The 55,115-nt window shown below is 64.8% G+C and carries 58 protein-coding genes and 5 pseudogenes (2 of these 63 cut by a window edge); 35 read left to right on the forward strand and 28 right to left on the reverse strand.

All coding sequences use genetic code 11. The annotated features are described in order from the left end of the window. Both QTI04_RS13015 and QTI04_RS13020 read right to left on the reverse strand, forming a co-directional pair. Positions 1–769, reverse strand: the 5' portion of a protein-coding gene (locus QTI04_RS13015; RefSeq protein ID WP_286616036.1) for an ABC transporter substrate-binding protein. It extends 227 nt beyond the left edge of the window; the window shows 769 of its 996 coding nt (coding positions 1–769); its start codon is at positions 767–769; its stop codon lies off the left edge, out of view. A gap of 677 nt (positions 770–1,446) precedes the next feature. After that, the gene (locus tag QTI04_RS13020; RefSeq protein ID WP_286616037.1) at positions 1,447–1,911 is read right to left on the reverse strand and encodes an isoprenylcysteine carboxylmethyltransferase family protein; all 465 of its coding nucleotides are present in this window, start codon (positions 1,909–1,911) and stop codon (positions 1,447–1,449) included. Positions 1,912–2,413: 502 nt separating this feature from the next. On the opposite strand from QTI04_RS13020, the gene QTI04_RS13025 reads away from it, so the two are divergent. After that, positions 2,414–3,265, forward strand: coding sequence for a hypothetical protein (locus QTI04_RS13025; protein ID WP_286616038.1), 852 nt, complete (start codon positions 2,414–2,416; stop codon positions 3,263–3,265). A 58-nt stretch (positions 3,266–3,323) separates the two neighbouring features. Then, a complete protein-coding gene (locus QTI04_RS13030; protein ID WP_286605295.1) occupies positions 3,324–3,629 on the forward strand; it encodes a hypothetical protein in 306 nt (101 codons plus the stop codon). A gap of 1,319 nt (positions 3,630–4,948) precedes the next feature. On the opposite strand, the gene QTI04_RS13035 is transcribed toward QTI04_RS13030, so the two are convergent. Continuing rightward, positions 4,949–5,320, reverse strand: a complete 372-nt coding sequence (locus QTI04_RS13035) for a response regulator (RefSeq protein ID WP_286616039.1) — start codon at positions 5,318–5,320, stop codon at positions 4,949–4,951. Between the two features lie 113 nt (positions 5,321–5,433). Here QTI04_RS13035 and QTI04_RS13040 point away from each other — a divergent pair, with 113 nt between their 5' ends. The 3 genes from QTI04_RS13040 to QTI04_RS13050 all read left to right on the forward strand — a co-directional run bounded on the left by QTI04_RS13040 (position 5,434) and on the right by QTI04_RS13050 (position 6,996). After that, the gene (locus QTI04_RS13040; RefSeq protein WP_286616040.1) at positions 5,434–5,628 is read left to right on the forward strand and encodes a hypothetical protein; all 195 of its coding nucleotides are present in this window, start codon (positions 5,434–5,436) and stop codon (positions 5,626–5,628) included. A 159-nt stretch (positions 5,629–5,787) separates the two neighbouring features. Next, the gene (locus QTI04_RS13045) at positions 5,788–6,306 is read left to right on the forward strand and encodes a glycine zipper domain-containing protein (RefSeq protein ID WP_286616041.1); all 519 of its coding nucleotides are present in this window, start codon (positions 5,788–5,790) and stop codon (positions 6,304–6,306) included. 444 nt (positions 6,307–6,750) lie between these two features. Then, entirely contained in the window at positions 6,751–6,996 is a 246-nt protein-coding gene (locus QTI04_RS13050; RefSeq protein WP_286616042.1) for a hypothetical protein, read from the forward strand. A gap of 58 nt (positions 6,997–7,054) precedes the next feature. Here QTI04_RS13050 and QTI04_RS13055 read toward each other — a convergent pair whose 3' ends face one another. Further along, the gene (locus QTI04_RS13055) at positions 7,055–7,240 is read right to left on the reverse strand and encodes a DUF3606 domain-containing protein (protein ID WP_286616043.1); all 186 of its coding nucleotides are present in this window, start codon (positions 7,238–7,240) and stop codon (positions 7,055–7,057) included. Between the two features lie 377 nt (positions 7,241–7,617). Here QTI04_RS13055 and QTI04_RS13060 point away from each other — a divergent pair, with 377 nt between their 5' ends. After that, on the forward strand, positions 7,618–8,589 hold the full coding sequence (locus tag QTI04_RS13060; protein ID WP_286616044.1) for a hypothetical protein: 972 nt from the start codon (positions 7,618–7,620) through the stop codon (positions 8,587–8,589). A gap of 405 nt (positions 8,590–8,994) precedes the next feature. Beyond that, positions 8,995–9,339, forward strand: a complete 345-nt coding sequence (locus QTI04_RS13065; protein ID WP_286616045.1) for a hypothetical protein — start codon at positions 8,995–8,997, stop codon at positions 9,337–9,339. A gap of 234 nt (positions 9,340–9,573) precedes the next feature. Here the strand turns inward: QTI04_RS13065 and QTI04_RS13070 are convergent, their stop codons facing one another. From QTI04_RS13070 to QTI04_RS13090, 5 genes are all read right to left on the reverse strand, one after another. Continuing rightward, positions 9,574–9,918, reverse strand: coding sequence for a DUF2934 domain-containing protein (locus tag QTI04_RS13070; protein ID WP_286616046.1), 345 nt, complete (start codon positions 9,916–9,918; stop codon positions 9,574–9,576). A gap of 308 nt (positions 9,919–10,226) precedes the next feature. After that, entirely contained in the window at positions 10,227–10,733 is a 507-nt protein-coding gene (locus QTI04_RS13075) for a hypothetical protein (RefSeq protein ID WP_286616047.1), read from the reverse strand. 16 nt (positions 10,734–10,749) lie between these two features. Further along, the gene (locus tag QTI04_RS13080) at positions 10,750–11,904 is read right to left on the reverse strand and encodes a zinc-dependent alcohol dehydrogenase (RefSeq protein WP_286616048.1); all 1,155 of its coding nucleotides are present in this window, start codon (positions 11,902–11,904) and stop codon (positions 10,750–10,752) included. 86 nt (positions 11,905–11,990) lie between these two features. After that, the gene (locus QTI04_RS13085; RefSeq protein ID WP_286616049.1) at positions 11,991–12,263 is read right to left on the reverse strand and encodes a hypothetical protein; all 273 of its coding nucleotides are present in this window, start codon (positions 12,261–12,263) and stop codon (positions 11,991–11,993) included. Positions 12,264–13,080: 817 nt separating this feature from the next. Next, complete coding sequence (locus QTI04_RS13090) at positions 13,081–13,317, reverse strand: hypothetical protein (RefSeq protein ID WP_286616050.1); 237 nt, start codon at positions 13,315–13,317, stop codon at positions 13,081–13,083. Between the two features lie 513 nt (positions 13,318–13,830). Between QTI04_RS13090 and QTI04_RS13095 the strand changes: the two genes are divergently transcribed. Both QTI04_RS13095 and QTI04_RS13100 read left to right on the forward strand, forming a co-directional pair. Next, positions 13,831–14,286 carry a substrate-binding domain-containing protein gene (locus QTI04_RS13095; protein WP_286616051.1) on the forward strand — a complete coding sequence of 152 codons (456 nt, stop codon included), beginning with the start codon at positions 13,831–13,833 and terminating at the stop codon, positions 14,284–14,286. Between the two features lie 36 nt (positions 14,287–14,322). Next, positions 14,323–14,487: a hypothetical protein gene (locus tag QTI04_RS13100; protein ID WP_286616052.1), complete on the forward strand. Its 165-nt coding sequence runs from the start codon at positions 14,323–14,325 to the stop codon at positions 14,485–14,487. Here QTI04_RS13100 and QTI04_RS13105 read toward each other — a convergent pair. The 5 genes from QTI04_RS13105 to QTI04_RS13125 all read right to left on the reverse strand — a co-directional run bounded on the left by QTI04_RS13105 (position 14,484) and on the right by QTI04_RS13125 (position 18,848). After that, positions 14,484–15,617, reverse strand: coding sequence for a thiolase family protein (locus tag QTI04_RS13105; protein ID WP_286616053.1), 1,134 nt, complete (start codon positions 15,615–15,617; stop codon positions 14,484–14,486). The genes QTI04_RS13100 and QTI04_RS13105 overlap by 4 nt on opposite strands. An 82-nt stretch (positions 15,618–15,699) precedes the next feature. Further along, positions 15,700–16,767, reverse strand: coding sequence for an alpha/beta fold hydrolase (locus tag QTI04_RS13110; protein ID WP_286616054.1), 1,068 nt, complete (start codon positions 16,765–16,767; stop codon positions 15,700–15,702). A gap of 92 nt (positions 16,768–16,859) precedes the next feature. Beyond that, a complete protein-coding gene (locus tag QTI04_RS13115) occupies positions 16,860–17,285 on the reverse strand; it encodes an Ohr family peroxiredoxin (protein WP_286616055.1) in 426 nt (141 codons plus the stop codon). A 151-nt stretch (positions 17,286–17,436) separates the two neighbouring features. Next, positions 17,437–18,108, reverse strand: coding sequence for a response regulator transcription factor (locus tag QTI04_RS13120; protein ID WP_286616056.1), 672 nt, complete (start codon positions 18,106–18,108; stop codon positions 17,437–17,439). A gap of 17 nt (positions 18,109–18,125) precedes the next feature. After that, entirely contained in the window at positions 18,126–18,848 is a 723-nt protein-coding gene (locus QTI04_RS13125) for a hypothetical protein (protein WP_286616057.1), read from the reverse strand. A 164-nt stretch (positions 18,849–19,012) separates the two neighbouring features. Between QTI04_RS13125 and QTI04_RS13130 the strand changes: the two genes are divergently transcribed. From QTI04_RS13130 to QTI04_RS13165, 8 genes are all read left to right on the forward strand, one after another. Beyond that, entirely contained in the window at positions 19,013–21,061 is a 2,049-nt protein-coding gene (locus tag QTI04_RS13130) for an FUSC family protein (protein ID WP_286616058.1), read from the forward strand. Continuing rightward, entirely contained in the window at positions 21,058–21,288 is a 231-nt protein-coding gene (locus QTI04_RS13135; RefSeq protein ID WP_286573299.1) for a DUF1656 domain-containing protein, read from the forward strand. The genes QTI04_RS13130 and QTI04_RS13135 overlap by 4 nt, the downstream gene beginning before the upstream one ends. Beyond that, entirely contained in the window at positions 21,183–22,199 is a 1,017-nt protein-coding gene (locus QTI04_RS13140) for an HlyD family secretion protein (RefSeq protein ID WP_336621887.1), read from the forward strand. The genes QTI04_RS13135 and QTI04_RS13140 overlap by 106 nt, the downstream gene beginning before the upstream one ends. After that, positions 22,196–23,632 carry an efflux transporter outer membrane subunit gene (locus tag QTI04_RS13145; protein WP_286616059.1) on the forward strand — a complete coding sequence of 479 codons (1,437 nt, stop codon included), beginning with the start codon at positions 22,196–22,198 and terminating at the stop codon, positions 23,630–23,632. The genes QTI04_RS13140 and QTI04_RS13145 overlap by 4 nt, the downstream gene beginning before the upstream one ends. 174 nt (positions 23,633–23,806) lie before the next feature. Continuing rightward, on the forward strand, positions 23,807–24,184 hold the full coding sequence (locus QTI04_RS13150) for a helicase SNF2 (protein ID WP_286573296.1): 378 nt from the start codon (positions 23,807–23,809) through the stop codon (positions 24,182–24,184). Between the two features lie 45 nt (positions 24,185–24,229). Next, positions 24,230–25,033 carry an SDR family oxidoreductase gene (locus QTI04_RS13155; protein ID WP_286616060.1) on the forward strand — a complete coding sequence of 268 codons (804 nt, stop codon included), beginning with the start codon at positions 24,230–24,232 and terminating at the stop codon, positions 25,031–25,033. A gap of 27 nt (positions 25,034–25,060) precedes the next feature. Then, on the forward strand, positions 25,061–25,831 hold the full coding sequence (locus QTI04_RS13160) for an alpha/beta fold hydrolase (protein ID WP_286616061.1): 771 nt from the start codon (positions 25,061–25,063) through the stop codon (positions 25,829–25,831). 17 nt (positions 25,832–25,848) lie between these two features. Then, positions 25,849–26,598, forward strand: coding sequence for a gamma-glutamylcyclotransferase (locus QTI04_RS13165; RefSeq protein WP_286573292.1), 750 nt, complete (start codon positions 25,849–25,851; stop codon positions 26,596–26,598). On the opposite strand, the gene QTI04_RS13170 is transcribed toward QTI04_RS13165, so the two are convergent. Both QTI04_RS13170 and QTI04_RS13175 read right to left on the reverse strand, forming a co-directional pair. Then, on the reverse strand, positions 26,543–27,457 hold the full coding sequence (locus QTI04_RS13170) for a LysR family transcriptional regulator (protein ID WP_286573290.1): 915 nt from the start codon (positions 27,455–27,457) through the stop codon (positions 26,543–26,545). The genes QTI04_RS13165 and QTI04_RS13170 overlap by 56 nt on opposite strands. Positions 27,458–27,511: 54 nt before the next feature. Beyond that, positions 27,512–27,973 (reverse strand): MaoC family dehydratase, encoded by a 462-nt coding sequence (locus tag QTI04_RS13175; RefSeq protein ID WP_286616062.1) that lies wholly within the window; start codon positions 27,971–27,973, stop codon positions 27,512–27,514. Between the two features lie 237 nt (positions 27,974–28,210). Here QTI04_RS13175 and QTI04_RS13180 point away from each other — a divergent pair, with 237 nt between their 5' ends. Further along, complete coding sequence (locus QTI04_RS13180; protein ID WP_286616063.1) at positions 28,211–28,420, forward strand: hypothetical protein; 210 nt, start codon at positions 28,211–28,213, stop codon at positions 28,418–28,420. Positions 28,421–28,471: 51 nt separating this feature from the next. Continuing rightward, positions 28,472–29,050, forward strand: a complete 579-nt coding sequence (locus QTI04_RS13185; RefSeq protein WP_286616064.1) for a GNAT family N-acetyltransferase — start codon at positions 28,472–28,474, stop codon at positions 29,048–29,050. 6 nt (positions 29,051–29,056) lie between these two features. Here QTI04_RS13185 and QTI04_RS13190 read toward each other — a convergent pair whose 3' ends face one another. Further along, complete coding sequence (locus tag QTI04_RS13190) at positions 29,057–29,680, reverse strand: DJ-1/PfpI family protein (RefSeq protein WP_286616065.1); 624 nt, start codon at positions 29,678–29,680, stop codon at positions 29,057–29,059. 89 nt (positions 29,681–29,769) lie between these two features. Here QTI04_RS13190 and QTI04_RS13195 point away from each other — a divergent pair, with 89 nt between their 5' ends. Continuing rightward, positions 29,770–31,101 carry a PLP-dependent aminotransferase family protein gene (locus QTI04_RS13195; protein WP_286616066.1) on the forward strand — a complete coding sequence of 444 codons (1,332 nt, stop codon included), beginning with the start codon at positions 29,770–29,772 and terminating at the stop codon, positions 31,099–31,101. A 37-nt stretch (positions 31,102–31,138) separates the two neighbouring features. Here the strand turns inward: QTI04_RS13195 and QTI04_RS13200 are convergent, their stop codons facing one another. Continuing rightward, positions 31,139–32,449 (reverse strand): epoxide hydrolase family protein, encoded by a 1,311-nt coding sequence (locus QTI04_RS13200; protein WP_286616067.1) that lies wholly within the window; start codon positions 32,447–32,449, stop codon positions 31,139–31,141. A 263-nt stretch (positions 32,450–32,712) separates the two neighbouring features. Here QTI04_RS13200 and QTI04_RS13205 point away from each other — a divergent pair, with 263 nt between their 5' ends. Both QTI04_RS13205 and QTI04_RS13210 read left to right on the forward strand, forming a co-directional pair. Continuing rightward, the gene (locus QTI04_RS13205; RefSeq protein ID WP_286616068.1) at positions 32,713–33,120 is read left to right on the forward strand and encodes a hypothetical protein; all 408 of its coding nucleotides are present in this window, start codon (positions 32,713–32,715) and stop codon (positions 33,118–33,120) included. Positions 33,121–33,152: 32 nt separating this feature from the next. Next, positions 33,153–33,422, forward strand: coding sequence for a hypothetical protein (locus QTI04_RS13210; protein ID WP_286616069.1), 270 nt, complete (start codon positions 33,153–33,155; stop codon positions 33,420–33,422). A gap of 30 nt (positions 33,423–33,452) precedes the next feature. Here the strand turns inward: QTI04_RS13210 and QTI04_RS13215 are convergent, their stop codons facing one another. From QTI04_RS13215 to QTI04_RS13235, 5 genes are all read right to left on the reverse strand, one after another. Then, entirely contained in the window at positions 33,453–34,724 is a 1,272-nt protein-coding gene (locus QTI04_RS13215; protein ID WP_286616070.1) for a serine hydrolase, read from the reverse strand. 2 nt (positions 34,725–34,726) lie between these two features. Beyond that, positions 34,727–35,515, reverse strand: a complete 789-nt coding sequence (locus tag QTI04_RS13220; RefSeq protein WP_286616071.1) for an enoyl-CoA hydratase-related protein — start codon at positions 35,513–35,515, stop codon at positions 34,727–34,729. 1,371 nt (positions 35,516–36,886) lie between these two features. Further along, positions 36,887–37,606 (reverse strand): Crp/Fnr family transcriptional regulator, encoded by a 720-nt coding sequence (locus tag QTI04_RS13225; protein WP_286616072.1) that lies wholly within the window; start codon positions 37,604–37,606, stop codon positions 36,887–36,889. Between the two features lie 333 nt (positions 37,607–37,939). Beyond that, complete coding sequence (locus QTI04_RS13230; protein WP_286616073.1) at positions 37,940–38,374, reverse strand: hypothetical protein; 435 nt, start codon at positions 38,372–38,374, stop codon at positions 37,940–37,942. A 262-nt stretch (positions 38,375–38,636) separates the two neighbouring features. Then, positions 38,637–38,915 carry a hypothetical protein gene (locus QTI04_RS13235; RefSeq protein WP_286616074.1) on the reverse strand — a complete coding sequence of 93 codons (279 nt, stop codon included), beginning with the start codon at positions 38,913–38,915 and terminating at the stop codon, positions 38,637–38,639. A gap of 495 nt (positions 38,916–39,410) precedes the next feature. On the opposite strand from QTI04_RS13235, the pseudogene QTI04_RS13240 reads away from it, so the two are divergent. Next, positions 39,411–39,566 (forward strand): annotated as a pseudogene (locus QTI04_RS13240) (hypothetical protein); the annotation flags it as partial. Between the two features lie 113 nt (positions 39,567–39,679). Here the strand turns inward: QTI04_RS13240 and QTI04_RS13245 are convergent. After that, positions 39,680–40,864 (reverse strand): acetyl-CoA C-acyltransferase family protein, encoded by a 1,185-nt coding sequence (locus QTI04_RS13245; RefSeq protein ID WP_286616075.1) that lies wholly within the window; start codon positions 40,862–40,864, stop codon positions 39,680–39,682. A 158-nt stretch (positions 40,865–41,022) separates the two neighbouring features. On the opposite strand from QTI04_RS13245, the gene QTI04_RS13250 reads away from it, so the two are divergent. The 9 genes and pseudogenes from QTI04_RS13250 (at position 41,023) to QTI04_RS13290 (ending at position 49,180) form a co-directional block, all read left to right on the forward strand. Beyond that, on the forward strand, positions 41,023–41,805 hold the full coding sequence (locus QTI04_RS13250) for a YoaK family protein (protein ID WP_286616076.1): 783 nt from the start codon (positions 41,023–41,025) through the stop codon (positions 41,803–41,805). Positions 41,806–41,968: 163 nt separating this feature from the next. After that, complete coding sequence (locus tag QTI04_RS13255; protein WP_286616077.1) at positions 41,969–42,577, forward strand: GNAT family N-acetyltransferase; 609 nt, start codon at positions 41,969–41,971, stop codon at positions 42,575–42,577. Between the two features lie 53 nt (positions 42,578–42,630). Further along, positions 42,631–42,807: a cation-translocating P-type ATPase C-terminal domain-containing protein gene (locus tag QTI04_RS13260; protein ID WP_286616078.1), complete on the forward strand. Its 177-nt coding sequence runs from the start codon at positions 42,631–42,633 to the stop codon at positions 42,805–42,807. A 73-nt stretch (positions 42,808–42,880) separates the two neighbouring features. After that, positions 42,881–43,171, forward strand: coding sequence for a cation-translocating P-type ATPase C-terminal domain-containing protein (locus tag QTI04_RS13265; protein ID WP_286616079.1), 291 nt, complete (start codon positions 42,881–42,883; stop codon positions 43,169–43,171). A gap of 111 nt (positions 43,172–43,282) precedes the next feature. Beyond that, on the forward strand, positions 43,283–44,923 hold the full coding sequence (locus QTI04_RS13270; protein WP_286616080.1) for an acyl-CoA synthetase: 1,641 nt from the start codon (positions 43,283–43,285) through the stop codon (positions 44,921–44,923). 8 nt (positions 44,924–44,931) lie between these two features. Then, positions 44,932–46,646: pseudogene (locus tag QTI04_RS13275) on the forward strand (acyl-CoA dehydrogenase). 14 nt (positions 46,647–46,660) lie between these two features. Beyond that, positions 46,661–47,149 carry a MaoC family dehydratase gene (locus QTI04_RS13280; protein WP_286616081.1) on the forward strand — a complete coding sequence of 163 codons (489 nt, stop codon included), beginning with the start codon at positions 46,661–46,663 and terminating at the stop codon, positions 47,147–47,149. 295 nt (positions 47,150–47,444) lie between these two features. Next, positions 47,445–47,774, forward strand: a complete 330-nt coding sequence (locus QTI04_RS13285) for a hypothetical protein (RefSeq protein WP_286616082.1) — start codon at positions 47,445–47,447, stop codon at positions 47,772–47,774. 41 nt (positions 47,775–47,815) lie between these two features. After that, the gene (locus tag QTI04_RS13290; protein ID WP_286616083.1) at positions 47,816–49,180 is read left to right on the forward strand and encodes an MFS transporter; all 1,365 of its coding nucleotides are present in this window, start codon (positions 47,816–47,818) and stop codon (positions 49,178–49,180) included. Between the two features lie 244 nt (positions 49,181–49,424). Here QTI04_RS13290 and QTI04_RS13295 read toward each other — a convergent pair. From QTI04_RS13295 to QTI04_RS13305, 3 genes and pseudogenes are all read right to left on the reverse strand, one after another. Beyond that, positions 49,425–49,566: pseudogene (locus tag QTI04_RS13295) on the reverse strand (transposase domain-containing protein); the annotation flags it as partial. A gap of 65 nt (positions 49,567–49,631) precedes the next feature. Continuing rightward, positions 49,632–50,510, reverse strand: a complete 879-nt coding sequence (locus tag QTI04_RS13300) for an alpha/beta fold hydrolase (protein ID WP_286616084.1) — start codon at positions 50,508–50,510, stop codon at positions 49,632–49,634. 95 nt (positions 50,511–50,605) lie between these two features. Continuing rightward, positions 50,606–51,223, reverse strand: a complete 618-nt coding sequence (locus QTI04_RS13305; RefSeq protein ID WP_336621888.1) for a DUF6544 family protein — start codon at positions 51,221–51,223, stop codon at positions 50,606–50,608. Between the two features lie 27 nt (positions 51,224–51,250). Here QTI04_RS13305 and QTI04_RS13310 point away from each other — a divergent pair. The 3 genes and pseudogenes from QTI04_RS13310 to QTI04_RS13320 all read left to right on the forward strand — a co-directional run. Continuing rightward, positions 51,251–51,907 (forward strand): annotated as a pseudogene (locus QTI04_RS13310) (zinc-binding dehydrogenase); the annotation flags it as partial. A 698-nt stretch (positions 51,908–52,605) separates the two neighbouring features. Further along, positions 52,606–53,228 (forward strand): annotated as a pseudogene (locus QTI04_RS13315) (tyrosine-type recombinase/integrase). A gap of 113 nt (positions 53,229–53,341) precedes the next feature. Next, positions 53,342–53,899, forward strand: a complete 558-nt coding sequence (locus tag QTI04_RS13320; protein WP_286616086.1) for a GNAT family N-acetyltransferase — start codon at positions 53,342–53,344, stop codon at positions 53,897–53,899. A 123-nt stretch (positions 53,900–54,022) separates the two neighbouring features. On the opposite strand, the gene QTI04_RS13325 is transcribed toward QTI04_RS13320, so the two are convergent. Then, positions 54,023–55,115: the 3' portion of an MFS transporter gene (locus QTI04_RS13325; RefSeq protein WP_286616087.1), read on the reverse strand. 467 nt of this gene lie beyond the right edge of the window; 1,093 of the gene's 1,560 nt are visible here — the last part of the coding sequence; the start codon falls outside the window, past its right edge; its stop codon occupies positions 54,023–54,025.

The following is a 55,115-nucleotide window of genomic DNA, read 5'->3' on the forward strand; positions in this document are numbered from 1 at the left end:
AGCGCTCCACGCCGATGGTCGGCAGGCGTGCCTGCGTCGCTGCGGTCACCAACTCGGCGCTCGAGTAGACATGCCAGGGCGCTGGGAGGATGAACAACGCGTCGGTGCGCGTGCGCCCTAGTGGCGGGATGACAGCCGCGATGTCCTCGACACGGTTCAGCTCGACCCGCCGGATGCGGATGCCGAGCCGAGGCGCCAGCGCCTCGATCTGCGTCAGCTCGTTGCGGTTGGCCACCCAGTCGGGCATCCACAGCACCGCGACCTCGCGGGCCTGCGGCAGCAACTCGCGCAGCAACTCGACCCGCTTGCCGTGCAACTGGTCATCGACGGCCGACATGCCGGTGAGGTTGCCCCCGGGGCGCGCCAACGACGGGACCAGGCCGCTCATGACCGGATCGCTCACCCCTGCGAACACGATCGGGATCGCGCTCGTCGCACGCTTCGCGGCCAACGCCGCGCCGGTGGTAAGACAGAAGAAGAGGTCGACGCCGTCCGCCACCAGTGCGGCGGCGTGCGCGTCGAGACCCTCCGGCTTGCCCCCGGTGTCCCGCCAGTCCATCACATAGTCGCGGCCCTCCTCGTAGCCCTGCTCGCGCATGCCGGCGAAAAAGGCATCGAAGACCGGCACGGCGCCGGGGCTTGGCCGCGGAAAAAACGAGATGTAGCCGATGCGCCGCGGGCGGTCGGCTGGCCAGACGCCAAGCGCGATGCCGGCTGCCGCACCGAGGACGATGAGCCGGCGTGCAAAGCCGTCCGGACGCGGATTCATGCGCCGAGATTACCTCCGAACCGCCCTCACCGCAAAGCGGGTGCGGGGCGACGGAGCGCTCAGCTGGTCGGGGTAGTCTTCTCAGATCCAGCCGCGGCCTTAGCACAAGGGGCAGCTCGAACGCTAGGCCGTCGTCTCGGAGATGGGTGCTGGCTATGGTGTCGGCTTGCGGGCTGCCGGCAGTTAGCCCATTCGCCGGGCCCTTCCGTCAGGTTGCGCATCTCAAGCGAGCTGACTGTCAGGCTCCGCGCCAGAGAAGCGCTGCTGCGCCTTCTCGCGTGACAGGCGCGTTATGGAATGGGAGCATAGGGCGCATGAAGGTCAAGGAATGCCCGCTACCTTCGCCGATGACGCGGCCCTGAGCTGCTACTAATGCTTCGTTGGCCTGCGTCCGCTTTGCGGAGTCGAACTAAGGTCGGCGTACGTCTGCTCCGGGCCTCTCCTGCCTCTCGCCTTCAGCAGTTATGCGGCTGATGTGCAGCGAAAGCGGCCCTCCAGATAGGCATGCATGGACGACTGCAAGGTGGCGCTCTGCGGGAGTAGCAGCGCCCTACTCCGTTGCCACCGACAGAAGTCGCGTAGAGCCGGTACCGGGGGTTGGCGATGTAGCGCGTGAAGCGACGACGCGCACGCAGCGTTCTCGACACCTACCCGCGCCATGGCGTGATGCGCGGCAATCATCGCCTCACGTTCGCCCGGTAGCGCTTGTACTCGTCGCCAAACTGCTCGCCCAGCGCAGGCTCTTCGTAGGCGACAACGAACAAGAAGAATCCGGCCCACACGATCGCGCCGTACCCCAGCGCCGCGACGCTCCCGAACAGGAGGCCCTGGCCGGCGATCAACGCCGTGACTGCCACGTACATCGGATTGCGGACGTAGCGATAGAGCCCGGTGACGACGAGGCGCTTGGGAGGCATCACGGGCGCCGGTGTGCCGAGGCCCTGCAACGCGAAGCGAGCGAACGAATCGAGCAAGATGGGCAACCCGGCCACGATCAAAGCGGCGCCGAGCACGCGCGCAATCGGGAATAGCGGAGGCGCAAAGTGCCAGTGCGTGAAGTACCAAGGGACGTACACGGCGAGCGTGCCCGGAGCAATGACCAGGAAGATCACGGAACCGATGATCGCGGCGGCGCGCTGCACGACAGGAGCATACCTCGACGCCGCCGTGAATCCTGCGGATTGGGCGAGTGCTGGCGATCGCCTGACGCTAGAGCGTCGCCGCGCCGGAGGTCGGACAGCGCGTCCTCAAGCTCGTCCTTGCGCACACCTTCGCTGGCATTCACAAGAACAAAGAGCAGGCCCGGAAGACGCTCGCCCTCCCCTTCGGTCCTAGCCTTGACTCGATCGATGGGCGGTCCATCGACAGCATTGTCGCTTTCGATGCCGCGTGTATCGAATACGACAGCATCCGGGTGGCGCAGTCCTACGTGCGGGAAGCGAAGCTGAGCAACGGCTTCGCGACGCTCACGCGAGTAGAACGGTCAATCAACGAGGCGCTCACCGTCTGGACGAATGACATCCGCCCGGAAGGCGCGCAAGGAAACAGCTAAAGGCCGGAGAAGGTACTCGTGAATCCGGACGCCTGGGACGGCGAGACAGCGCAATTGATCGCCGCTCTGGATCTTCATACCAAGGAATCTGCATGACCACGACGTCCACACGCGCCCTCAGTCCCATCATTCGAGATCGGGCGGGCGCCGTGCAGCCGATCCCCGCGGCGATCGCTGCAATCACCGGGCAGCCACTGACCGAGGTCAGTCGGATGCTTTGGCAGTGCATTGAAGCCTTGAAAGGGCTCGCAGGGGTCAATGCCGAGGTTTCACCCGAGGACGCTTGTCACGCGGCGTTGCACCGGTTCGGCTACGAGCCCCACCGCCTTTACGCCGACGAGCGGCGACGGCCTTTCATGGGCGAGTTGCTCCGCGCTTACGCGCAATCTCCAGGCCCTTGTGAGCGGCTTTTTGTAATCTGCGAGTCCGGTGATGCATTCGCATTCTTGGGCAATGAAGCAGCCGCCTGGACCGGCAGCGCGCCGACCACTCTCACGGCACTCGTTCGGGCCGGGACCTTGGAACTCGACATGCCAGTGCGCTTTGCCTTCACCGTCAAAGCGTACCGTCCCGTGCCAATCGCCTCGCCAGATCACAAGTTCCTCGAATCGGTAGCCATCCCGGCCTTCGCACTGGCCGACGCCTACAACATCGAAGTCATGCCCGCCGGGTGGCCATACTGGAACCTGTCCTTCCCTGGCGAAATGACGGACGGCGGGCCGGGCTCCGGCGCCACGTTGGTCTGCGGCGAGCACGAATTGCTGAGCGTCATCAATGACCGGGTGCGTCAGCTCCAGCAGGCTGATGAGACCGCCAAAGAGCTGATGAGTCGCCTGCGGCTGAATCGGCCGGCTACTCTTCGGACTCGGCCTGACAGCCAAGGCACGAGGACCCTGTGTTTCCCCTGTCAGACAAGGGCCGACAGGGGCTTGGGTGCGTTCTGACTTGACCGACGCTGGGCCGTCGATATTCTGCTTCGCGGACTTTGTAGAGGAGGTTGCTATGTCGGTTGAATTCTTGCGGCAGATCGCTGCCACTCCCCTTCCCCAGTCGTTCAATGCAGCGAGAGACGTCGACGCGATCAGGATACTGCGCCAGGCCGGGTTGGTGCTGGCCTTGGTGGATGAGCCTCCGGAGCGCGGTGCCCGGGTGTTGGCGATCACAGAAAAGGGAAACCGTGAACTGCTGCGCTACCACTATCCTGAGGCTAGCAAGAACCGAGGCGCTGCCCGGAACAGCTGGTTCCAGATCGCGGCGGAGCGCGCTCGCGAAGTAATTCGGCCAGCGGAGCGAAGCGACGACCGCTGAGACGGCTTTTCTAACCCGCACGTCACTTTGAGAAAGGAGTTGATCATGTCATCGAGATTTGGCGCTTCCCTCTCGGATGGCGGCTTGGCGGCCAGTAGGCGTTCAGGACCTGGCAGGGCGGTCATGAGCGAGAACGAGATCCACGCCTACCTCGTCGCCCGCGAGGCAGTTCGTCGGATCCAGCGAGTTTCGCGCTTACTCGTTCCGAGGAACCGGTCAAGAGCACGCTAGGCGTGCCATCCCCAGTCTGTATCGGGACGGCTAGAGCGGCCTGCCGGCCACCACAGCGATTTCCTGCTGCGTCGCTTGCTGTGGTTACTGCGCGGCGCGCGTTCTACTGGAGCATCGCGAGCGCCACTCAGAATTGCCCCTGCCCATCGCCGGTGCGGTCATGAACCCAGCGCATCGCCTGTTGCTCGCCATGACGGATCGCTTCCGCCTCGGTGCCATAGACAATTTCCTCGGTGTCGTTGGGCAGTTGCGTCTCTTCCTCATCCGCAGGAGTTCGAACAAAACGACGACAGGTTGATAGCCGCCGCGCGCGCCCGGTGCGCGTAGCTCAAAGCGGAAGCCGCGGTATTCAAGGGAGTGGCCGTCTGAAAGGGGGATGCTTTGATCTGTGGACATGGTTCTGGCCTTTTAGAAACAGCTTCAGTTGGTGCACAGCGGTCATGGAGTTGGCTTGCAGGCGCGCACAGCCCTTGACTGCAGGACAGCGCGCCGAGGGCGCGCGAAGGCGCTGGTGTTCATGAGCGCGCTCCGAGAATGCCACCGCGCCGAGGAACCGGTCAGGCTGTCGTGAGCAAAAAAAGCCCCCGGATTTCGCCGAGGGCAGATGCGCGAGGAGTAGGAGGCGAAAACACGATGACGCCCCCGCGCGCGGCGCGATTGTCGAACCGGACGTCCACTCGGCCAAAGAGGAGACGTTCGGCGGCCGCGATGACCTGTGCGGTGCTGTGTTCTTCAGACATCCTCGAGGCGCCCTTCAGCTGCTCTTCGCGCGAAAGTTGGGGGCGGGGCCGTCTGGCAGCGCCATCGTGAAGCCGAACGGTGGCTCTTGAGCAGGCGAGGCAGCCAAGTGCCGGATCTGCCTTTCAGCGGCCGGATATATGCCCGATGAAATCGGCAACCCCAGGGGAGTCATTCGGAACTCCAGCGCACGGAACTCCAGCGCCTATTAGCGTTTTTCAGGTAGCCTTATATGAACAGCACGGCCCTTCCACTCGCTTAAGTCTAGCCCTGGTCGGCTGCGCGTCGCCGCAAAACGACTACCTGCTCGCTCTGCGACGCTCTGGAAACTGAGGCCGAATTGAAATCCGCTAGCTTCTGTCCAGGCAGAACTCGAAGAATTGCTCTAGCTCGGTCGACTTGTCGAAAAACGCATCTGCCCCAGCCTTGAGGCACGCCTTTCGCATGGTATCAGTCGCGTAGTTGGTCAGTACGGCGACGCGTTGATGGGGCTCTCTCCCGCGACACCATTCGACGACGCCGAGACCGTTCCCTTGCTCCAAGAAAAGGTCGACAACCGCTAAGTCCCACTGGCCCTTGTGATGAGCGAGCCACGCGATCGCTTCCGGCTCAGATTTTGCGATTGCAATCACGCTTGCCGACCCCAGATCTGCAAGGGCCGGAACGAGGTGATCTCGAATCTTCTGATTGTCTTCAACGAGGAAGACTGATAGACCAGCCATTGCTTCCACCGTCTCTGGTTTTCGTTCCGGCGAGGCTAATGCGATTCATTCCCTGGCGAGTGGGCGCTCAGGTAATGAATGGGTAGGATGTAACCGCCATGAGGAGGATCGTGATGAACAGAACACCCGAGCAGCGCCAGGCCCAGTTGACGTGGGTGCTTGCGTGCGAGCGTCTCGGCTTCGTGATGGATCCGCCTGAAGGAGCAACGCCGGAGGGCGGGTTGGCAGATTTGGCCGCGGCCATCGCGCAGGTTCGCCTTGCGCTTGAGGAATTGGAATCAGTCTTTGCACCCGGGAAGAAGGGCTGACTCGGTCGACTGCACGCCGAGTCTCGGCTTTCGAAACGTAGGCTCCGACCGGCATCGGCTGCCGCTTCTCTCTCGCAGGCTAACGCGCTCCACACGGCCGAACGCGGCCGGCCCAACGGTGCATTGTTTTGTCTCCAATCACTTACCAGGAGACCTGCAATGTCTGATCTGAATGATCCTCGAGTGCCGGCTGACAAGGACGGGACCGGTACTGCGACCGGCGTAGGCGCCGTCGTCGGCGGAGTGGCTGGCGGAGTAGCTGGCGGCGCTGCCGCCGGCGCCGCCGTCGGCGGAATGACTGGTCCTGTTGGCGCAGCCGTCGGCGCAGCGGTCGGCGCCGTCGCCGGCGCACTGGCTGGCCGAGCGGTCAAAGCCGACCCGGTCGCTGAGGACGCCTATTGGCGCGACAACTACTCAACCCGGGACTATGTCCAAGCCGGCACCAGCTACGATGACTACTCGCCCGCCTACCGCTACGGTGTAGACGCGTATTCGCGCTACCCGGATCGGAAGTTCGACGATGTTGAAGCCGACCTCGGTCGCGACTGGAGCACAGCTCGCGGCCGGTCGTCGTTGGAATGGGAACGAGCGAAGCACGCCACACGCGACGCGTGGCAGCGGCTCAGCGACAACGTCGAACGAGCCATCCCGGGCGATTCGGACCGGGACGGTCGTTAGGGCCCATGATCGGCAAGTCGGCCACGGTGTCGTCTTGTCGATTGCGCCATCAGCCGCTCCGTCCCTTGCCTGAGCGCATGCGCCCAGATGTCGTAGCGGCCTCCGGAAGCTTCAAGCTCCTGGTAAACCGAGGCATCCCGTGCTCTCGATCAGCACCCAATGAAATACGCCCGGATCGGGTTCGTCCACGGTAACGGCGATCGAGCGGAGACGGTCAGTCATCAGTTGGGACTTCCTCAAGGTGGGCACATGAATCGAGAAATCTACCTGTGAGGCCGCGGATTGCGTGTCCGTGCTTCGCCCGCCGACGCCGATGAAGCCGCAGAAGCCGCAGAAGCCGCAGAAGCCGCAGAAGCCGATGGTCTCCTACGTACAGCTGGGCGAACTACTACCTCGCCGTTTTCGCGGTATGACCAGTCTTGAGATTCGTCCAAGGAGATCGAAATGACTGAAGACAAGCGACCCACCGCGGTTCCCTCACCGGCGCATGAAGCAAGGCTTGGAGACCGTGGTGCGTCCTCGGGCCGCAACATCGAGCAGAGCCGCGCCATCGGGCAGGACCCGCCTGAGGAGGGCAGCCGAATGGGACGCGAGGCGAGCAAAAAGGTTGGCTTCCCGGGCACGCCCGACATCGGCACAGACGCGGCGCAAGCCGAGGAAGCCACGGGCGACGACAGCGCTAGGCAGTGATTCGACGCGCGGCCGGGCCCGGGGTCCGGCTAGAGGCGTCGCGCGAGAGCGGTCGGCCTCACTTGTGAGGCTTACCTAGATGCTGGCGCACCGCGTCGGCACTGACGCCGACTGCGGCTACGGCTTCGCGTAGCTTGGCTTCGGACACGCCGAGCGCTTGGGTCCAATAGCGGACCTCGTGGTCCTCGTTGACATTGATACGGGCGCGATCCTGTGTGCCGCGGTTCGTTGTGTCGTCTGGCATGTGTGTCTCCGATGTCAGGTAGTTGGGGGAGTGCTTGGTGTGCCGGGCGCGCCGCGCTCGGTTCCCTTCGTGATGTTGGGGCCGTCATTGGGGCCGGTTGGTCCTGGTCCCTCTCCGCCGGGTTCTATCTTCGCCGTCTCCTTAGTGGGGTCGATCGGCGGGGCGGGCTGCTTCACGCTGGTACTGGTGTCTGGCATGGAATAGTCTCCTTAGGAGCCCCACATTTCGCCGACTCGCGGGTCCTCGGCGTAGGAACCCGCCGGGCGCGGAAGTCGTCCGAGTCGGGCGACGCCTACCTACAACAGAGAGCCTTGCGTACACCGCCGCCTGCGCGTGGGTCGTTCCATGCGACGTACCCAACACTGAAGGACGACGCAATGGCCACCTACGCTCAAGAATCACCGGTTACAGCCATGGGCCCACGCCATGACTCGGTAGCATTTGAAGCTCCCAGATCGGGGGTCTCATGGGGCGCCGTGTTCGCCGGTGCGGCCGTCGCCGCCGCGCTGACTTTGATAATGATGGTGTTGGGCGCTGGTATGGGACTGGGCCTAGCGTCTCCCTGGGAGGGCGAGGGTGCGGAAGCGAAAACGATCGGCATCGCCGGCATCTTCTGGATCACCTTCACCCAGCTCGCTTCTTCCGGCCTGGGCGGATACCTCGCGGGGCGCTTACGCACGAAGTGGACCGGAATTCATACGGACGAGGCGCGGTTCCGCGACACCGCACACGGGATCCTCTCGTGGGCCGTGGCTACCTTAGTGACCTTCGCGCTGATCGCATCCGCCGTCGGGTCAGCGGTGAGCGCTGGAGCTAAGGCCGGAATGGGTGTGGCCACTACTGTGGCCGGCGGCGCAGCGACCGCAGCAACCGCGGCGGCAGGGACTGCAGCGAATCGATCGAGCGACGATGGGAGCAGCGGCCCCATGGCGTACATGACTGACTCCCTGTTCCGGAAGGATCCAAGCGCGGCGCCGGCATCGGGCGGGGCCAGCCAGACAGAGGGAGGTCAAGCCACGACGGACCGGGCGACGACCGCGGAGGTAGGGCGGATCTTTGCCAATGCATTGCGCACGGGTACGCTATCTCCTGAAGACAGCCGCTACGCAAGCCAGGTCGTCGCGCAGCGCACCGGTCTGAGCCAACAGGATGCAGAGAAGCGCGTCAATGACGTTTACACGCGCGCCAAAGCGACTCTGGAAGAGACCAAGACCAAGGCGAAGGCGATGGCGGACTCAGCACGAAAGGCAACCGCCTATGGCTCGCTTTTCATATTCATTTCGTTGGTATTGGGTGCGCTCTTTGCCTCCTACTGCGCCACACTTGGCGGCCGTCAGCGGGACCTATGAACCAGGAATGCGGATTGCCCGCGGCTGCCCACCGTTCGGGGATTGGCGCCGCAGACCGTCATGCGCGCGGGTCCGGAGATCGCCGGATGCCATCTATGGGACCCCAGCGGGTCTGACGCCGCCCGTGCGACGGGGCGCGCGTGTTGACCAAACGGCTTGTCGTTTTGGCGGCCTTGGCGGTGGGGGACGCCCTCGTCAAGCGCTGGATTGGCCGCCAGCGCAAAGTGGCGCGGCGACGTGGAGGCTGAGTCCCGCTCGGACCTTGCGTGAGCATTCGGGCGGCTCACTACCCCGCGGAAGCGGTCGTCGCTGAGAGCCGAAGCCAGGTGTCACGATCGCATGGCTGAGTGTCCCGGCTGACATTGCACCGCCTGTCGAAGGAGGAAGGAAGAAAGGAACGCTCTCATGATCACCCGTCCAGATGCGGGCGAGGCGCACGCCGCAAAGGTAAAGAAAGGCGTCGCAACGCACGCGATCGCGGGCCAGCCGCCTGTGCCCCTCACGCTGCGGATCGAATCCATTCAGCAGTTGCCCGGCTTTGGGGAGCTCAGGCTGAGCGCGACGGACGCGAGCGCGCTCACCCTGTCGCTGAGTGGCAGCGCCTTCTTTCTTCGCAGCGCCGAGCAGCGCCTGCTGCGCGGCGGGGTGCCGGCCATGTGGGGAGAGCAGGCAGTGAGCCTGAAGGCACTCTGGTCCCAGATGCTCAGCGGCAATCAGATCAAGCTTCGGTGTCGGGTTCAACCGGTTTGACCACTCCGGGTCTTCGAACTCGGGTACGCCGGGCGAGGAGGATGTCGCGCATGGTGTCTCGCGAGGGATGGGAAGACCCGAGATGTCGACGCACGTCTTGCCGCGCATGTGCGTTCAGAGACGTCGAGGGCCGCGCGACGGCGTCCTCTCGGAGGTGCAGACAGCTTCAATCTCAAGTCGATTCAGATGAAAGGCACGTCGCGAGCGTCACGCGGCACGTGTTCAGTCGGAACCTCAAGCATTCACCGACAAGGCGCGCGCTGCGGCCATATGGGGGCGTAGCCGATCGCGACTACTCGGCCTTGGTTCCGCCCGCAGGCTGGTCGAAGCCTTTTCGGCCTCGAGCCAATCCTCGACGTCGCCGCCCGGCTGGCCGCCACGACGTTGATAGGCTTCATACGCAGCCCGCCGGATCCTGGTGATTCGGTCCTGCTCCGGATCATCTTCGCGGTCGTCTTCCGCAGCGCGCTGCTGCGGGTCGCGCTCAAGATCCAATGCACGAATCTCCGCTTCGAGCGGCGATGCGCCGAGCGACAGAGGGTCGGTCTGACCGGTGGGGGGCGTCGATGAGGCAGTCATGCGAGGTCCATCTCAAAAAAGTCCAGCTGGACGAAAAACGACCGCCGAACTCGATGCCAGACCAACCAAGCCGCGCGATGTGGCGACATCCAACTCCTACATGGCGTGCGCAGTCGGGCCGATTTATGCGTCAAGTTGCTCGACGGGCGTCAATGCGAAAGCGCGCTGCGGGAACGAAGGGATCTCACCGGGCAGCTTCGCCTACACGAGCCGGTGGGCCCGGGCTTACGCGACGCGTCGCAACGATCCCTAGAGTGACCCCATCACCGCATCCCACAGGGACCGAGAGCCGGCCATCCGACTGGCGCTCAGCCGCGCCTGCGGCGCAGCGCCAGGTAGGCCACACCGACAAGCGCGACAAGCGTGAGGGCCTTTCTTGCGGCGCCCTTGGGGTTGTGCTTCAACTCGGCTGCGCCGCCCATTTCACTGTAGACGCGTGGCAGATGGCCGTGGGCGAGGTCTTCGATCAGACCTTCCCCGACGTCGACGCGATCGGCCAGAAGAAGCAGCAGCCAGTGGCGCAGGTCGTTCTCGCTGAAGCCGAAGGCCGAGCGACGCACAACGCCGCTGAGGCCGCGAGGCGGGCAGGTCGAACCGAACACCGGCGTCAGGGTCGGCCGCTCGTTGGAGCGGAGCACTTCGACGTGCTTTCGCTGGGGCTCGGGCGGTTCCGTCCAGGGCATCCTTTCCAGGCGCCCAGGCGTTCGCTCCATGGGGTAGGCGGGCCGGTTGGACCTGTCGAGATCGGCACCCCAGCCGACGATGTGTGCATGCTGCTCGCGGTCTTGGTTTTGGGTATGGTTTTGGGTTTGCATGATCGTGCCGCCTCGTTCACGCCGTCACACCCGGCGGTATCAGGACCGTCTTGATGCATCCGTCCAGCTTGCTGGAAAAGATGTGATAGGCGTCGGCCACCTCTTCCAGGGGCATGACATGCGTGATCACCCGGTGCGGCAAGATCCGCCCTGCTTGAATGTGCTCGATGAGTCGCGGCAAGTGCCGCTTCACGCTGGCCTGGTTCATGCGCAAGGTCAGTCCCTTGTTGACGGCGTTCCCGATCGGAATGGCGTTGAAGGTCGGCCCATACACGCCGACGATCGATACGTTGCCGCCTTTGCGCACGGAATTGATGGCCCAGTGCAGGGCCGTGGCGGAGCCGCCCTGCATCTTGAGCTTGACGCCGGTGAGATGCTGCAGTGCATTGCCGGCCGCCTCGCAGCCGACGCAGTCGATGCAGACGTCGGCGCCGAGCCCGTCGGTCATCATCTTGATATGGAGCGCCATGTCGTCGACCGATTTGAAGTCGATCGTTTCGCACTGCGCGAAACTACGCACGAATTCCAGGCGATAGTCCACATGGTCGACGACGATCACCCGGCCCGCGCCCATCAGCCATGCTGACTTCGCGGCGAAGATGCCGACCGGCCCCGCACCGAAGATCACGACGGTGTCGCCTTCGCGAATATCCCCCATTTCGGCCGCTTGGTATCCGGTCGGAAAAGCGTCCGTCAGCATGACGGCGTCTTCGAGCAGGAGCTCGTCGGGAATCTTCGTGGGGCCGACGTCCGCGAAGGGCACCCTTACGTATTGGGCCTGCCCTCCCGCATAGCCGCCCGCGGTGTGAGAGTAGCCGTAGATGCCGCCCACTGCCGTGGCCTGGGGGTTCGTGTTGTGGCAATTCCCGTACAGCTCGCGTTGGCAGAAGTAGCATGTGCCGCAAAACACGTTGAACGGCACGATGACCCGGTCTCCGAGCTTGAGGTTTTGCACCGAGCTGCCCAGGTCGATAACCTGTCCGACAAACTCATGACCGAATGTGGTTCCCACCCGGGTGTCGGGAACCAGGCCATGGTAGAGGTGGAGGTCGGATCCGCAGATGCAGGATCGCAGCACCTTGACGATGACGTCATTGGGGTGTTCGATGACCGGGTCAGGCATGCTGACTGCGCGAACGCGGTAAGGGCCTCGATAGTTCATGGCGAGCATGGAGGGCTTCCTTTCGGGGTGCCGCATCGTGAGCGGTGTGACGGGGGACGCGGCAAGAACAAAACGGGTCGTGGCGCCGCAGACGCTCAATCAGCCTTCTTGGGTGCCTTGGCGGCATCGGGGATGAACTTGCTCACTGTCACGGATACCGGGTCGCTGGCCGGAAACGACTCTTCGACACCCGAGTCGAGGGCATCTTCCGTCGGGTCGATGACGCTCGGCTTCTCAGCGTCCGGCAGGGGTTGGTGGGAATCCGCTGTGGGAAACGGCCAGCGGTCCTGGGATGGGTTGGTCATGTCGGTCCTTTCGGTGGGCTTGGCCCGCGCGCGCTCCTCGCTGCCAACGGTGCGACGGTTCATAGACGCGTCGTGGGAGAAGCCATTTGTTAGGCGCGCGGCAGGCCGGAGGTAGGTCACCTCGCCGCGATCATCCGTAGGCCGATGCCGACGAGATCGAAGTTCTCGCCTCGTGCAATTGGGCGCACCGATAGATAGGTGCGTGCTGGTTCCCAGCACCTCGGACGCCCTTGACGCTCTCGATGGGGTCTGTGCTTCGATTTGGGCTTCGAATCCGCATTCCGCGGCAGGTCGAGTTCCGTCGCGGACTCTCCGCCCGGCATGCCTGCGTCCGCTGATCGCGTCGCCGCGCATTGCGCGCGGTTGCATCGGCCAAACACGGGCCGCCGCCGAACGGCTCGCCACGAGCCGGGTTTCCCAAAGGCACCAAAGAAAAGCCCCGGGGTGCAAACCCCGGGGCAAATCCACCAAGAGAGGGTGGAGGAGACAATCAATGCACCACATCCAAGCATGCAGATGTTCCGCAGCTTGCTTGCGAAGGCTTACGCAATCTACGTGCCCGCGATCTCGCACTGCGCCGGCGTCTGGCGCGGAGCGGCCGGTCAGTGCCGGCCCAAACCGACATCGCTCCCGCTTCGTCCCCAATAGGCTTGAATGCCGCACTTATAGCCGTCGAACATGCCGACTCCCTGGAGAATCCAGGTGGGCTGACAGCGGTATCGATCGCTTTGCACCTCTCGTGCGGCCAAGCAGCTTCAGCGGCAGCAGCAAGGGGTGTGGCGCTACAGCCCAAGGGGCAGTCTGATCGTGAACTCGCTTCCGCGGTCCTTTCCCTCCGAGCGGACCTGAACGAAGCCCTGGTGCGCATCGACGAGATCCTTCACGAATCACATCGCACGGCGCAAGCTTTTTTCGTAACGCCATTGTCGAGTTCGAGATGTAGCTCGCCGTCGATCAACACGCCGTAGTCAACGGAGTCGGAGGTATGCATGCCGGGGTGATCCATCTCGAACTTCTCAGCCAAGCCGTGCAGCACTCGCATGTACTCACCGCCGGCGGCAGCTGGATCGAAGTCGGGAGTCATCATCACAGCGTCGGGAGGAAACGTGATGAACATCAGGTTCGTGCCACCTGGCGGTGGCGTCCATGACCTGGCTGAGACTGCCGGGTCCCCTTCCCCCGCGGGCACTGTCGCGTTAGGAGGCGTCTCCCACAACAACGAAGTGACGAAGCCGGGAACGTGCTCGACCTCGGAGGTACACGGCGCAGCCGCATCCGATACGAAGACGGCGTTTCCTTTCCGGTCGTGGCCGGTGACGATGCGTCGGATGTGCATGGTGTCTGACGCATGCCGACCTGCACATCCCACTCGAAGACTTCGATCTCCGAGTCGCCGGGGCGCCAAATGTTCAGGACGTCGGCGCCGTACTGCGCCAGGTCGCGGCCGATGCCAGCGCCAGCGATGACGTGGCCCATGCCGAACGCACGGATGCCATCCAGGGGGGTCTTCGCCCCTTCCTTAAAGGGCACAGGATCGCTGTCTCCGATCTTCTCCACGCTGATCAGGGGCATCCGGGAAAGCGCGTCGCTGTACTGGGGTTCCTGGCTGAATTCCTCGAAGGTGCGCACCTTGGCGAAAATCAGGCCGGCCTCGTTGCCCGCCTTCTCGAGCTGGAACGACCCGGCCATCGCCGCGCTCAACCCCGACCTCACCCTGCCCAATCTCCAGATCACGGCGATGCATCGGGTGGAAGCGTCTGGCACCACCTTCAATTTCGCGAACTACCTCTCCAAGGTGAGCGAGGAGTGGAAGACGAAGGTGGGCGAAGGAACGATGGTCAAGTGGCCGGTGGGCAGCGGCGGCAGCGGCAACGACGGCATGGCCCGCTACGTCAACTACGTAAAGGGGTCCATTGGGTACGTCGAGCTCGCCTATGCGCTGGACCACAAGATGATCTACCCGCTGCTGCGCAACAAGAGCGGCGCTTTCGTTGGCCCCACACCCGAGAGCTTCGAGGCCGCGTCGGCCAGCGCGGACTGGGCGAGCCCGGACTTCTACCAGGTGCTGACGGACGCGCCCGGCTAGGCGTCCTGGCCGATCACTGCCACCACCTTCGCGCTGGTGCCGCGAACCCCCCGCAACCCGGCGCAGACCGCCGAGGCGCTGCGCTTCTTCAAATGGTCACTGGAGCAAGGCAAGTCCGACGCGCGCGCACTGAACTACGTGCCGCTCCCGGAAAGCCTGGTTCAGCGCATCGAGGACTACTGGGCGGGGGCGAGTCGCTAGACGCGCTCCAGGACGGTGGCAATGCCCTGCCCTCCGCCGATGCATTGCGTGGACAGCGCGTAGCGCCCGTTCTCTCTCACCAGCAGCGCCGCTGCCTTCCCGGTGATGCGCGCGCCGGTGGCGCCCAGCGGATGGCCGATGGCCAGCCCGCCGCCGTCCAGGTTCACTGTGGCCATGTCCACTCCCAGGTCGCGGATGCAGGCCAGCGCCTGCGATGAAAAAGCTTCGTTGATCTCGACCACGTCCAGGTCGTCGACCGTCAGGCCGGCTCGCTGGAGCGCCTTGCGGGTGGCCGGAATCGGGCCGATGCCCATGATGGCCGGGTCCACGCCCACGGTCGCGAAACTGCGCACGCGTGCCAAGGGCTGCAGGCCGTAGCGCGCGGCAAATGCATCACTGGTGACGAGCACTCCGGCAGCACCATCCGTCAGCGGCGACGAGGTGCCCGCCGTCACCACGCCATCGGGCCGGTACGCTGGCTTCAGCGCGGCAAGCGCCTCCAGTGATGTGGCGGGCCGGATGCAGCCGTCCACGTCGACCAACTCGCCGCCGGGCAATGCAATCGGCACGATCTCGGCGGCCAGGCGCCCCTGCTCGCGGGCCGCGGCAGCTTTCTGGTGCGACTGCAAGGCCAGCAGTTCCTGGTCTAGCCGGCTCACGTTCCAGCGTTGCGCCACGTTCTCCGCGGTCTGGCCCATGGAGACGTAGGCGTCCGTGTTCTCCTTGAGCTCCGGATTGGGCGAAAAGTTGAAGCCGCCCTGCGGCACCATGCTCATCGACTCCACGCCGACGCACAGGAATGCGTCGCCCATGCCCGCCTCGATCTGCGCCGCGGCGATGTGCACCGCCTGCATCGAGGAGCCGCAAAAGCGGTTCACCGTCATGCCGCCCACCGCGTGTGGCAGGCCCGCCAGCAAGCCGACGATGCGCGCGATGTTGTTGCCCTGCGCGGCTTCAGGGTAGGCGCAGCCCATGATCACGTCCTCGATCAGCGCGGGGTCGAGATCGGTGCGCTTGAGCAGGCCCTGGACGACATTGGCCGCCAGCGTGTCGGGCCGCACCTCGGCCAGGCGTCCCTTGCGGGCAAAGTGGAATGGGGAACGTGCATAGGCACTGATGACGGCCTTCATGGTCTTTCTCCTGGTTCTCGATGCATGCCGATTGGACGGCGTCCGATGATCTTGATGTGGTGTTGGGGTGATGAGTGGTGACTCAGAGTTGGCCGACGTCCAGGATGGCCTGGGCAAACGCCGCGGGCGCTTCCTGGGGAAGGTTGTGGCCAATGCCGCCCGTGATCAGCCGGTGCTCATACGGGCCCGAGAACTTCTTCGCATAGGCGCCCGGCACCGGATGGGGAGCGCCATTGGCGTCGCCTTCCATCGTGATGGTGGGCACCCGGATGTCCGGCGCCTTCGCCAGCCTGGCCTCGAGCGCGTCGTACTGGGGCTCGCCCTCTGCCAGGCCCAGGCGCCACCGGTAGTTGTGGATGGCGATGGCCACATGGTCCGGGTTGTCGAAGGATGCCGCACTGCGCTCGAAGGTGGCATCGTCGAACTGCCACTTGGGCGAAGCCAGCTTCCAGATCAGGCGGTTGAACTCGCGTCGGTACTTCTCGTAGCCGTCGCGGCCGCGCTCCGTGGCGAAGTAGAACTGGTACCACCACTGCAGCTCCGCCTCCGGCGGCAGCGGTTTGCGGCCCGCGTCGCGGTTGCCGATGAGGTAGCCGCTGACCGATACCAGCCCCTTGGTGCGCCCCGGCCACAGCGCGGCCATGATGTTGGCGGACCGTGCGCCCCAGTCGAAGGCACCGACGATGGCCGAGTCGATGCGCAGGGCATCCATCAACGCGATCGCATCGCTCGCCAGCACCGATTGCTGGCCGTTGCGCGGCGTGTCATTGGAAAGGAAGCGCGTCGAGCCGTAGCCGCGCAGGTAAGGCACGATGACTCGCAAGCCCTGGGCCGCGAGGATCGGGGCCACATCGACGAAGGCGTGAATGTCATAGGGCCAGCCGTGCAGCAGCAGGACCGCAGGCCCGGTGGCCGGGCCGACCTCTGCATAGCCGACATTGAGTGCGCCTGCATCGATCTGCTTCAGTGATGCAAATGACGTGTGCGTGTCCGGCTTCGCGCCGGCCGTGCTGGCAGAGGACGCCTTGCCCGCCTGCGCGAACGCGGGCTTGCCGAGCCCCCAACTGGCTGCCGCCGCCGCAAGGACGGCGCTGCCCAGAAAGCCGCGGCGAGGGGCGTTGATCGCCGGGGCGCTTTGTTGCGTGTTCATTGGAATCATCTCCATTGCGCTGTTGAATGCGACGTGGCCAGGCGAGTGTCCCGGATGCAAGAGGGGCACCCAGGACGCGCGCCTGGGTCGCATCAGGCCAGCGTGTACTTCACGTCCACGTTGCCGCGCAGCGCCTTCGAGTACGGGCAGGACCTCTGCGCGGCATCGATCAGTCCCTGGGCGACATCGCGGGCCAGGCCGGGCAGCTTCACGTTCAGGCGGGCCTGAAGGCTGTAGCCGTCGTCGCCCAGCACCAGGTCGATCTCGGCATCGACCGCCGTCTGCGGCGGCAGCGCCACCTTCAGCTGCGCGCCGGCCAGCGCCATGGCGCCCTGGAAGCAGGCGGACCAGCCGGCGGCCAGCAGCTGTTCCGGGTTGGTGCCGTTGCCGCTCTTGCCGGGCACGGTGTGCGTGATGCGAAGGCGGTCGTCATCGCTGCGAGAAAAACCGCCATCGCGGTTGCCGGCGGTGTGGACGCGCGCGGTGTACAGCACCTTCTTGTTGACTAGCGTGATCATGGTGACTCCTGAAATGTGGGAAGGAATAGACTCGGACCGAGGCTTTCGGATCCACCTTCAGGTTAGGTGTGGCGATGATTTCGAGGTACCCACCGATGTCGGGCGGGCATCTACAACCGAAGTCGGAGAGCTCGCGCGACCGGGGCGTTACTCAGCCTTCGAGCACCGGCACCACCGCATCGCCGCGTCGCGCGAGAAATGCGTCCTCGGCCACCAGCCCGCGTGAGGCACCGATGCGCGCCGCGTGGGTGCGGGTGCTGGCGCCCAGCTTGCTCATGATGGCGCTCATGTGCGACTTGACCGTGGCAAGCTCGATGTTGAGTGCGCGTGCGATGTGTTTGTTGGGCTGCCCCGATGCGACCAGCTTGAGCACCTCGACTTCGCGCGCCGTCAGTGTGGCCCGCGTCAGGCTGTCCGCCATGCGCTGGGCGACGGCCGCACTCAGGTAGCGAACGCCCTGGGCCACCGCGGTTACCGCGTCGATCAGTTCGCCGAGCGCGCCGCCGACGAGCAAGTAGCCGTGCACGCCCGCCTCGATGGCGCGGCGGATGTCGTTCTCGCGCTCGTTCGCCGTCAGCGCCAGCACCCGCGACTCGCCCCAGATGCCGCCCACGCGCCGAGTGGCCGGGTCCACCAGCCGCAGCGCGCCGTCATAGTCGGCCACCACCGCATCGATGCGGGGCCCATCGGGCCCCAGGTGGTCGACGCCATGCACAAAGACCTCGAACATGCCGTGCTGCCGCAGTGCCGCCACGAGTCCGGCAGACAGGATCGGATCCGGGTGATGGATCAGGATGTTCGAGCGCGAGTTCTGGTGGTTCATGCAAGCTCCGTGTCGGTTCAGGAAAACTCGAAATCGCTCAGGTCGATGGCGACCATGAGCAGGTCGCGCACCGGCTTCAGGTCCGGTCCGCGCACATAGGCACGGCGGCGGCTGGGCATCTTCAGGCCCTGCACGTCCACCACGCGGTCGACATACTGCGCGGCCGGGAAGGCGCCGGCCACGTCCACCTGGTAGTCGTGGCGGCGCAGCAGCAGGTCCTTCTCGTCGAAGTAGAAGTCCTGTTCGCGCGAGTGGCTCGCGATATGCGCGGGGAAGGTCGCGCGCAGGCCTCGCCAGCGCTCACCGCTCTCTTCCACCAGGTCGATCTCGCGCACTTCGAAGCCAGGCATGGCCATGAAGAAGGGGGTGGTGAGATAGGTCCACATGGCGTAGCCGTTGAAATAGGCGCGGTGCAACGGGTTCCACGGCGTGGTCAACGTGTGGCGGGCGAAGGATTCGCGCGGGTCGGCCAGTTCCTTGACCACCTCGCCTTCCAGCGTCTCGATGGCCACGCGGTCGGGCCGGAAGCTGGTGCGCCAGTTGGCCTGCCCGAAGGGCGCGACCGAGGCGAATTCTTCGTGCGTCGAGATGCGCATCTGACGTGGGGCGGCGTCCTGGATCAGGCCCTTGAGCGGCCACAAGCCGCCGCCGGAGACGATTTGCGCACGCGCGGTGCTGAAGCGGTTCCAGCGATCGAGGCCGCCGTGGGCTTCCAGCACGTCCTGCAACAGCTTGTTCATGGCGCGTCCTTTCGAATTGGGTGACGGCCAGAAGGTAGTCGCGCTGGCTCGAATCAACCAGCCCGCGCGCTGCAAAACATCATTTCATCCAGCCCTCTAACTCGCCGCGCCCCGGCCTCCTAGAGTGCCTGCATTTCCTTCAGCACGCACCCACGAGGCAAGCCATGAGTCCCATCCACAAGCGCAGCGTCATCTATGCGAGCAAGACCGCGGCGGCCACGCTGGCCGCCATGCTGTCGGCGCTCTGGCTGAACCTGCCGCATCCCGGCTGGGCGGGCCTGACGGTGTTTCTCACCAGCCAACAACTGGGGGCCGTGTCCGGCTCCGTCGTCTCGCGTTCCGTGTACCGGGTAGTGGGCACCGCGCTTGCGGCGGCCGGCATTCTCCTGTTCATCCCCATCATCAATGCGGCGCCGGAAATGCTCCTGGCGGGCATTGCGACCTGGGTCGCGCTGCTGCTCTATGTCTCGCTGCTGGACCGCAGCCCAAGCAGCTATGTGTTCCTGCTGGCCGCCTATACCTTGCCGCTCATCGGGCTGTCGTCTGCCAACTCGCCGTTGTCGGCTTTCGATACGGCGCTGTGGCGCGTCGAGGAAGTGGCCCTGGGTGCTGCCGTGTCGGTCGCGGTGCACACCGTCTTCGCGCCGCGCGAAGTCAAGCCGCTGATGGTCGCGAGGCTGAGTGCCACGCTCGCCGACGCCAAGCACTGGATCCTGCAAGGCCTGGGTGCCACGCCCACGGACGAGCGCGCGCAACAGGCACGCACACGCCTGGCCGCCGACCTGACCGAAGCGCGCACCCTGGCCGCCGTATTGCGCTTCGAGCCCGGTATCGGCGCGCGGGACATGGGCGTGGTGATTTCGCTGGAGGAACGCGCGCTCGCCTTGCTGCCGCTCTTGGCCGGCGTAGAAGAACGGCTCGCCGCCACCCGCTCCGCAGACCCCGCGTTGGCCGTGAAGATCGACCAGCACCTGGATGCCGTGCGGCGCCATCTCGAACAGCCGCGCGACAACGGCGACGCCGCCCGACTGGCCGACAGCGGGCGCACCCTGGTCGACATCGGGCGCACCCACCTGCCGGACAGCGAGCTGCTGGCCCTGGGCGCCATGGAACGCCTGGCCGAACTGCTGCGGACCTGGGACGAATGCTTGGCCCTCATGCACCAGCTGGAAAATCCCGCGAAGGCGCCCGACGCAACCATCCAGCGCCTGATGGCCGTCGCCTCGCCCCGCGTGCTGCACATCGACCACGGGCTGGCGGCCCTGTCCGGCCTGTCAGCCGCTGTGGCCGTGCTCTGTGCCGGCGCGCTGTGCTGGGCGCTGGGTTGGGACCAGGGCGCCATCACCGTGGGCCTGGCCGCGGTGGGCAGTTGCCTGTTCGCCTTCCTGGACGATCCGCGCCCCTTCCTGCGCCTGATGATGATGGCCACCGGGCTGGCCGTGCCGGTGGCTGCGCTGTACGTGTTCGCGATCCTTCCCGCGGTCGACGGCTACCTGGCGCTCGCCATGGTGCTGGCGCCCCTGCTGTTCACCAGCGCCTTCTTTCTTTCCATTCCCAAGTGGACGGTCCCGGCGCTGGGCTTCACACTGGTGGTCGTCACGTTGATCTCGGTGCAGCCGGTCCAGGCAGGCGACTTCTCGAGCTTCATTGCGACCGCCATGGGGTCGCTGCTCGGCACCACCATTGCGCTGACGGTCACCTCGCTCGTCCGGGTGATCGCCGCAGCCACCGGAGTCCGCCGACTGATGCATGCGGTGTGGCACGACCTGGCCGACATCGCGGACGGCCAGCGCAGCGTGACGCGCGCGGCATGGGCCAGCCGCATGATGGATCGCATGGGCTTGTTGCTGCCGCGCATGGCCGCGGCCCAGGGGCCCATGCGCGCCCGGGCCGAACATGCGCTGGACGACCTGCGCCTGGGCGTGAACATGTTGGATCTGCGCGAGACGGCGCTGCAGGTGGCACCCCAGCCGCGCGCAGCCATCGACGCGGCCCTGCTGCAGCTTGCAGCGCACTTCCGCCAACGGCTGGCCCAACCCGACGCCGCGCCGGGCGCGGCCATAGCCCGGTCGATCAACCAGGTGATCGCCGATCTGAACGACATCGACCCAGGCCCTCATCGCTCGCAGGGGCTTGCCGCAGCCACGGGCCTAAGGCTGGCCTTGCTCGCGCCGGCCGCTGCCGCCGCTGGCGCCCACGGAGACAACTCATGATCACCGACCTCAACCTCTTCGGCCTGTTTATCAGCGCGGGCCTGGCGACCGCGCTGCTCGCGGCATCCGCCCTGGCCGTCGTGGCTCGCGTGATGGCCGCCACGGGTGCGTACCGGTGGGTGTGGCACCCGCCGCTTTTCAACCTCGCGCTCTTCGGCGTGCTCTGGCTGGCATTGGCCATGGTCGCCGCGCACTTCCAGAACGACCTGGCCTTTCTGTTGGGATGAACATCATGGCAATACCTGCAAAGAAGATTATGAGAATGGGCGTCACAGCCGCGGTTGTCGCGGCCGGCGCCTGGGCGAGCCACGCGCTGTGGCAGCACTACCGTGAAGCACCCTGGACGCGCGATGGTCGGGTGCGGGCCGAGGTGGTGCAAGTCGCGCCTGACGTGTCGGGCATCGTCGAGCGCATCGCCGTGCGTGACAACCAGGAAGTGCACAAGGGCGACCTGCTTTTCTCGGTCGATCCGGTTCGCCCGAAGATCGCCTTGGCCCAGGCCGAGGCAATGGTCCGGGGCCTGAAGTCTCAGATTGCGCAGGCACAGCGCGAGAACCGCCGCAACCGCGACCTGGGCGAGCTGGTGCCGGCCGAAGCCAGCGAGCAGAGCGCGCAAAAGCTCGAACAGCTCAACGCATCCCTCGCGCAGGCCGCGGCCGCCGTCGACAACGCGCGGGTCAACGTCGCGCGCACGCAGGTCGTGGCGCCTGTGGACGGCTGGGTCACCAACCTCGACTTGCGCCCCGGCACGTATGCCACCACCGGGCGCCCTGCGCTGGCCTTGATCGACAAGGATTCGATCCACGTCGTGGGCTACTTCGAAGAGACCAAGATTGCCCGCGTCCACGCGGGCGACCCGGTGCGCGTACGGCTCATCGGCGAGCCCAAGGCGCTGACCGGCCATGTCGAGGGCATTGCGGCCGGCATAGAAGACCGCGAACGCAGCCCGAGCTCGAACCTGCTGGCCAACGTGAACCCCACCTTCAACTGGGTACGGCTGGCGCAGCGCATTCCCGTCCGCGTGCGGCTGGACACGCTGCCCGACGACCGGCGCCTGATCATGGGCCGCACCGCGACGGTTGACGTGGTGGACGCTGGCCGGGGCCACGCGAGCGTGCGCGAAGGAGTGCAGCCATGAAAGCCCGCCTCTGGCTTGGGATGGCCGCTGCCGCACTGCTGGCCGCGTGTGCCAGCCTGGTGCCGCCGGTGGCGCCCCTGCCTGCCGACGCCGCCGTCAACAAGCCGGCCGCGCAGGCCGGCTTCATCGATGCGGATCACGCGAACGTCGCGCAAGACCCCGTGCCCAACGATTGGTGGCGGCTGTACGACAGCCCCACCCTCGACAGCCTGGTGCAGCAAGCCCTGGCGGCGAACACGGACCTGCGCGTGGCCGCGGCGAACCTGCGCAAGGCCAACGCGGCGCTCGACCTGGCAGGCGCCGCCCAGGAGCCCACCACCACCCTCAGCAGCAATGTGGGCTTCGGGCGGCGCTCCGCACAGGAAGAGCTGCATCCCGGCAACCCGCTGCCCAGCAAGTGGGTCTATGGCGCGGGCTTCGGCGTGTCCTACCAACTCGACCTGTTCGGGCAGATCCAGCGCAGCGTCGAGGCGGCGCAGGCCGACGTGGGGGCCGCCACGGGCGCACGCGACTCGGTGCGGGTGACCGTGGTGGCCGAAACCACGCGCGCCTACCTGGAGATGTGCTCCGCCGGCCGCGAGATCCGCATCGCGCAAGGCCAGGTGGACCTGCAGGCCCAGAGCACGCAGCTGACCCGCCGGCTCGCCGCCAACGGGCGCGCCGCTTCGGTGGACGTGGAACGCTCCAAAACGCAGGAGGAGCAGGTGCGCGCCAGCATTCCCACGCTGCAGGCACAACGGCGGGTGGCCTGGGTGCGCCTGGCCACGCTCACCGGCAGGGCGCCGCAGGAACTGCCCAGGCAGTTGGAAGACTGCGCGCAGGAGCCGCTGCTGCGCCAGCCCCTTCCCGTGGGCGACGGCGCCAGCCTGCTCAAGCGCCGGCCGGACATCCGGCGCGCCGAGTTTGAGGTCCTGTCGGCCGCCGACCGAATCGGCGTGGCTAAGGCCGACCTGTACCCCAAGGTGGCGCTGGGCGCTTCGGTGTCATCCGTCGGCACGGTGGCGCATGCCTTCCGCGACGACAGCCTCAAGTTCTCGCTGGGCCCGCTCATCACCTGGGAGTTCCCGGATCGGGCACGGGCGCATTCCCGCGTCCGCTCGGCCGAGGCCGACCGCGAGGCCGCGCTGGCGCGTTTCGACGGCATCGTGCTGGCTGCATTGAAGGAAACGGAAAGCGCACTGGAGGTCTATGCACGCGACCAGGAGCGGCGCGCGATCTTGCAGGCCGCCCGGGCGCAGGCCCAAGCGGCTGCCAAGGACACCCAGCGCCTCTTCGATGCGGGCCGCGTGGGCTACCTGCCGGTGCTCGATGCGCTTCGCACCCTGAGCCAGGTGGAGCAGAGCCTGGCGGCCGCGGAGAGCCGCGTGGCCGCCGACCAGGTCAACCTGTTCCTCGCCCTGGGCGGCGGATGGGCCAGCGCGCAGCCTGCATAGCGGGGCGCGCCGCGATTGTTGCGATCCCAGCAATGAGGTACTGACGGATAGAAGGTTTTTCTTTACGGGTCGCCGCCACAAACTTCATCGCACAGGGTAGTCATTCATTCATTGCTCTGTCTTGCACCCGTTACTCGACTCAACCACTCACTCACACCATTGAAGGAAACCGAAATGCAAAGCTCGAAATTCATCGCCGCCGCCGCCCTCTCGCTTCTCGCCGCGGTGGGTGCCCATGCCGAATCGTATGAAGGCGTGACGCCCCCGGTGTCGGCCAACTCGCGCGCCGCCGTGCGTGCAGAGGCCGTGATTGCCGCGTACAGCGACAACCCCTATGCCGAAGGTGCCTCGTCGCACGTCACGGCCTTGCCCTCCTCATCGGCTGACCGCAGCGAGGTGCGTCGCACGGCAGTGGCGGCGGCCCATGGCCCGGACCACTACTCCGACAGCTACGGCCAAGGCGTGGTCGCTGTCTCGCGCGGCTTCGTCGATCGCGCCTCGGCGCGTGCCGACGCGCGCACCGCCGCCCGTTCGCCCCAGGATCCGTTCTGACACGCGCGCGCCGGGTCCGACCCTCACATCTGCAGGAGAACTCATATGCAAACGATCGACAAGTCCCGTCATGTTGCCTTGGTCACGGGTGCGTCCAGCGGCATCGGTGCCATCTACGCCGACAGGCTGGCCCGTCGCGGCTTCGACCTGATCCTGGTGGCGCGCAGCGAGGCCAAGCTCAAGACGCTGGCTGCTCGCCTGCAGGCCGAAACCGGCCGCAGCATTGAAGTGCTGGCGGCCGACCTGACGGCCAAGGAAGGCGTGCTGCGCGTGGAGAAGCAGTTGGCGTCCGACGAGCGCATCGAACTGCTGGTGAACAACGCCGGCATCGGCGCCACCCGCCCCCTGGTCGACTCCGACGCCGACAGCCTGGAAGACATGATCCAGCTGAACGTGACCTCCCTCACGCGCTTGACCCGGGCGGTCGCTCCCGGCCTGGCACGCCGCGGCAAGGGCGCCATTATCAACATCGCCTCCGTCGTGGCGCTGGCACCGGAGCTGCTCAACGGCGTCTACGGTGGCACCAAGGCCTTCGTCCTGGCCTTCACCCAGTCGCTCCAGCATGAACTGGCGCCGCAAGGCATCCAGGTGCAGGCCGTGTTGCCGGGCGCCACCCGCACCGATTTCTGGGAAGTCTCCGGCAAGCCGGTGGACGAGCTGCCCGGCGAGATCGTGATGAGCGCCGAGGACATGGTCGACGCCGCCCTGGTCGGCTTCGACCGGAAGGAACTGGTGACCATTCCAGCCCTGCCGGACGCTGGCGACTGGGACCGCCTCGAAGCGGCGCGCCAGGCCCTGGGCCCCAACCTCTCGCGGGCCAGCGCGGCGCAGCGCTATCAGGCCGCCTGAGCACTCCCACCCCGAAGGAGAAATGCCATGAAAACCATGATCTACAGCGCCATGCTCGCCGCCCTGGCGATCAACGTCGGCGTGAAGGCGCACGCCGCCGAGCCCCGTCCCCAACCGCCAACGGTCGTGGTGGTCCATGGCGCCTTCGACGACGGCTCGTCGTGGAACAAGGTCACGGCCCTGCTGCAGGCCAAGGGCCTGAAGGTGGTGTCGGTGCAGAACCCGCTCACCTCCCTGGTCGACGACGTGGCAGCCACCTGGCGCGCCCTGGACGATGTGCCGGGACCGGTGGTGCTGGTGGGCCACTCCTGGGGCGGCGCCGTCATCTCAGAGGTGGGCGGCGATGCCCGCGTGAAGTCACTGGTCTATGTGGCGGCCTTTGCGCCCTCGGAAGGCCAATCGGTGGCTGACCTAGGCAAGGGCTATCCCCAGCCGCCCGGCGCGGACTTCATCACCAAGGACAACGCCGGCTACCTGCGCCTGAACGCCGAGGGCATGCGCAAGCACTTTGCCCAGGATCTGCCCCCCGGCACCGTTCGTTCCATGACGCTGTCCCAGGGTCCGATCAGCGCCGGCAGCTTCGACGAGAAGGTCGTGACCGCCGCCTGGCGGACCAGGCCCTCGTGGTACGTGCTGACGGAGCACGACCACATGATCGACCCGGGCCTGCAGAAGGCCATGGCGGAGAAGATCTCGGCCCACATCGTCAGCGTGCCGACGTCGCATGTTCCCCAGCTGGCCAGGCCGGCACAGGTCGCCAACGCGATCGCCGCGGCTGCCGCGGGTGCTGCCGAGTAAGAGCAACCGGGATCCACATGGACGACATCCAGTTTCCCCGCGGCGCCGAGCATGAGCTGACGCGCCAGCGCCTGGCCGCGGGCTCGCTCATCGAGGAAATGCGCGCCGACCCGCCGTCTGGCGTGCGCTTTCGCACCGACGCGGAGATGGAGGAATCGCTGCAGGCCATCCTGCGCGACCACGATCCTTCGCAGGACCTGCATGTGTTCGGCTACGGCTCGCTCATGTGGAACCCTGCGATGGACGCGGCCCACGCCAGTCTGGTACACGTGCAGGGTTGGCATCGCAGCTTCTGCCTGCGCAGCTTTCTGGGGCGCGGCTCGCCGCAGGCCCCGGGTGCCATGCTCGGGCTGGACAACGGCGGCGCATGCCGCGGGCTGTTGTTCCGCATCGAAGCCGCCAAGGTTCCGGCGGAACTGAAGCTGCTGTGGCGCCGCGAGATGTTCCCCGGCGCCTACGACGCCCGGTGGATCCAGGTGCGTGGCGCACCCGGTGCCCACCGCGCCCTCACCTTCGTGGTGAACCGGCGCCACGAGCGCTACATCGGCAGGCATCCGGTGGCTGAAGTCGCCCGGCTGATCCGCACGGGCCACGGCTCTTTGGGCACTTCGCTGGCTTACTTCGATGCGACCATCGACGCGCTCTCGCGCTTCGGCATCCGCGATGCCGGCATGGAACGCCTGCGCGTCGAGCTGGCACGCACCGGGGCGCTCAACTCAGGCGCAGGCTTTCATGCCGGTCGAACAGCGCAATGGTCCAGTCGATGAACACGCGGACCTTGGCGCTCAGGTAGCGGTTGGGCGCGTACAGCACGTTCACCGCAATGTCCGGCGTCTTCCACTCTTCCAGCAGCGAAACGAGCGTACCCGCCTTCAGGGCATCGCTCACGGCATAGCTGGGCGCCTGGATGAAGCCCAGGCCCGCCACGCCGGCCGCGACATAGGAGTTGGTGTCGTTCACCACCAGCCTGTGTTCCAGCGTGATATCGGCTGCTGAGCCATCGCCGTTCGAAAAGCGGAAGTCCATCGCTCGTCCCGTGCGCGCCGAAACCATGCCGACTGTCGGGCAAGTGCGCAGCTCCTCCGGTGTCGCCGGTGCCCTGCATGCCTTCAAGAAGGCGGGGGAGGTGCAGGTGGTGAAGCGAAACAGGCCGATCCGCCGGGTCACCATCTGCTGCTCGACCACCTCGCCGGCGCGAATGGCGCAGTCCACGCCTTCGGCCACCACATCCGTGCGCCGGTTGCTCACGCCCAGCTCGACCTCCACATCCGGATACTGCCGATAGAAGTCGGCCAGGGCGGGGACGATAACCATCGAGCCGATGGCCGCCGGCGCCTCGACGCGCACCTTGCCCACGGGCTTGCCCTGGGACATGCGCGTAGACGATTCGATGTCCGCCAGGTCGGCCAGCAGGCGCACCACCCGCTCGTAGTAGCTGGCACCTTCGGGCGTGACGGTGACCGAGCGCGTGGTGCGGTGCAGCAGCCGCACCTTCAGGTCTTCCTCCAGCCCCTGGATCAGCCGGGTGACCGTGGCGTTGGGCACGTCCAGCGTGTCGGCTGCCTTGGTGAAGGTCCCAGCCTCCACTACGCGGACGAAGGCATTCATCGCGGTGATGCGGTCCATGCTGGCGGCTCCTCCGGTGTGATGCGGAGGGCCATGATAGAGCCGGCGCGCGGGTCAGGCTTGAGCCGAAGTGCGCCGAGTGGCCATCAACTTGGCGGTCGTGATCTGCACCACCTCGCCGCGTTGATTGAGCGTCTTGGAACGCAGCACCGCAACGCCGCGGTCCAGGCGGGAGCGGGAGGGAATCAATTCCACGATCTCGCTCTCGACATGCAGCACGTCTCCGGGACGGGCGGGTGTCTTCCATTCGACCTCTCCGCCCGCACCGATGATGCCGTTAGCCAAGCGGGGGCCGCCGGTCACCAGCAGGCGCATGGTGATGGCGGCCGTGTGCCAGCCGCTGGCGGCCAGCCCGCCAAAGATCGTTGCGCGTGCCGCCTCGTCGTCGAGGTGGAAAGGCTGCGGGTCGAACTCGCTAGCAAAACGCTTGATGTCCTCGGCCTTCAGCTCATGGGTGCCGCTGCGGAACTGGTCACCGATGTGGAGGTCGTCGAAGAAGAGAGGTTGCTGGCTCATACGCCCATCCTTGTTGAAGCTGAAAAGCTGCCGGGGAACGGTACAACTTTAGGAAGCTTCGGGCGAAGCGCAAAGGCGGCCAGGCGCAAAAGCGCATTGCAGTTTCGTCAACAACGCGTTCCGCCATCCCGGCCGATTCTTGCAATCGCCGCAATGGCGCCTTGTCGTGGATCGCCTTTTTCCAAGGCGGCCCCAGGACTAGATTGAAGGCATCGCAGCGCCATTGGAGTCGCCACCATGAGTCCCACCAGCCACATCGATTCCCGCGGAGCCTTCGAGCTCCGCTTCCAGTCCCTGTTTCACCTCGGACGGGGATTTGCCTTCCCCTGCGATGCGCATGGCTTGGTGGATATGTCCACCCTGTCGGAACGTGGGCGCAACAACTACCTGTTGGCACGGGCCATGGTGGGGCGCGAGTTCGCGCAGCCCAGCGTGAGCGCCACCTAAATCCGAAGCCAGGAGACCGTCATGCCCCATTCGCCCAGCCTCGCATCGAGCGTGGCACTCCAGCTCCTGTCACTGCCTGCCGATCCGGCGGCAACGACGCCCTGGCACGACCTGCATCTGCTCGTCGATGGCATGCCCGTCCACCTGCGACTGATCGAGCCGGGCGACCTGGAACGCGAAATCGAGTTCGTCGCGGGCCTGTCGCCGCGCACCGGCTACCAGCGGCTCATGTCCGCCAGGAAGCCCACCCTCGCGGAACTGCAACGCTGGACCGCGATCGATCGGGAACATGAAGGCGCGGTGGTGGCCACAGCCATCGTCGACGACCGCGAGCAGCAGATCGCCGTGGCGCGCTATGTCATCGACGGACCGGACGGCCAAGCGGATTTCGCCATGGTCATCACCGACGCGTGGCAGGGCAAGGGACTGGGGGCGCACCTGCTGTTGGCGCTGGTCGACCTTGCCAGGCTTTCCGGTGTCTGGCGCCTGGTGGGCACAACCCTCTCCGAAAACCGCAAGATGCTGAACTTGGCGCGCCGCCTGGGCTTTCGCCCCCGCCGGCAGGCAGGCTCGGCGATCATCACCGAGCTCACGATGGATCTGAACGCCGCGCCCGAGCTCGTCCATTGAGCGCGCTCAGGCCAGGCGCGCCACTCGTTCTTCCTCGAGGTACGGCGAGATGTTCGCCATGGCGCGCGCCACGTACGCTTCCTTCTCTCCCACCGGGGCCACGTAGTCGATGGCGTAGCGTGCCGCCTCCACGCCCGCCAGGCGCGCGATGAACCACGCCGCCATGTAGTGCGCCGAGAGGCAACCGCCGGCGGTGGCGATGTTCTCCTTGGCGAAGAAGGGCTGGTTCAGCACCGGCACCCCGGCTTCTTCCACCCAGGGCTTGGTCGTGACATCGGTGCAGGCCGGTACATCGGCCAGCCAGCCCAGCTTGGCGAGGATCAGCGCGCCCGAGCATTGCGCGCCCAGCAGTTGCCGCGTGGGGTCGAACTGCAGTTGCGACATCAGCGAGCGGTCGGCCACCACGTCCCGGGTCTTGATGCCGCTGCCCACCAGCACCGCGTCGGCCTCGCACGCATCCTTTAGCGAGGCATGGGTGTCGATGACCAGCCCGTTCATCGAACGCAGCCTGGGCGTGGGGCCGGCAATCGATACCCGCCAGTCGGGCCGCTTGATCCGGTTCAGGATGTTGAACGCGATCAGGGAATCGAGTTCATTGAAGCCGTCGAAGGTCAGGATGGAGATGTGCATGGCGTCCTCGCGGGGGTGAAAGCGTTGTGTGCTGACATGGTAGGGTCGACAATCAATACACTCAAATAATTGTCATGGATACATAGCCCATGCCCCAGGCGCGCTACAAGGAACTGGTCGACCGGCTCGCGGGCGACATTCGCGCGGGCCGCTTGCGGCCGGGAACTGCGCTGCCGACCCATCGCAAGCTCGCGGCGCGCGAAGGCATTGCGCTGGTCACCGCCACCCGCGTCTATGCGGAACTGCAGGCCATGGGCCTGGTCAGCGGAGAAACCGGGCGCGGCACCTTCGTCAAGGAGGCCTTGCCTCGGGGCGAAGGCATCGACCTGCACGCCGTGAGCGCGGACATGGTGGACCTGAGCTTCAACTACCCCGCCCTGCCCGACCAGGCAGGCCTGCTCAGGGCGGCTTTGCGGCAACTGGCGGCCACGGGCGACCTCGAGTCGCTGCTGCGCTACCAGCCCCACGGCGGGCGCGAGCATGAGCGCGCGACGGTGGCACGGCACCTGGCCAGCTGCCGCATCCCGGCCTCGCCCGACACGGTGCTGCTGGTGAGCGGCGCGACCCATGGGCTGGCGACTACCGCCATGGCCCTGTTCGAGCCTGGCGACGTGATTGCCGCCGACGCACTGACCTATCCGGGCTTCAAGCTGGTGGCAGAAACCCAGCGGCTGGAACTCGTGCCCATTCCCTCGGCCGGAAATGGCCCGGACCTGCAGGCGCTGGCAGGCCTGTGCAAGCGGCGGCGCGTGCGCGGCGTCTACACCATGCCCACGCTGCACAACCCGCTCGGCTGGGTCATGGGCGCGGCACGACGGCGGGAACTGGTCGCCATCGCGCGGCAGCACGGCTTGATCCTGATCGAGGATGCGGCCTATGCCTTCCTCGCCACGGAAGCGCCGCCGCCCCTGGCCGCCCTGGCGCCCGAGTGCACGGTCTACGTCAGCGGCTTGTCCAAGAGCGTGGCCACCGGCCTTCGCGTGGGCTTTGTCTGCGCCCCGCAGGAACGGGTTCACAAGATCCGGGGCGCCATCCGCGCGACGACCTGGAACACGCCAGCGGCCATGACGGCCATCGCCTGCGGCTGGCTGGAGGATGGCACCGTGGCCCGCCTCGAAGACGAGAAGCGGCGCGACGCGGCAGCGCGCCAGGGCGTCGCCGACCAGGCGCTGGGCCGCCTGAAGAAGGTCGGCCATCCTAATTCCTACTTCCTCTGGCTGCCACTGGCCCATGAGGTGCGGGCCGATGCCGTCGCGAAGGCGCTGCTGCGCGAGGGCATCTCGGTATCGACGGCGGCCCCCTTCTCCACAGCCGCCCAGGTGCCCCACGCCATCCGCCTGGCGCTTGGCTCCGTCGACCTGGACAAGCTCAGGCAGTCCCTGCAGACGGTGGCACGCGTGATTGGCGACCACACCTTCTGACAAGGGACTGCCCGGCGCGGCCCGGCGACGCGTGCGGCTAGTGCTGCGCGCGCAGCGGCCGGAACGCAGCGCGCAGTTCTTGCGCGAACAGCTGCGGCTCTTCCCAGGCAGCGAAGTGGCCGCCCTTCTCCACCTCGTGGAAGTAGCTGAGATTCGGGTAGGCGCGCTGTGCCCAGCTCCTGGGCGCCTGATAGATCTCGCCGGGGAACACGGTCACGCCCACCGGCACCTTGATCTCCCGCGTTCTCTGCTCCACCACATTGAAATTGTTGTTGTTGTTCTCCCAGTAGAGCTGCGCCGACGAGGTCGCGCTGTTGGTGAGCCAGTACAGCGTGATGTCGTCCAGCATGTCGTCGCGGCTGAGCGAACGCTCGGGCACGCCGCCGCTGAAGGTCCAGTCGGCGAACTTGTCATAGAACCACGCGGCCTGGCCCACCGGCGAATCCGCCAGACTGTAGCCCAGGGTCTGCGGGCGCGTGACCATCACGCCGGCGTAGCCGCCGCCTCGGGTGTACAGGCGGTTCATCGAGTCGTAGGCCGCCTTTTCCTTTGCGGACAATTCAGCCGGCGCCGGCCCGCCCGTCTTGAGTGCGGCGGCCACGTCTGCAGGCACCGTGGCGGGCATGTTGACGTGAATGCCCAGCAGGCCCTTGGGCGCCTGCCTGCCCTGCGCCTGCGCCACCACCGACCCCCAGTCGCCGCCCTGCGCCACGTACTGCGTGTAGCCCAGGCGTTGCATCAGCACGTCCCACGCGCGGGCCATGCGCTCGGGTCCCCAGCCGGTGTCGGTGGGCTGCTCGGAAAAGCCATAGCCCGGCATGGACGGAATGACCACGTCGAAGGCGTCTTCCGCGCGGCCGCCGAACGCGGTGGGATCGGTCAGAGGACCGATCACCTTGAGCAGCTCAAACACCGAGCCCGGCCAGCCGTGCGTGATGATCAGTGGCATGGCATTGGGATGCCTGGAGCGCACGTGGATGAAGTGGATGTCCAGCCCGTCGATGCGCGTGACGAACTGCGGCTGCGCGTTCAGCCGCGCCTCGGCCATTCGCCAGTCGTATATGGTGCTCCAGTAGCCCACCAGTTCCTGCAGCTTGTCCAGCTGCACGCCCTGCGAGCGGTCCGAGACCGTCTCCTTGTGCGGCCATCGGATCCTCTCCAGGCGCTGTCGCAGCGCGGCCAGTTCGGCTTCTGGAACCTGCACCTTGAAGGGGCGCACGCTGAGGTCGGGAGCGGCGTCCGTCGGCGCCGCCAGCAGCGGCAGGGTTGCGGCAAGGCTTGCGAATGCCAGCGTGGTGCTGGCCAGGGTGCGCCGTGGCAGGGTTCGCCAGGCAATGTTGAACAACATGGAACTCTCCTTCGGTTGGAACATGAACCGACCAACGCCCACCGCCAGTCGATGGACGAAGTCTGGGCAGCCGAAGGCCTGGCGTCGTCCGACTGGAGCCGCACGGATCTCTCGAACCGAAGTCGCACAAGGTGTTCGCGACTATTCCAGAAGCGGGAAAGGCGGTTTGCGCAAATGCGGCTTTTTCTATCGCGGTCCCCCACCTAAAGTGGATCCACGGGCCTGCAAGACGCAGCCCTCCACCCATTAGACGGAGAACCACCATGCATCCACTACGCAAGCTGCGCGAAGCCGGCAGCTCGACACCCGCCCAGGTAAGCGCACTGCTTGCCGACAACGTCGTCTTCAACAGCCCCATACTGGCCCGCTCGATCGCGGGGCGTGAAGCCGTGTCGGCCATCTTCGCCCAGTCCAGCTCCACGCGCGGCAGCGGCACCTACACCTCCGAGCTCAAGATCGATGAGCGAACCACCTTCCTGCGCTGGGAAGGGAGCATCGAGGGCCGCAAGCTCGAGAGCCTGGAAGTCATCGTGGACAACGAGCAAGGGCTGATCGTGGAACGAACCATTGCCATGCGGCCGTATCCCGCAGTGAAGCTGTTCCGCGATGCCATGTACGCATCGCTCAAGGACAAGCTGCCGCCCGATGTCTGGGACTACCCGGCGCAGTAGCGCGGGATCGTCATCTTTCGAGGTGCTTCAGCATGACCAGCGATCTCTACGGTCTGACCCGGCTGCTGCCGGGCCAGAAACTGCGCCTGTCCATCGACAAGGGCTTTTCACTGGTGGCCGAGCAAGGCACGGTGAGCGTGGTGTCGCCGCCCACCTGGTTCGGCGACACGGTCTTCACCAATCGCTCTGTGCTCTTCGAAGGCGAGGCCTATGTGGCCGAGGACGACGGATGGATCGAGGTGTGCGCCATCTCGCCGGCGCGCGTGCACGCGCTGCCGCGCACTCGCACGCCTTTTTCCTGAGCACGGGGAGCCGCGCGCGCTTGGCGCCCATCAAGCCAGGGCGTCCGCAATGGCTTGGTAAAGCGGCAGCGAGATGTGATCGTTTGCCAGGTTGGAAGCGGTCGGCATCGATGCAAATCGCGCAATCACGACTTCGGCCTTGGGGTCGATGTAGAGCGCCTGTCCGTAGATGCCGCGCGCCGTGATGGCACCGCTGGCGTTGTTCGTCATCCACCACTGGTTGCGATAGGACCACTCCTTCAGGGAAGCGAACGCACCCGCGGCAAAGACCGCCTTCTCTTGTGCGCTGGCAGGCTGGAACAGGGCATCGCACACCTGCGGGTCGAACACCCTTTGTCCCATCAGGCTGCCGCGACAGCGCAGCAGCTCTCCCACCCGGGCCATGTCCCGCAGGGCGCAACTGAAGCCCACGCCGGCGACTGCAGCGCCCACGCTGTCCACGTTGAAATAGGCATCGTGCTCCGCACCCATGGGCGCCCAGACACGCTCGCTCAAGAGCTGCGACAGCGGCTTGCCACTGGCGCGCACCACAATCCAGGCCAGCACGTCCGACAGCGGCGTGATGTACACGAAGGCCTTGCCATGCTCGCCGTTGCGCTGCATGGCATTGGGAAGGTAGTCGGCCAGGTGCGTCGGCCCGGTGTAGTCGGCCGAACGTTCGCGCAGGCCGGACGGCACCCCGTAGGACCGGATCTCGGCCGCAGGGTCCGCATAGTTCTCGGACCACCTGGCGGCGATCGTCATGTCGAGGATGTTGCGCACGGTCGCGTCGCCGAAGGTCTCGCAGTCCAGCTCCGGTACGTAGCGGGTGACCCTGGCCCTGTCGTCGATCAGGCCTTGCACGATGAGATCGACCGCCAGCATGCCGACCATCGATTTGGTGACGGAGAAGCACAGGTGGGGCTGGTCCGGGCCGCCCTCGCCCCGATATTCCTCGAACACGATCGAACCGTTGTGCAGCACGACGAGTCCGTCCAGATACGTTGCTTCGAGGGCCTCGGGGAAACGCATGTCCGCGCCGGTCAACGTCCTGATGCGGACGCCGGAAAGATCGCGTTCGTTTCGAGGCAGCGGCGCCGCCGCGCCCGTACCGCGGGAGACGCGCTGGGTGGGCGCGAGTTCCCGCCAGTGGCTGGCGCTCCAGCGCAGTTGGGGAAATTCGAGCGCGTTGGAAAGCACGACGCGCTTGTCCTCGGGAGGCGGCGAGCCGCGCATCAGCCCGTTCGCGCGCGGATCGGTTTCAGATGCCGTGCCGACGGTTTCCGCGTTGGCGACCGGCAAGGGGGTGGATTCTTGCGCCATGGCTATCGAACGAACACCGGCGCACGCTTCTCCTTGAACGCGGCCCGGGCCTCGATGTGATCGGCGCTGCGCAGCGCGACACGCTGGAACTCCAGTTCGGCCTGCATCTGCTCTGCAAGCCCGTTGCGCAGGCCGCGCGCAATCAATTGCTTGATCATGGCCGGCCCCCGGCTCGGACCATCCTTCAACTTGCGCGCCGTCTCCAGCACGGCGTGCTCGAGTTGATCGGGCGGGACGGTCTTCCAGATCATTCCCCAGGCGGCCGCATCGGCGGCGGGCAGCTTTTCTCCCAGCAGCATCAGTCCGGTGGCACGGGCCCGCCCCAAGGCCTGCGGCAGCAGCCAGCTGGAGCCCAGGTCCGGCACCAGGCCGATACTGACGAAGGGCTGAAGGAAGAAGGCCGACTCCGAGGCGATGACGATGTCGCAGCTCAGCGCCAGGCTCATGCCCGAGCCCGCGCAAGGCCCGTTCACCGCGGCGATCGTCGGGATTTCCATCCCGGCAAGCATCCGGAACGGTGGCACGAAGTAGTCGCGCAGGAACTCGTCCGGGTCATTTTCATCCAGCCCGTCGCGCGGCGCCGCAAGGTCGGCGCCGCTGCTGAAGGCGCGGCCCTCGCCCGTCAGCACCAGGCAACGTGCCGGCGACGCGATCACGGCTTTCAATGCGGAACGCAGCTCGACCAGCGACTGCTGGGTGAAGGCATTAAGGCTCTCGGGACGCGCGAGCGTGATCGTCGCGATGCCGTCGTCAATGCGAAGGCGCAAGGTCTCGTAGGGGGTGGTGGTCATGGCGCGGCCTCAGCTCAGATCGCGCACCGGCTTCCATTCGTCCCACTCGGTCGATACCGGTGGTGGGGGATCTGCGGGCGTGCTCTTCTGCGCGCATTCACTGGCGGGAGGGGTGGAACTCATGATTCGCTTCCTTGCTTGTGGGACGTCGTTTCTGACGAAGCAAGTGTGCGATTCGACGGCGTTCGGACTAAGGTCCCGCGGTGAAAAACACCATTTCAGAAATGCGAAGGGCCGCGCGGCGCGCGACCCCGAGGGAAGCAGGCGCGACGCGGCCCCAGCGTTTCTGCATCGCTTTGGGCAGACATGCTTGGCGTAACCCCCATATGAGATCGCGGCGCGGCTGTTAAGCATTCCCCGCAGGGTCAGCGGAATCTTTCTCGCGTCGTCTCCTTCCCCGTCCTATCCGCCGGACTCATGTTCATTTCGCAGCGTTGCGCGCCCGGTTGGGCTTCGATGAAGACAGCGGCCGCCCCCACGCATTCCTGCACTTCGCCCACAGCACACGAGGCCTCATCGTCCCGCCTCACGCAGCGGCCTGTGACGCTTCTGCCCGAACATGCGAGTTCCTGATCAGCCTTCAGACCAGCGCCACGAGATTGAGTCTAGTGACTGGCTGCTGTCGAGCGGATGGCGCGACGCCGACGAAGGGGAAATCCTGGCCCGCGATACGACGGCACCGCAACCACGGTAAGGCTGCATTGGGCACGATGCAGCGGTTCCGTCCTGCCCTCGCCATCGGCTGCTATCGCTGCAGAACGGCATTCCCCGGGCCGCCCTTCGACGGCAATTCCGGGCCCATCTCGGGTCTTTCGACTGGGCGCCCCGAATGTTTGCTCTACTGCCAAGAGCGGTCGTCGACCTTCGCAAGGCTCTTCGACCTACGTGCATTCAATCGGGTACTTCAATTCCTGCAGCAGTCCGATCCGAAACGAACCTCCGCTCCGACGTGCGGAGGCCCACGTGCCTTCCTCGGGCACAACAGCTGGGATGACTGGTTCCGCTCTGAAGCTAAAGTATTCGCGCCTCGTCGTCGACGTCGCTGGTGGCCGACACGATGCTGGCTTCGTCAAGTTTGGGCAGATGGGCCTTCTGCCCGGCAGAGCTCTAGCGCTGCGAACACCCGTATCCGAAGCTGGAGCCCTACGCTTCTACGATTGACGAACTGCCGCCAGGATCTTTGGATCTTTTCCTCTTGGGCGAGGGGAAACCTACTACCAGACCCTCAACAGATCGGGGCCGGTCCTTCGCTGACGCCAGCTCGACGGCTTAAAGGATTGCGCTTATGACCTCGAAAATTTCGCTGCGGCAGGAAAAATCTCTCGCGAGGGTCGATTTAAGAGGCTGACCAGGCCATGCCATCGTGCTGTCCTAGATGGCTATCTTGTCGGGAAGGAGTCTGTCGTATTCCTTCTTCACCACCGCATAGCACTCGCAGGAGCGCCGCTCCAGCCCTTGACGGTCCAGGACCGAGATGTGACCACGCGCATAGCTGATCAGCCCGGCCCTCTGCAGCTTGAGTGCACCTTCGGTGACGCCTTCGCGGCGCACCCTGAGCATGTTGGCGATCAGTTCCTGCGTCATCACGAGTTCATTGCTGCCCTGCAGCCGGTCCAGGCTCAGCAGCAGCCAGCGGCACAGTTGCTGATCCAGCGAGTGGTGCCGGTTGCAGACGGCCGTTTGCGCCATCTGCGTGATCAAGGCCTGGGTGTAGCGCAGCAGCAGGTGAAGGACCGGGGCCCGGTTGAACTCGTCCTTGATCGCCTGTGCTTTGAGCCGGAAGCCATGGCCTGCGCTCTGCACGACGGCACGACTGGGCGTCGACTCTCCGCCCATGAACGGCGAGATTCCGACGATGCCTTCATTGCCGACCACGGCGATCTCCGCGGAGGCACCGTTCTCCATGACGTACAGCAAGGAGACAATGGCAGATGTCGGAAAGTAGACGTGGCTCAGCGTGGTACCCGATTCGTACAGCACCTGGCCCAGCGGCATCTCGACCGCTTCGAGCTGAGGTAGCCACCGCTGCCATTCGGCGTCGGGCAGTGTGCCCAACAGGTGATTCTTTCTCGGTTCAGGTCGAAGGGCCATCGCTTCCTCCGAAATATGAGCCACAGGGATGACCTTGGGCATGCTCGCGCACACCCCGCTTTTCAGTATATGCACTTGAACTGAAATCCGTGTCCGCTACCGCACGAGCCTTGTGGGCAGGCGGGTCCTGACCGCTCGTCTTCCTAGGCCGGCCCACGCTGGCACAACCACGCGCGCCGACTCAGACGTACCACTAAGAGCGCTCACAGGTGGCCAAAGCAATTCTCAATCTTGTGTCTCCTAGAACGCAGCCTTCCCGCTGTGCTGCCTGGATCGGCCCGCGATCCGCGTCGTGATGCGAGGCCAGCCAATGGCTGCGCACGAAGCACGTGCCTATTGCCGAGCGTGTTTCTGCATGTACGCGACGATTGTGTCCATTTCCTGTTCAGTCGGCGTGTTGACGCTCTGCCAGCGGCTGTCCATTTGCATGTGCATGCGCTGGGTCACGCTAGACCATTCCATGGCGGTATGCAGTGTGGGCGTGGGCGCCGCATGGCACTGCGCGCAATAGGCTGAGACCAGCTTTGCGCCTGCGGACTTGCCGTCCGGCAAGGGCGTCGAGACCGCATCGCGCTCGGCGGTGAACTGGCCCAGCGGCACTTGCAGCGTCTCACTTTCTTTCTGGAGTTCTCGCACTTGTGCATCTGATCGAGCGGGCGCTGCACTTTGACTTTGAGCCTGGGCTTGAGCGAAGGCGCCGATTGTTACCGCCAGCGATGCGGCAATCGCCGCAGTTCGCGCAAGAAATATGCAGGCTGTTGCGTTCAAATATGCGCCCCACCACGACGAAAGCACGCGGCGGAGCGTTGAGGTTGGCGGAGGTGTCTGGTGAGGACGGCACGTGCCTGGCTCTGGATGCGTCTTCATCATTGAACTCCCGCGTCAAGCGCTTCATCATGGATGCCCACGTCAACGAGCCGGACAAACGTCCGGGTTAGTGCCCCGTGACGACATCGACACCGCTTTGATTCCGTCACGCCACGGCAATGCGCATGCACCCGGCAGGGGCTTGCAGCTTTGATGAGCTCGTCTATATCGCGTACTGCCCGCTCATCGCTTTCGAGGCTCTCCGAAGCTGAATACAGCGCTCCCGAGCAGCTTTGAGGACCGATTCCACCGACCATGGGGGCGGAGAAGTCGCCGCATCATCCATTGTCTTGCACAGCGGCTCCTCCAGTACCGGTGTCAGACCGCCCACGAGCCTTGCTTCGACCGCCTGCACCACTGCGGCGTGCAAGGCGGTCGGCAGCGTGCGTCCATTCAGAAAATCGCGGACCAGGGATTCAGCGGCAAAGAGGGCGAGAGACATGGCATTGCTCGGAGTGCATGGACTCAGCGTATAGCGAAAAAATGCCAAAGTCTGTGCGATGTCGCACTCACGAGCGTCACGATGCAACGCCTTGACCGGGTACTCCAGGAGATGCTGCGGCAGCAGCCAGGAACAGGACGCGGCATGACGCGAAACCATCTCTGCGAATTTGGCCTGGACAAGGACGAGGCCAATTTCTTGGCCCTATCGCCGCTAAGCGTTCATCGAACGCACGGCGAGTGCCTACCCCGCTCGCACGGCCATCCTCTGCGGTTGGCGTCGTCAGAATTGGGGCGAGACCTTTGAGCAATGCGGCCGCTGACGGACGCACTCATGAGACAGGGCGTCGGTGCCGGCGACACTGTCGCCGTCATGCTGCCCATGGCCTGCAATGTTCGAAGCGCAGTTTGGCCGGCCGACGACGGGCGCCGTGCTGAACACCCTCAACACCCGACTCGATGCCGAGGCGCGAACGCGCTGTAGCGCCATCCCGCAGCGCTGAATGCGTCGGTCGTGGCTAAGCCTGACGCGAAATGGGGCCAAGTCGCCGCCGCGTTAGTCGAACTGCGCAAGGGCCTCAAGGTTACGGGGGCCGAGATGATCGAGCACTGCCGCGCGGAGATGGCACGTTTCAAGGTTCCCAGCAGGTGATCTTCGGCCTTTTGCCCAAGACCCCTACCGGCAAGATCTAGAAAATTCGTTCTGCGTGAGCAGCTGCATTCGGCCTCGGCAATCGTCTGCGGCGATGCACGGCGAGCACGACCCTAGAGGCGTTCGAATATCGCGGCGATGCCTTGGCCACCCCCAATGCACATCGTCACGAGCGCATAACGTCCGCCCGTACGGTGCAGCTCGTAGATGGCCTTGGTCGCGAGGAACGCACCGGAGCAGCCGATGGGATGGCCCAGGGCAATTGCGCCGCCGTTCGGATTTACCTTCTTCATGTCGAACTTCAGCCCGCGCGCCACCGCGATGGCTTGTGCGGCAAAGGCCTCATTGCTTTCGATCACGTCCATCTGGTCGAGCGACATACCGCACTTCTTCAAGGCCAGCCGCGTCGCAGGGATCGGTCCCTCGCCCATGATTTCGTTCGGAACACCGGCCACCGCATACGACACCAGCCGGGCCATCGGCTTGTGGCCAGCCGCTGCTGCCACACTCGCATCGGCGAGGACGAAGAACGCGGCGCCATCGTTGATCCCTGACGCGTTCCCTGCCGTCACCGAGCCGTCCTTCTTGAAGGCCGGCTTCATCTTCGCCAGGGTCTCCATCGAAGTTGTTGCCTTGACATGCTCGTCCGTGTCGAAGGTGACTTCACCCTTGCGGGTTTGCTTGACGATGGGCACGATCTGCGACTTGAAGCGCCCTTCGGCGATGGCGGCTGCTGCGCGTCGATGCGATTCGACGGCAAGCGCGTCCTGCTCTTCGCGAGTGATGCCCCATTTGGCCACCAGGTTTTCAGCCGTGATCCCCATGTGGCCCACGCCGAACGGGTCGGTCAACGTCGCGACCATCATGTCGATCATCGGGGTATCGCCCATTCGCGCTCCCGAACGCATCGAGGCAGACATGTAGCCGCCCCGGCTCATCACTTCCACGCCGCCGCCTACGCCGTAGTCGCAGTCGCCGAGCAGAATGTTCTGCGCGGTGGTCACGATGCCCTGGAGGCCTGACGAGCACAAGCGATTGACGGACATCGCGACCGAATCCACCGGCAGGCCGGCCTGGATCGCTGCGACCCTCGCCACGTAGGCAAAGCGGTTATCGGTCGGAATCGTGTTGCCGACGGTCACGTAGTTGATTGCCTTCGGGTCGACGCCTGAACGCCGGACGGCCTCCTTCATTACGGTTCCCGCCAGTTCGGCGGGCTCCGTGTCTGCCAAGCCACCGCCGAAGGTGCCGATCGCCGAGCGGGCCGCGCCCAGAATCACAACGTCACGTGGGGTCATTTCGTCTCTCTCTTTGGTAGATGTGGCATCACCTTGTAGATGTGGCATCACCTTGTAGACCCGTGCGCCGTACTTGTCGGTGCGCCAGTGCACCGACAGGATGGATGGTGCGGCGCCGCACAGACCATTTCGCTTCGCTCAGCTACAACGCATTGAACATGACCGCGCGTTGGGCAGACTTCCTGTACGGGCTGGTCGGGAGGCGGCGCACCCAGGCGGCCAATCGCCAGTTGGGCTGCGTGCTTGCCGCCGTTGCGGGCGCCATCAACGCCGGTGGCTTTCTCGCTGTGCAGCGCTACACCTCTCACATGACGGGGATCGTGTCGTCGGTCGCCGACGACTTCGCAATCGGCAGCGTGACACTGGCGCTCGCAGGCGTGGTGGCGCTTGCGACATTCGTGAGCGGGGCGGCCTGCACGGCGCTGCTGATCAACTGGGCACGCCGCCAAAGGTTGCACAGCAAATATGCGCTGGCCTTGATGGTCGAGGCGGCGCTGCTGCTGTTGTTCGGCCTGGCGGGTGCGAATCTCGCGTCCTTCGCCCACCTCATGGTGCCCTCCACGGTACTGCTGCTGTGCTTCATCATGGGCCTGCAGAACGCGATCATCACCAAGATTTCCGGTGCCGAGATTCGAACGACGCACATGACCGGTATCGCCACCGACATCGGCATCGAGTTGGGCCGGCTGTTTTACTGGAACCGCAACGCGGCGGCCAACAGCGTGCACTTCGTGAAGGCCAACCGCGACAAACTCTTCATTCATTGCGCCATCCTGGCGTCGTTCTTCGCGGGGGGCGTGGTCGGCGCTTTGGCATTCAAGGCTGTGGGTTTCGCGGCGACCATTCCAATCGCCTTCACATTGGCCGTGCTGGCGTTGCCCCCGATTCTGGTCGACCTTCACTTGCGGCGCTTCGGCCATCGGTCAGCGCATGGACGGTGAAGCGCGCTCACAAGATGACGGCGGCCAAATGCAGTTGCGGGCACGCCGGCTCTGCAGCGTCGCGATTCACGTACGGTAATCGCTGAGTGGGCCAACGTACAGACTCCGCGCAGCCTTGCGAGCAAGGTAGGAGCAGATCTGCCCGCCCTTTGAAAGCCACACCATGATCGCTTCCGGAATCTCTGCGAATTCGATGCCCGAGTCGTTGCCCGTCGTTCCCAACAGGGCCGGCGCGGATGAACTTGACGAGAGTTGGACGGAGGTGTTGCGAGGCGGCGATCGCATACGCATTCGTCCGATTCACCAAGAAGACGCAGCGATGGAGCGCCGATTCATCGAGGAACTTTCGCCCGCTTCGCGTCGATTTCGATTCCTGGACACGATGCGCTCACCCGGTGACGCGCTTCTCAAGCAACTCACGGTCATCGACCCGGCGACTGATGTCGCTTACGTCGCCGTCGTCGACGATGAATCCCAGGATCATCAGATCGGCGTCGCGCGTTTCAGTGCGCAGCCGGGAGGCGGAGATTGCGAGTTCGCGGTGGCCGTCAGCGACAAGTGGCAGAACAAGGGGCTTGGGATGCACCTGATGCACCATCTGATGGAGGCTGCGAGGCAGAGAGGCATCGCCGAGATGCACTCCAGCGACGCGTCGGACAACGACCTTATGAGGCGCTTCGCAGAACAGTTGCACCTCGACCACAGGCCTGACCCTGATGACGCGACTCAAATTTTGTACAGCTTGAAGCTGGGCCACCGGCGCCAGCGCTGACAGTTGCACCGTCTGCATTCTTCCAGCGAAGTTGTCGGCACCACTCGCGCCTGTTGCCGCTTCTCGCGACGCAGATCCCCTGGATCAACCTCGTCACCGACTCGGGGCCTGCGCTGGCCATGGGCGTCAACCCGCCGGGTGACGACGTGATCGCCCAAAAGCCGCGCGGTCGCGGCGAACGCGTGATCGACGCGCAAATGTGGAGAGGGTGGTCCAGATCGGCTTGGTGATGGCACCGACGACGCTGCTGAGCATCGACCTCTTTCTGCCGGGCGGATGATCGAGGGCGACAACGACTTGGCCATGGTCCGGACTGCTGGCTTCACCGTGCTGGTGCTCGCGCAGCTTTTCAATTGCTTCAACGCGCGCTCCGACCATCGGAGCGCCTTCTCGCACCCGTTCGTCAACCGTTGGCTCTGGGGTGCCGTCGCGCTGTCCGTTGTGTTGCAGATCGCAGTCGTGCACCTCGGCATTTTCAATCTCGCGTTTGGAACCGCGCCGCTTGCGCCCGACGAGTGGCTGTTGTGCGTCGCGATGGCCAGTACGGTGCTCTGGTACAGCGAGTTGCGCAAGTGGGTGATGCGTTTCCATTGACTGCCAGCTTCGGCGCCGCAGGTGGTACGGCAGCGCACAGACGAATTCACCTAGTGCGCCTATGTTGGAACGGCTAGGCGCCTGAAGCGGCGCCGAAGAACGGACATCACCATGAAAAGAACCCATCCTTACGAATTCGGCCTAGACAAGAACGAAGCCAATTTCGTGCCCTTGTCGCCCTTGAGCTTCTTGGAACGATCAGCCAGCGTTTATCCGGGGCACGTCGCGCTGATCTACGGAACACGACGGCAAACCTGGCGCGACACACACGCGCGCTGTCGCCAACTGGCCAGTGCTCTTGTGCAACGCGGGGTTGGCGCGGGCGATACCGTAGCGGTGATGCTGCCCAACGTGCCGGCGATGTTTGAAGCTCATTTCGGCGTGCCGATGACGGGCGCCGTGCTCAACACGCTCAATACGCGCCTCGACGCGGAGGCGATCGCGTTCATGCTGCAACACGGTGAGGCCAAGGTGCTTCTGACCGACCGAGAATTCGCGGGCGTGATCGAGAAAGCACTCGCGATGGTTGGCGACAGGCGGCCATTCGTGATCGAGGTCGAGGACGAAGATGCGCCGGCCGGTAATTCGCTCGGCGACGTTTCATACGAGTCCTTTCTTTCGCATGGCGACCCCGACTTTCGCTGGAAGCTTCCTTCCGACGAGTGGGATGCCATCGCCCTGAACTACACCTCCGGCACCACCGGGAACCCCAAGGGCGTGGTGACGCATCACCGGGGCGCCTACCTCAACGCTGTGTCGAACGTCGTGACGTGGGAGATGCCGCGCCACCCCGTCTACCTCTGGACGCTGCCGATGTTCCATTGCAATGGCTGGTGCTTCCCGTGGACGTTGGCCTTGCAATCCGGCGCCAGCGTCTGCCTGCGCAAGTTCGAACCGGAGATAGTGTTTGACCTGATCCGCGAGCACAAGGTCACCCACCTCTGCGGTGCGCCCATCGTGTACGGCATGTTGATCAACGCGCCTGAAGCGCAGCGCGGCATTGGCCACGCAGTCAAAGGCTTGATCGCCGGATCCGCGCCGCCCGCCGCGATCATCGAAGGCTGTGAACAGATAGGGATCGCGATCACCCATGTCTATGGGCTGACGGAGGTCTACGGCCCAGCGGCGGTATGCGCCCAGCAGGTCGAGTGGGCTGCGCTCCCGGTGGGCGAGCGCGCCCGCCTGAACGCGCGCCAAGGCGTGGCCTATCCAATGCAAGAGGCCGTCGTCGTGCTGAACCCCGAGACGATGGAACCTGTGCCGGCCGACGGGGAAACGATCGGCGAGATCTTCTTCCGCGGCAATCTGGTGATGAAGGGCTACCTGAAGAACGCACAGGCCACGGAGGAAGCGTTTGCGGGCGGCTGGTTCCACACGGGCGACCTGGGGGTCATGCAGTCTGATGGCTACGTGAAGATCAAAGATCGCAGTAAGGACGTGATCATCTCCGGTGGCGAGAACATTTCCAGTGTCGAGGTCGAGGAAGTGCTGTATCGCCATGCCGCGGTGCTCGCGGCGGCCGTCGTGGCAAAGCCGGATGAGAAATGGGGCGAGGTGGCCGCGGCCTTCGTTGAACTGCGCATGGGTGCCACTGCGACGGAGGCGGAAATCATCGCGCATTGCCGTGCGGAAATGGCTCGGTTCAAGGTCCCCAAGCAGGTCATCTTCGGCGTCTTGCCCAAGACCTCCACGGGGAAAATCCAAAAGTTCGTGCTGCGTGAACAGTTGCATTCCGCCACTGCCATTGTTTGAGGGCCATCATGAACTTCTATTCACCCCCGCTGCACGAAATGCTGTTTGCGATGCAGGAGCATGGTGGGCTAGACGCCGTGCTGGCGCAGGTCGGCAATGAGGAAGTCACCGGCGACCTGGTCGTGCCAATGGAGCAACGGCGTCGTGACCACCGCCGACGGGTTCAGGCACGCCTACACGGGCTTTTGCGAGAGCGGATGGAACGGCATGCCCTCGGGCACCGAGTTCGGCGGGCAGGGGATGCCTACGCTGGTGTCGACCGCGGTGCTCGAGATGTGGAAGGCCTCCAACATGGCGTTCTCGCTGTGCCAGATGCTCACGCTGGGCGCCGTGGAGGCCATCACGCATCACGGCAGTGAGGAACTGAGGCAGCGTTATCTGCCGGCAATGATCGAAGGCCGCTGGACCGGCACCATGAACATCACCGAGCCCCAAGCCGGCTCCGACCTCGCAGCCATTCGCACCAAGGCCATTCCGGATGGAGACCACTACCGCATCAGCGGCACGAAGATTTTCATCACCTGGGGCGAGCACGACATGGCGGACAACATCATCCATCTCGTACTGGCGCGTCTGCCAGATGCGCCGCCGGGCGTGAAGGGTATCTCACTGTTCGTCTGCCCCAAGTTCCTCGTGAATGCCGACGGCTCGCTTGGTGAGCGCAACGACCTCGTATGCGCCTCGATCGAACACAAGATCGGCATCCACGGCAGCGCAACGGCTGTGATGTCGTTCGGCGAGGGGCCGGGCGCGCTCGGCTGGCTGGTCGGTGAGCCCAACAAGGGACTCGCCTGCATGTTCACAATGATGAATCACGCACGCCTGAACGTGGGCCTCGAAGGCGTGGCCATTTCCGACCGCGCCTACCAGAAGGCACGGCAGTTTGCGCTCGACCGCGTTCAAGGCAAGACGTTGGGCCGCGAAGGCGGCGCCAGTGCGACCATCATCGGCCACCCGGACGTGCGCCGCATGCTGATGGACATGAAGGCACGCGTCGAGGCGATGCGTGCGCTGGCTTACTACGCGGCCGGTCAGATGGACCGTGCTCATGGCCACGAGGACCCCTCCACGCGGCACAAGGCGCAGGCGCTGGTCGACTTGCTGATACCCGTCGTCAAGGGTTGGTGTACCGACAACGCGTTGGGTATCACGTCGGACGGCGTGCAGATTCACGGCGGCATGGGGTTCATCGAAGAGACCGGCGCCTCGCAGCACATGCGCGATGCACGAATCACTACCATTTACGAAGGAACAACGGGCATCCAGGCCAACGACCTGATCGGGCGCAAGCTGACGCGCGACGGCGGCGCGGCGATGAAGGAGCTAATCGCGGTGATGCAGACCGACGTCGACTCGCTTCATGCGCCGGGCGCAACCGATGACGCGGTGCTCGCGGGCGTGGCCCTGGCACTAGGAACCGGGTTGCGTGCGCTCGCCGAAGCCACCGACTGGTTGCTGGCCGCTTCGCCGCGCGATGCGGCGGCCGGGGCCGTGCCCTACCTGCGGCTCTGCGGCACGGTGATCGCCGGCTGGTTGACGGCGCGCGCTGCGCAAGTCGCCACGCTGCGATTGGCGCGGAGACACGGACGCCGATTTCCTGAACGCGAAGCGGATCACATCGCATCACTATGCGATGCACGTATTGCCCGGGGCCGGCGCATTGCGTGACACGGTCCTGCATGGAGCGTCGACGACCCTCGGCCTGACGGATGCCCAGTTCTAGCTGGGGGAGACAACATGAACGACATGAACGGCTACGACGTCGAAGACCTGAAGGTGGGCATGCGCGCAACCTTCTCGAAGACCATCACAGAGGCCGACATCGTCCTGTTCGCTGGCGTATCGGGTGACAACAACGCCCTGCACGTGAACGAAGAGTTCGCGGCCACGACGCGCTTCGGCGGCCGTATCGCGCACGGCTTCCTTACGGCCAGCGTGATTTCGGCGGCGGTGGCCAACCATCTTCCAGGGCCCGGCACGATCTATCTCAGCCAATTGCTGAACTTCCGTGCGCCGGTACGCATTGGCGAAACGGTGCATGCGAGTGTCAGCGTCAAGTCTGTCGATGCGCTGCGCCGCCGCGTGACGCTCGAAACGGTCTGCGCGGTTGGGGAGACCGTCGTCATCGACGGCGAGGCCGTGGTAATGACAACCTCGTCCGCGAAGCGCCCGGCCAGGATGGTTTCAGCAGAGCCGCAGCAGGTGCAAGCCCTCAGCCTGGTCTGACTGCGGGCCGCCCCAGGCCGCTCGTTGTTCGCGCGAGCGCTATACGTGATGGACCCCGGCATGCGCGATGAATGCGCCTGTGGGTGCTCTACCGCACCGACCGGACTGACGCTTCGCGGTACACAGGGGAAGGCAAGGAAATGGGCGCAAGCACAGGTTCCGTGCGGCGGAATCGGACCACAAGGCCTCACGGAGTCTTTTGCTCTGATCAGAGGCACTGGCTGATACAGGCTGCTGGTAGTGCTTTAAGAATCGAATGGCCTCAATGACCGGGGCATCCCGGAGAAAGATCTATATGAATGACCTCACGCAACCCTTCGTCAAGCTGTCCACGTCCAACACGGAACTCGTGACGCGTTTCGCACAATCCCCGGAGGTCGCGGAACTGGCGAAGGCCAACGCGGAGAAGTTTCTGGATCTCGCGCAGAAGGCCTTTGGTGGCGCGGCGGCGTCCAGTGCACACGCTGACCTCGTCCGAAGTCTCGCCGAGAACTATGCGACCTTTGCGCGTGAGAACGCTGAGAACCTTATGGGCCTCCTAGCCCGAGGACAGGCCGCTGTTGCGCAACAAGTCACCGCTGCAAGCGAGCGTATGGCCGCGGCTACTGAAGTGAAAAAACGGTAGCTCAGGCCAGAGTCATCGACCAAAGCAAAGCGGAGCCCATCATGCATCGGATAGACGTTCACAAACTGGTCGACGAGGCCAAGTTCAATCGCTTTCACGCACTTGTTCTTTGTTGGTGTGTGCTCATCATCATCATCGATGGCTACGACCTTGCGGTGGCGGGCATCGCGCTGCCCAGCATCATGAAGGACATGAACGTCGACGCCTCGACGGCCGGATTCATGGCGAGTTCGGCCCTGTTCGGAATGATGTTCGGGGCGATATTCCTTGGAACCCTTTCCGACAGGATCGGCCGCCGCTGGACGATCTCCATCTGCGTCTTCCTGTTCAGTGTCTTCACCGCGGCGGCCGGCTTTGCGAGTGATCCGTACACGTTCAGCGTGTTGCGATTCCTTGCAGGCCTCGGCATCGGCGGGGTGATGCCCAATATCGTGGCGCAGATGACCGAGTACTCACCCAAGACGATCCGAAGCCGCATGGTGACTATCATGTTTTCCGGCTATGCGGTCGGTGGCATCCTCGCAGCGCTGGTCGGCAAGCAGTTTATTGAAAGCTATGGCTGGCAGTCGGTGTTCATCGCCGCCGGCGTGCCGGTGCTGCTGATTCCGTTCATCCTGAAGATGATGCCGGAGTCGTTGCCCTTCCTTATCAAGCATCATGACGACACCCATTTGCGGCAAGTCGTCGGCCGCCTCGCGCCGGACCTGCGGATGGAGGCACACGAAGAGTTCCTGCTGCCAGCGGAGGACAAGGCCGGGGCAGCGCCCGTCCGCCAGCTGTTCCAGGATGGCCGCGCTCTCAGCACGATCATGTTTTGGATCGCGTTCTTTATGGGACTGTTCATGATTTACGCGCTCAGTTCCTGGTTGACCAAGCTGATGGCGATGGCAGGGTACAGCCTCGGCTCTGCCCTGACGTTCTCCTTGGCGTTGAACGTGGGTGCCATGGTGGGCGCCATCTCCGGGGGATGGCTTGCCGACAAGTTCAACATCAAGTACGTGCTGGTGATCATGTACGCGCTGGGAGCGGTGTTCCTGTACATGATGACCATCAAGACATCGCAGGAGGTGCTCTACGTGATCGTCGCACTGGTGGGAACCTGCACCACCGGCGCCCAGATCGTCGCCTACGCGTATTGCGGCCAGTACTACCCCATGGCAATCCGATCGACTGGTATCGGGATGGCAGCGGGGATAGGTCGCACCGGCGCGATCATGGCGCCGCTGCTGATCGGCTTGCTAGTTTCGCTGAAGCTGCCACTGGAGCAGAACTTCATCGCCATCGCGACGGCGGGTGCGCTGGGAGCCATCGCGCTCGCGTTCATCAACCATCGCGCGTCGGCATCGACACACCACGACGACGCCGTGCCCGATACGATCCCACCACTGCGTGAGGTGCCGGCCTAGGAGCTTGACGGGAGTTCATTGACGCTGCGCGGAGCGCCCCGGCGGTCAGGTGCAATTCTCCTTGGAAAGGGAGATGGAACGGTGAAACGACCTGAAGAGACGCTGTGACCCACGCCCAGAAGTGGCTTCCAGACCGGTCGACATAGGCCCTTCCGGAGTCCATCGTCCCGGTCGCAGCGCTTATCGGGTCGGTGCCTTGCAGGTTCACTGCGTCTTCCTTCGTTGCGCAACCTGGTGCTGTGGTTCATGCTGCCAATCGTTGCTCAACGCGGTGCCCGCCGATATTCCAGGGCAGCAAGTCCACGATGCGGTTGATCCGCAATGCGTGCGAGCACCTCGCGCAGATACGCTTGCGGATCGAGCCCGTTTAGCTTGGCAGTTTCGACCCCGTAACCCGCAGACCTCCATGCGCTGGACTGCTGCTTGGCAGCGTGGTCCGAGGCGGTGTTCTTCACCCCGGTGACCTGAGCAGTTTCGCGATTTCGGACATCACTTCATCGTCATGCCCGACCCATGTGTGACCCCCCGTCTCGAAACCGACGAACTTGGCTCCCGGAATCCGAGTGGCGGTGTACTGCGCACTCGCATACGTGCCGTAGCCATCGTCGCGGGCGCTGATCACCAGTGTCGGTGCCCTGATCGCCTCCAGTGGCGCTGTCGTCAACTTCTTTCCCACCAACGAATCACTGCGCATACCCGCAGCGCGACTCGATACCGGCAAGATATTGTTGAGCATGCCATCAACGCGCGCGTTCTCGCTTGGGCTGGCACTCGACAGCAGCTCGGGAGGGGTCGCCAGAACGACGCGGATCAGCGAGTTGCGGCCGACATGAAGCGCTGACCAGAACAGAAAATCTGAACCGATCAGCGTCATCATCGTGCTTTCGACCCAAGTCGGCAGCGGCGGCGCGGAATCCGCCTGTGCAGCTGGCTTGTAGGCGAGCGGCACCAGGAGCACCAGCGCAGCGACCCGATCGGGATGGCGGATCGCCATTTGCAGGGCGGATGGGGCGCCTGCCGAGCCGCCCATGACTGCAGCGCGTCGAATTCCCAATGCATCCAGCAGACACACATGAGCGTCGGCCTGCGCGGCTGCCGAGGCATCTGCCGGCATCGGGGTGCGCAGGTAGCCGAAGCGCGACATCGCAATCACCCGGATCCCCCGATGCGTCAGCGCAGCCGCAAACGCCATGCCCTGGTCGTGTCCGCCGCCGCTTCCGTGCACCGCCAGTAGCGGAATCCCTGAGCCCGCCTCCTGGTACACTATGACGCCGCAGCGGGTGGAGAGCAGCGTGCTGCCCTGCGCCACGCGGGCCATCGCCAGCTTCATGTCGCGCTCGAAGCGCCCGCTGATCCACAGGGTGCCCACTGCAAGGACCAAGCCGATCGCACCGGCGACGGCTCCAGCGACGCCCAGGCGTGTGGTCACGGCAGAAACTCGAAACGCATCGACGTCACGGTGCCGCGGAAGTAGCTTCTGCGCCCTTCTGGCCAAAGCCATTCGACCTCGCCGACGTTCGGCACCGTCATGCCGTTTCGCGTCCGATAGTCGGACCACCGGCCCTCCCACGGGATCATGACCATCGTCCGGCCGACCATGGCGCCGCGCGCCTCCGCACGAAACGAGTCGATCAAGCCGGCGTCGTTGAATCGGAACAGCAGTGTCAGCGTGAGCGGGCCATCCACGAGCGTGGCATATGCAGAGTGGTCGTCGAACGCGTCCCAGCGAACACCGTGGCTCGGCAGCAGCGCGGTCGGGTACCACGCCGCTTCAGCGAAGAAGCGGAACAGCTCGCCGCGGGCGATCTCCCCATCGCCGTGAATGTCGGCCACCTGGAACAGGCCCAGCACCGCGGCGTGCAGCATGCCTTGACCCCCGATGTAGGCGTCGAGCACTCGTACCGCTAGCCCAGGCAGCAGAGCGATCTCTGCGTCCCAGAGGAAGCCGGGGCGGCGGGCGACGATCGTCTGCCGGGACGTGAACCTCTTCCACCGCTCCGACGTGTGAGACAGGTTGAAGGTGCCAGCGAGCTCGACGGTCAATGCCGAGATGATCGGCTGTCCGCGATGGCCAACCTGGCGCCGGTGCCCGACTCGCTCAGCGACGAGCAGGTGCTGATGTGCCCCGACATCATGTCGACCGGCTTCAGCGGTGCTGAGAGCGCGGGGGTGTGCATTGGCGACACGGTGGCGGTGTTTGCCCAGGGTCCGATCGGCCTGTGCGCCACAGCGGGTGCCAAACTCAGCGGTGCCGCGACCGTGATCGGAGTTGACCGGCTCGCCGACCGCCTGGCCATCGCCACGAAATTGGGCGCCGATCACGTGATCGATGGGAGCAAGGTAGATCCTGTCGAGGAGATCATGCGCCTCACCGACGGCCGTGGCGTGGACGTGGCGATCGAGGCGCTCGGCACGCAACAGACCTTCGAGGCGTGCCTTCGGGCGCTGCGCCCGGGCGGAACACTGTCGAGCCTCGGCGTCTATTCGACCGACCTGACGATCCCGCTCGGAGCCTTCGCCGCCGGGTTGGGTGATCACAAAATCGTCACGACGCTTTGCCCCGGTGGCAAGGAGCGCATGCGCCGGCTGATGGCGGTGATCGCCGCGCGGCGGGTCGACTTGGAGGCGATGGTGACGCACCGCTTCAAGCTCGACGACATCGAGGCAGCCTACGAACTCTTCGGCCACCAGCGCGACGGCGTTCTGAAAGTCGCGATCACGCCTTGAGCCAGACGTATTGGACTCAAGCGCGCTCGCCGAAAAGCGCCAGACAGGTCCCTCTACGGTCCGCTCCGGCCAAGCCGAATCGCAAGGGCTCGGCCTCACTGCGTCTGCCAGCGCCTGCTGGGCCGTTGCGGGAATCGCGACAACAACCTCACTCTTAAGGTGTCAGTCGCCGATGCATCATTCATCGCCATGACCAAGGGTTTGGTGGCCGGCACCCGAACCTCGTCCCGGCCGTCGCCACCGGTGCTACTTGGCCTTCGCCTTCTACCGTCGCCGAGGCCGGCCTGTTGGGACTGCTGAGCTACGACATCAGCCTCTGGTCCGGGCGCCGATCAAAGCTGCAGCCACCCGCTTGAACACCCGGTACACGAAGAAGAGCGGACCTTCGACAGGTTATGGCGTATGACCGCTCGTGGCCGATCGCTCCAATTTGATCTGCTCACGCAGATGTCTGTATTGGGCACGGAGCCGACGGACGAGGTGCACGCCTCATGACTGTTTAGCGACCGGTTCCGGACGAGGATGGTTCCACCCCTGAACTTCCCTTCCTGGCCGGAACCGTGAGTGCGCAGTTGATCCAGGAAGCGGTCCCTCGACTGAAGCCTCTGCCCAATCTGGCACGCGTGATCGTCTGCGACGACTGCTTCGAGTTCGCGAACGCGCATCCTAGGTGGCCCTCAACTTGATGGGAGTCCATCATGGCATCCAATCACAGCGTCCCTCATCGCGAACCGTGGAACAAGGGCAAGATCGTCGGGCAGGAGGCTCCGTTCAGGATTGAGGACATCTGGGCACTCCGAGTGCGCCTCCAAATGGAAAGCCGAGTGCGCGAGCCCGCCCTCTTCAATCTCGGAATCGATAGCAAGTTGCGGGGCTGTGACCTCGTCAGTCTTAAGGTTCGGGACGTCTGCCACGGCGACCAGGTAGCAACTCGCGCCGTAGTGATGCGACACAAGACCCAGCGCCCCGTGCAGTTCGAGATCACGCCGGTGACACGTGAAGCTGTACAGAAGTGGATCAAGCAATCCGGGCTGAAGAGCGAAGATTTTCTGTTCCGAAGCCGCGTCCACGCGTCACCGCATCTGGGCACACGGCAGTACGCACGGATTCTTGAGGGCTGGATAAAGGAACTTGGCCTCGATCCCACTGAGTACGGCACGCATTCGATGCGGCGAACCAAGGCAACTTGATCTACCGCCGCACCAAGAACCTGCGCGCCGTGCAGTTGCTGCTTGGCCATGCCAAGGTCGAGTCGACGGTGAGATACCTCGGCATCGAGGTGGACGACGCCTTGGAGATCTCGGAGCAAACTGAAATCTGATCCGGGCGACAATCAATCGGGCATGCCGCCGATCGCAGAGCTCGGATTTGCCCGCCTCCCCGGGGGCTGCCCTGTGGCCGAGCCGAGCGGCAGCTTCCTGGAACCAGCTTGGAATGGCGGTGTCGGCCAGGACCGGACCTTCACTTCAATCGCCCAATGAACTCTTGCCATCCATAAACATCCTGGAAGCGCGCCCGTCCGATGCACCAATGATTGCCTCCGTCCTGCAAGAGGCAGCGGAGTGGCTCGCCGGCGATGGCAGAAGTCTTTGGTCAGCAGCCGAGATTGGCCACGAACGCGTCCTGCGGGACGCGAGCGAAGGGCTCTTCCACGTTGCTCGTCTGGACGGGCAATTGGCTGGCGTGATGAAGTTCGAGCTGGAGGACGCCTATTTTTGGCCCGAGGTCATGCCGGGCACCTCGGCCTTCGTTCACAAGCTCGCCGTACGCCGAGCGTGGGCGAAGAAGGGCGTCTCGACCGAACTGTTGTCCTATGCTCGAACTCGAGCTCAAGAGCTTGGACGTGTCCACCTTCGCCTGGACTGCGTCGCGGACCGCCAAGGGCTGCGAAACCTGTATGAAGGCTTCGGCTTTTCCCTGCACAGCGTCGTCGAGATAGGGGCCTCCTCGTATGCGCGGTATGAGCTGCCGACGCCGACGGCAACACCGTAGGGACGAGGAATGACGCCGACCGGCTACAGTCGGCCAAGAGCGGACGCACAAGCTTCAGCGTTGATTTCAGCTAGGCTGTTGCGTCGCGCCCTGAGGTGCGATGGCAAACACATAGGGCTGCCATCACTTCATCAGACGTTGCAGCGACATAGCCAACGCCCCGAGCAGGCCAACCATGGCCACTACAGTGAAGTAGTCCAGACAGGCCATCAGAGTCGCCTGCTGCGTCACCATCTGTGCCAGGTGCGCCACGGCCATCGAGTCCGCGGTGGGACCGGCGCCGTTGGCGAAAAGCGCTTGGCTCAGTGTCCGAACGGCCTGGGTGTAGATTGGGTTGCCGTTCTCGAAACGCGTGGCGAGGGACATGTAGTGCTCGGTGCTTCGCCACTGCAGCAACAACGTCGATGAGGCAACCCCGAGCGCAGTGCCGAACTGGGCGAGCATGTTCTTGAGTTGCTGGGCATGCGACAGAACGGCGTCGTCGTGTTGCACATCCCGGAAGGTGTGCATCGCCGTGGTCGCCATCACGAACATCAGGAAGATGCCGTTGAAGGCCAGGGCCGGCAAGATGTCAGTCCAGATGTGGACGTCGCCAGTCAGCCGGGAAATCTGAGCGCCGAATATGGTCAACGAGACGAAGCCGCCCACCAAAAATTTCTTGGGCCCGGGCCATCTCGGCAGTGCCCACATCATCAAGACCCATGCCAACAGCGCGCTCGACAGACCAAGGGTCTGAATGCGCCCGACGACATCCCAAGGGACGCCGAGACCACGCTGGAACAGCACGGGCAAGATGAGGTTGTTGGCGCCCAGCAGCACATAGCAGAGCATGAACAAGGCAACGCCAAAGATGTATCGAGGGCGCCTCAGGGCTTGGAGCGCCAGCAAGGGGCGCTCGTAGTTCCGGAGCACCTGGAAGAAGTAGTACATCGCCAGTGCGCCACACCCAAGGATGGTGACCAACATCGTCGTATCGGTGAAGAAGTCGTACTGGCTCCGCTGGATGGCGTAGAGCACCAGGAAGCTACCGCAGGCAAGGCTCATGAAGAGCACCGGGTGACTCTGGCTCCGCAGGTCGTCCTGCACGACGTCGGTGGGCAGAGACAGCTTGGCCATGACCGCGGCAGCAGCGGCCACCAGCATCAGCAGAACGAAGATTCCGCTCCACTCATCGTGGGCAACGGACAAGGACGCCAGCCCGGGCGCGAATGCAATT

Source organism: Variovorax sp. J22R115 (assembly GCF_030317005.1).
Taxonomy (GTDB): Bacteria; Pseudomonadota; Gammaproteobacteria; order Burkholderiales; family Burkholderiaceae_C; genus Variovorax.

Bases quoted from the DNA above. Each gene is read 5' to 3' on its own strand.
- QTI04_RS13025 (WP_286616038.1), top strand. From the start codon at position 2,414: ATGACCACGACGTCCACACGCGCCCTCAGTCCCATCATTCGAGATCGG.
- QTI04_RS13030 (WP_286605295.1), top strand. From the start codon at position 3,324: ATGTCGGTTGAATTCTTGCGGCAGATCGCTGCCACTCCCCTTCCCCAG.
- QTI04_RS13035 (WP_286616039.1), bottom strand. From the start codon at position 5,320: ATGGCTGGTCTATCAGTCTTCCTCGTTGAAGACAATCAGAAGATTCGA.
- QTI04_RS13040 (WP_286616040.1), top strand. From the start codon at position 5,434: ATGAACAGAACACCCGAGCAGCGCCAGGCCCAGTTGACGTGGGTGCTT.
- QTI04_RS13045 (WP_286616041.1), top strand. From the start codon at position 5,788: ATGTCTGATCTGAATGATCCTCGAGTGCCGGCTGACAAGGACGGGACC.
- QTI04_RS13050 (WP_286616042.1), top strand. From the start codon at position 6,751: ATGACTGAAGACAAGCGACCCACCGCGGTTCCCTCACCGGCGCATGAA.
- QTI04_RS13055 (WP_286616043.1), bottom strand. From the start codon at position 7,240: ATGCCAGACGACACAACGAACCGCGGCACACAGGATCGCGCCCGTATC.
- QTI04_RS13060 (WP_286616044.1), top strand. From the start codon at position 7,618: ATGGCCACCTACGCTCAAGAATCACCGGTTACAGCCATGGGCCCACGC.
- QTI04_RS13065 (WP_286616045.1), top strand. From the start codon at position 8,995: ATGATCACCCGTCCAGATGCGGGCGAGGCGCACGCCGCAAAGGTAAAG.
- QTI04_RS13070 (WP_286616046.1), bottom strand. From the start codon at position 9,918: ATGACTGCCTCATCGACGCCCCCCACCGGTCAGACCGACCCTCTGTCG.
- QTI04_RS13075 (WP_286616047.1), bottom strand. From the start codon at position 10,733: ATGCAAACCCAAAACCATACCCAAAACCAAGACCGCGAGCAGCATGCA.
- QTI04_RS13080 (WP_286616048.1), bottom strand. From the start codon at position 11,904: ATGCTCGCCATGAACTATCGAGGCCCTTACCGCGTTCGCGCAGTCAGC.
- QTI04_RS13085 (WP_286616049.1), bottom strand. From the start codon at position 12,263: ATGAACCGTCGCACCGTTGGCAGCGAGGAGCGCGCGCGGGCCAAGCCC.
- QTI04_RS13090 (WP_286616050.1), bottom strand. From the start codon at position 13,317: ATGTTCATCACGTTTCCTCCCGACGCTGTGATGATGACTCCCGACTTC.
- QTI04_RS13105 (WP_286616053.1), bottom strand. From the start codon at position 15,617: ATGAAGGCCGTCATCAGTGCCTATGCACGTTCCCCATTCCACTTTGCC.
- QTI04_RS13110 (WP_286616054.1), bottom strand. From the start codon at position 16,767: ATGAACACGCAACAAAGCGCCCCGGCGATCAACGCCCCTCGCCGCGGC.
- QTI04_RS13115 (WP_286616055.1), bottom strand. From the start codon at position 17,285: ATGATCACGCTAGTCAACAAGAAGGTGCTGTACACCGCGCGCGTCCAC.
- QTI04_RS13120 (WP_286616056.1), bottom strand. From the start codon at position 18,108: ATGAACCACCAGAACTCGCGCTCGAACATCCTGATCCATCACCCGGAT.
- QTI04_RS13125 (WP_286616057.1), bottom strand. From the start codon at position 18,848: ATGAACAAGCTGTTGCAGGACGTGCTGGAAGCCCACGGCGGCCTCGAT.
- QTI04_RS13130 (WP_286616058.1), top strand. From the start codon at position 19,013: ATGAGTCCCATCCACAAGCGCAGCGTCATCTATGCGAGCAAGACCGCG.
- QTI04_RS13135 (WP_286573299.1), top strand. From the start codon at position 21,058: ATGATCACCGACCTCAACCTCTTCGGCCTGTTTATCAGCGCGGGCCTG.
- QTI04_RS13145 (WP_286616059.1), top strand. From the start codon at position 22,196: ATGAAAGCCCGCCTCTGGCTTGGGATGGCCGCTGCCGCACTGCTGGCC.
- QTI04_RS13150 (WP_286573296.1), top strand. From the start codon at position 23,807: ATGCAAAGCTCGAAATTCATCGCCGCCGCCGCCCTCTCGCTTCTCGCC.
- QTI04_RS13155 (WP_286616060.1), top strand. From the start codon at position 24,230: ATGCAAACGATCGACAAGTCCCGTCATGTTGCCTTGGTCACGGGTGCG.
- QTI04_RS13160 (WP_286616061.1), top strand. From the start codon at position 25,061: ATGAAAACCATGATCTACAGCGCCATGCTCGCCGCCCTGGCGATCAAC.
- QTI04_RS13165 (WP_286573292.1), top strand. From the start codon at position 25,849: ATGGACGACATCCAGTTTCCCCGCGGCGCCGAGCATGAGCTGACGCGC.
- QTI04_RS13170 (WP_286573290.1), bottom strand. From the start codon at position 27,457: ATGGACCGCATCACCGCGATGAATGCCTTCGTCCGCGTAGTGGAGGCT.
- QTI04_RS13175 (WP_286616062.1), bottom strand. From the start codon at position 27,973: ATGAGCCAGCAACCTCTCTTCTTCGACGACCTCCACATCGGTGACCAG.
- QTI04_RS13180 (WP_286616063.1), top strand. From the start codon at position 28,211: ATGAGTCCCACCAGCCACATCGATTCCCGCGGAGCCTTCGAGCTCCGC.
- QTI04_RS13190 (WP_286616065.1), bottom strand. From the start codon at position 29,680: ATGCACATCTCCATCCTGACCTTCGACGGCTTCAATGAACTCGATTCC.
- QTI04_RS13195 (WP_286616066.1), top strand. From the start codon at position 29,770: ATGCCCCAGGCGCGCTACAAGGAACTGGTCGACCGGCTCGCGGGCGAC.
- QTI04_RS13200 (WP_286616067.1), bottom strand. From the start codon at position 32,449: ATGTTGTTCAACATTGCCTGGCGAACCCTGCCACGGCGCACCCTGGCC.
- QTI04_RS13205 (WP_286616068.1), top strand. From the start codon at position 32,713: ATGCATCCACTACGCAAGCTGCGCGAAGCCGGCAGCTCGACACCCGCC.
- QTI04_RS13210 (WP_286616069.1), top strand. From the start codon at position 33,153: ATGACCAGCGATCTCTACGGTCTGACCCGGCTGCTGCCGGGCCAGAAA.
- QTI04_RS13215 (WP_286616070.1), bottom strand. From the start codon at position 34,724: ATGGCGCAAGAATCCACCCCCTTGCCGGTCGCCAACGCGGAAACCGTC.
- QTI04_RS13220 (WP_286616071.1), bottom strand. From the start codon at position 35,515: ATGACCACCACCCCCTACGAGACCTTGCGCCTTCGCATTGACGACGGC.
- QTI04_RS13225 (WP_286616072.1), bottom strand. From the start codon at position 37,606: ATGGCCCTTCGACCTGAACCGAGAAAGAATCACCTGTTGGGCACACTG.
- QTI04_RS13235 (WP_286616074.1), bottom strand. From the start codon at position 38,915: ATGTCTCTCGCCCTCTTTGCCGCTGAATCCCTGGTCCGCGATTTTCTG.
- QTI04_RS13245 (WP_286616075.1), bottom strand. From the start codon at position 40,864: ATGACCCCACGTGACGTTGTGATTCTGGGCGCGGCCCGCTCGGCGATC.
- QTI04_RS13250 (WP_286616076.1), top strand. From the start codon at position 41,023: ATGACCGCGCGTTGGGCAGACTTCCTGTACGGGCTGGTCGGGAGGCGG.
- QTI04_RS13255 (WP_286616077.1), top strand. From the start codon at position 41,969: ATGATCGCTTCCGGAATCTCTGCGAATTCGATGCCCGAGTCGTTGCCC.
- QTI04_RS13265 (WP_286616079.1), top strand. From the start codon at position 42,881: ATGGTCCGGACTGCTGGCTTCACCGTGCTGGTGCTCGCGCAGCTTTTC.
- QTI04_RS13270 (WP_286616080.1), top strand. From the start codon at position 43,283: ATGAAAAGAACCCATCCTTACGAATTCGGCCTAGACAAGAACGAAGCC.
- QTI04_RS13280 (WP_286616081.1), top strand. From the start codon at position 46,661: ATGAACGACATGAACGGCTACGACGTCGAAGACCTGAAGGTGGGCATG.
- QTI04_RS13285 (WP_286616082.1), top strand. From the start codon at position 47,445: ATGAATGACCTCACGCAACCCTTCGTCAAGCTGTCCACGTCCAACACG.
- QTI04_RS13290 (WP_286616083.1), top strand. From the start codon at position 47,816: ATGCATCGGATAGACGTTCACAAACTGGTCGACGAGGCCAAGTTCAAT.
- QTI04_RS13300 (WP_286616084.1), bottom strand. From the start codon at position 50,510: ATGAAGCTGGCGATGGCCCGCGTGGCGCAGGGCAGCACGCTGCTCTCC.
- QTI04_RS13320 (WP_286616086.1), top strand. From the start codon at position 53,342: ATGGCGGTGTCGGCCAGGACCGGACCTTCACTTCAATCGCCCAATGAA.